Annotated in this window: 34 protein-coding genes (1 of these 34 running past the window's edge); 14 read left to right on the top strand and 20 right to left on the bottom strand. The window is 42.0% G+C overall.

The genetic code is table 11. The features are described from left to right. The 12 genes from ACX0HA_RS00170 to ACX0HA_RS00115 all read right to left on the bottom strand — a co-directional run. On the bottom strand, positions 1-2,578 hold the 5' portion of the coding sequence (locus ACX0HA_RS00170; protein ID WP_458843236.1) for a bifunctional aconitate hydratase 2/2-methylisocitrate dehydratase. 200 nt of this gene lie to the left of the window's left edge; the window shows 2,578 of its 2,778 coding nt (coding positions 1-2,578); it begins with the start codon at positions 2,576-2,578; the stop codon falls past the left edge of the window. A gap of 284 nt (positions 2,579-2,862) precedes the next feature. Beyond that, positions 2,863-3,246 carry a hypothetical protein gene (locus ACX0HA_RS00165; RefSeq protein ID WP_458843235.1) on the bottom strand — a complete coding sequence of 128 codons (384 nt, stop codon included), beginning with the start codon at positions 3,244-3,246 and terminating at the stop codon, positions 2,863-2,865. A 120-nt stretch (positions 3,247-3,366) separates the two neighbouring features. Further along, positions 3,367-3,747, bottom strand: a complete 381-nt coding sequence (locus tag ACX0HA_RS00160; protein WP_458843234.1) for a hypothetical protein — start codon at positions 3,745-3,747, stop codon at positions 3,367-3,369. A 110-nt stretch (positions 3,748-3,857) separates the two neighbouring features. Next, the gene (locus ACX0HA_RS00155; RefSeq protein ID WP_458843233.1) at positions 3,858-4,811 is read right to left on the bottom strand and encodes an AAA family ATPase; all 954 of its coding nucleotides are present in this window, start codon (positions 4,809-4,811) and stop codon (positions 3,858-3,860) included. Between the two features lie 94 nt (positions 4,812-4,905). After that, on the bottom strand, positions 4,906-6,324 hold the full coding sequence (locus tag ACX0HA_RS00150) for a peptidylprolyl isomerase (RefSeq protein WP_458843232.1): 1,419 nt from the start codon (positions 6,322-6,324) through the stop codon (positions 4,906-4,908). After that, positions 6,308-7,159 carry a hypothetical protein gene (locus ACX0HA_RS00145; protein WP_458843231.1) on the bottom strand — a complete coding sequence of 284 codons (852 nt, stop codon included), beginning with the start codon at positions 7,157-7,159 and terminating at the stop codon, positions 6,308-6,310. The genes ACX0HA_RS00150 and ACX0HA_RS00145 overlap by 17 nt, the downstream gene beginning before the upstream one ends. Further along, on the bottom strand, positions 7,159-9,135 hold the full coding sequence (locus tag ACX0HA_RS00140) for a peptidylprolyl isomerase (RefSeq protein ID WP_458843230.1): 1,977 nt from the start codon (positions 9,133-9,135) through the stop codon (positions 7,159-7,161). Before ACX0HA_RS00140 ends, ACX0HA_RS00145 begins: the two co-directional genes overlap by 1 nt. Positions 9,136-9,399: 264 nt before the next feature. Beyond that, a complete protein-coding gene (locus ACX0HA_RS00135; RefSeq protein WP_458843229.1) occupies positions 9,400-11,340 on the bottom strand; it encodes an OmpA family protein in 1,941 nt (646 codons plus the stop codon). A gap of 12 nt (positions 11,341-11,352) precedes the next feature. Then, on the bottom strand, positions 11,353-12,282 hold the full coding sequence (locus tag ACX0HA_RS00130) for a PorP/SprF family type IX secretion system membrane protein (protein ID WP_458843228.1): 930 nt from the start codon (positions 12,280-12,282) through the stop codon (positions 11,353-11,355). A gap of 67 nt (positions 12,283-12,349) precedes the next feature. Beyond that, positions 12,350-20,218, bottom strand: coding sequence for an Ig-like domain-containing protein (locus ACX0HA_RS00125; protein WP_458843227.1), 7,869 nt, complete (start codon positions 20,216-20,218; stop codon positions 12,350-12,352). A gap of 65 nt (positions 20,219-20,283) precedes the next feature. Beyond that, positions 20,284-22,722 (bottom strand): immunoglobulin domain-containing protein, encoded by a 2,439-nt coding sequence (locus ACX0HA_RS00120; RefSeq protein WP_458843226.1) that lies wholly within the window; start codon positions 22,720-22,722, stop codon positions 20,284-20,286. 227 nt (positions 22,723-22,949) lie between these two features. Further along, entirely contained in the window at positions 22,950-24,626 is a 1,677-nt protein-coding gene (locus ACX0HA_RS00115; protein WP_458843225.1) for an immunoglobulin domain-containing protein, read from the bottom strand. 192 nt (positions 24,627-24,818) lie between these two features. On the opposite strand from ACX0HA_RS00115, the gene ACX0HA_RS00110 reads away from it, so the two are divergent. From ACX0HA_RS00110 to ACX0HA_RS00090, 5 genes are all read left to right on the top strand, one after another. Beyond that, positions 24,819-26,408, top strand: a complete 1,590-nt coding sequence (locus tag ACX0HA_RS00110) for a peptide chain release factor 3 (RefSeq protein ID WP_458843425.1) — start codon at positions 24,819-24,821, stop codon at positions 26,406-26,408. A gap of 271 nt (positions 26,409-26,679) precedes the next feature. After that, a complete protein-coding gene (locus ACX0HA_RS00105) occupies positions 26,680-27,573 on the top strand; it encodes a sensor histidine kinase (protein WP_458843224.1) in 894 nt (297 codons plus the stop codon). A 31-nt stretch (positions 27,574-27,604) separates the two neighbouring features. Further along, a complete protein-coding gene (locus ACX0HA_RS00100) occupies positions 27,605-28,273 on the top strand; it encodes a response regulator (protein ID WP_458843223.1) in 669 nt (222 codons plus the stop codon). Between the two features lie 416 nt (positions 28,274-28,689). After that, positions 28,690-29,163, top strand: a complete 474-nt coding sequence (locus tag ACX0HA_RS00095) for a hypothetical protein (RefSeq protein ID WP_458843222.1) — start codon at positions 28,690-28,692, stop codon at positions 29,161-29,163. Positions 29,164-29,394: 231 nt separating this feature from the next. Continuing rightward, a complete protein-coding gene (locus ACX0HA_RS00090) occupies positions 29,395-29,868 on the top strand; it encodes a hypothetical protein (protein ID WP_458843221.1) in 474 nt (157 codons plus the stop codon). Positions 29,869-29,928: 60 nt separating this feature from the next. Here the strand turns inward: ACX0HA_RS00090 and ACX0HA_RS00085 are convergent, their stop codons facing one another. Continuing rightward, positions 29,929-31,461, bottom strand: coding sequence for an alpha-amylase family glycosyl hydrolase (locus ACX0HA_RS00085; protein ID WP_458843220.1), 1,533 nt, complete (start codon positions 31,459-31,461; stop codon positions 29,929-29,931). Between the two features lie 124 nt (positions 31,462-31,585). Here ACX0HA_RS00085 and udk point away from each other — a divergent pair, with 124 nt between their 5' ends. Next, positions 31,586-32,194: a uridine kinase gene (gene udk / locus ACX0HA_RS00080; RefSeq protein WP_458843219.1), complete on the top strand. Its 609-nt coding sequence runs from the start codon at positions 31,586-31,588 to the stop codon at positions 32,192-32,194. Between the two features lies 1 nt (position 32,195). Here udk and ACX0HA_RS00075 read toward each other — a convergent pair whose 3' ends face one another. Then, positions 32,196-32,762 carry a hypothetical protein gene (locus ACX0HA_RS00075; protein ID WP_458843218.1) on the bottom strand — a complete coding sequence of 189 codons (567 nt, stop codon included), beginning with the start codon at positions 32,760-32,762 and terminating at the stop codon, positions 32,196-32,198. A gap of 119 nt (positions 32,763-32,881) precedes the next feature. On the opposite strand from ACX0HA_RS00075, the gene ACX0HA_RS00070 reads away from it, so the two are divergent. The 8 genes from ACX0HA_RS00070 to ACX0HA_RS00035 all read left to right on the top strand — a co-directional run bounded on the left by ACX0HA_RS00070 (position 32,882) and on the right by ACX0HA_RS00035 (position 39,972). After that, positions 32,882-33,232, top strand: a complete 351-nt coding sequence (locus ACX0HA_RS00070) for an FtsB family cell division protein (protein ID WP_458843217.1) — start codon at positions 32,882-32,884, stop codon at positions 33,230-33,232. An 11-nt stretch (positions 33,233-33,243) separates the two neighbouring features. Further along, positions 33,244-34,614 (top strand): methylmalonyl-CoA mutase subunit beta, encoded by a 1,371-nt coding sequence (locus ACX0HA_RS00065; protein WP_458843216.1) that lies wholly within the window; start codon positions 33,244-33,246, stop codon positions 34,612-34,614. Between the two features lie 30 nt (positions 34,615-34,644). After that, the gene (locus ACX0HA_RS00060; protein ID WP_458843215.1) at positions 34,645-34,881 is read left to right on the top strand and encodes a hypothetical protein; all 237 of its coding nucleotides are present in this window, start codon (positions 34,645-34,647) and stop codon (positions 34,879-34,881) included. Next, on the top strand, positions 34,871-35,164 hold the full coding sequence (locus ACX0HA_RS00055; protein WP_458843214.1) for a type II toxin-antitoxin system RelE/ParE family toxin: 294 nt from the start codon (positions 34,871-34,873) through the stop codon (positions 35,162-35,164). Before ACX0HA_RS00060 ends, ACX0HA_RS00055 begins: the two co-directional genes overlap by 11 nt. Before the next feature lie 2 nt (positions 35,165-35,166). After that, positions 35,167-37,305 carry a methylmalonyl-CoA mutase gene (gene scpA / locus ACX0HA_RS00050; protein WP_458843213.1) on the top strand — a complete coding sequence of 713 codons (2,139 nt, stop codon included), beginning with the start codon at positions 35,167-35,169 and terminating at the stop codon, positions 37,303-37,305. A 48-nt stretch (positions 37,306-37,353) separates the two neighbouring features. Beyond that, positions 37,354-37,980, top strand: coding sequence for a M949_RS01915 family surface polysaccharide biosynthesis protein (locus ACX0HA_RS00045; RefSeq protein ID WP_458843212.1), 627 nt, complete (start codon positions 37,354-37,356; stop codon positions 37,978-37,980). 67 nt (positions 37,981-38,047) lie between these two features. After that, positions 38,048-39,298 (top strand): TraB/GumN family protein, encoded by a 1,251-nt coding sequence (locus tag ACX0HA_RS00040; RefSeq protein ID WP_458843211.1) that lies wholly within the window; start codon positions 38,048-38,050, stop codon positions 39,296-39,298. A 50-nt stretch (positions 39,299-39,348) separates the two neighbouring features. Then, the gene (locus ACX0HA_RS00035; RefSeq protein WP_458843210.1) at positions 39,349-39,972 is read left to right on the top strand and encodes a carbonic anhydrase; all 624 of its coding nucleotides are present in this window, start codon (positions 39,349-39,351) and stop codon (positions 39,970-39,972) included. A gap of 48 nt (positions 39,973-40,020) precedes the next feature. On the opposite strand, the gene ACX0HA_RS00030 is transcribed toward ACX0HA_RS00035, so the two are convergent. The 6 genes from ACX0HA_RS00030 to ACX0HA_RS00005 all read right to left on the bottom strand — a co-directional run. Further along, positions 40,021-42,102, bottom strand: a complete 2,082-nt coding sequence (locus ACX0HA_RS00030; protein WP_458843209.1) for an OmpA family protein — start codon at positions 42,100-42,102, stop codon at positions 40,021-40,023. 5 nt (positions 42,103-42,107) lie between these two features. Continuing rightward, a complete protein-coding gene (locus tag ACX0HA_RS00025; RefSeq protein WP_458843208.1) occupies positions 42,108-43,034 on the bottom strand; it encodes a PorP/SprF family type IX secretion system membrane protein in 927 nt (308 codons plus the stop codon). Positions 43,035-43,049: 15 nt separating this feature from the next. Further along, positions 43,050-44,342, bottom strand: a complete 1,293-nt coding sequence (locus ACX0HA_RS00020; protein ID WP_458843207.1) for a gliding motility-associated C-terminal domain-containing protein — start codon at positions 44,340-44,342, stop codon at positions 43,050-43,052. A gap of 27 nt (positions 44,343-44,369) precedes the next feature. Continuing rightward, a complete protein-coding gene (locus ACX0HA_RS00015) occupies positions 44,370-50,660 on the bottom strand; it encodes a hypothetical protein (protein WP_458843206.1) in 6,291 nt (2,096 codons plus the stop codon). Between the two features lie 54 nt (positions 50,661-50,714). Beyond that, the gene (locus ACX0HA_RS00010; RefSeq protein WP_458843205.1) at positions 50,715-56,465 is read right to left on the bottom strand and encodes a beta strand repeat-containing protein; all 5,751 of its coding nucleotides are present in this window, start codon (positions 56,463-56,465) and stop codon (positions 50,715-50,717) included. Between the two features lie 33 nt (positions 56,466-56,498). Then, the coding region (locus tag ACX0HA_RS00005; RefSeq protein WP_458843204.1) for an autotransporter outer membrane beta-barrel domain-containing protein at positions 56,499-57,671 on the bottom strand (1,173 nt) is incomplete at its 5' end.

The following is a 57,671-nucleotide window of genomic DNA, read 5'->3' as shown; positions in this document are numbered from 1 at the left end:
ATACAGTATCTCCTTTGGCTGCTTTCTCCTGGTTACCCATACAAAGGTTACAACCGGGACGCTCCAGATACATCATATTTTCATATTCTGTACGCGCTTCGTTTTTAGGTAAAAGGTCACTGAATTCAAAACCTGAATACTTCTGTAACAAATTCCAGTCACCTTCAGCTTTCAGTTCATCAATGATATTATACGTTGGTGCAGCTACAACAAGTGGAGCGTTAAATTTCACTTCACCCTGCTGCTCTTCAAGATTCCTTAGCATTTGAGAAACGATCTTCAAGTCACCTTTGTGAACCATACAAGACCCTACAAAGCCCAAATCAACTTTTTTGTCACCGCCATAGTAAGAAATAGCGCGAATTGTATCGTGCGTATATCTTTTAGAAACATCTTCGTTGTTTACATCAGGATCGGCAATCATCGGTTCTTCTATCAGGTCAAGGTCAATTACAACTTCAGCGTAATATTTTGCATTGTCATCCGGGGTTAATGCCGGTTTTGTGCCTGATTGTATTTCCGCAATTCTATTGTTTGCCCTGTCAATCAAACCTTGCAATACCTGATTGTGGTTATCCATACCTTTATCGATCATGATCTGGATCCTGCTTTTCGCAATTTCCAATGATTCGATCAAAGTGTCGTCCTGAGAAATACAGATTGAAGCTTTTGCTTTCATTTCTGCTGTCCAGTCAGTAAATGTAAATGCCTGATCAGCTAAAAGCGTGCCAATATGAACTTCTATAATTCTGCCCTGGAACACGTTTTCACCGTCAAATTGCTGTAGCATCTGCGATTGAGTCGCATGTACAACATCGCGGAAATCCATGTGCTGTTTCATTTCACCCTTGAATGTAACTTTAACCGACTCAGGGATTGGCATAGATGCCTCGCCTGTTGCCAGTGCAAGTGCTACTGTTCCTGAATCTGCACCGAAAGCAACACCTTTCGACATTCTGGTATGCGAGTCACCTCCAATGATAATCGCCCATTCATCAACTGTAATATCATTCAGGACTTTGTGGATTACATCCGTCATTGAATGATAAACGCCTTTAGGATCGCGGGCTGTAATAACACCGAAATCATTCATAAACTTCATCAGTTTCGGAATGTTTGCCTGTGCTTTTTTATCCCAAACCGAAGCCGTATGGCATCCTGATTGGTACGCACCGTCAACGTTTGGCGAAATCACAGTTGCCGCCATAGATTCAAGTTCCTGAGCGGTCATAAGGCCTGTGGTATCCTGTGAACCTACGATATTTACTTTTACACGAACATCTGAACCGGCATACAGAAGTTTACCCGGCGTTACGCCAACTGCATTTTTATTGAATATTTTTTCTACTGCCGTAAGACCTTGCCCTTCATTGGAAATTTCTTTTGACGGAGCAAATACTGCCGGAATAGCAATACCCAAAGTTTGGGCTGCGAATGTTTGTATCTTTTTACCAAATACCACCGCATAAGAACCGCCGGCTTTGATAAACTCTAACTTTTGCGGCGTGAACGATTTAGAAAGGTCAATCAGTTCCTGGTCGCCGTTATATAATTTTTTCTTCTTTGTATTGATGGTTAAAACTGTTCCTGTAGCAACAGAATAAACTTCTTCCAATACAGGCTCGCCTTTTTCGTTACGAACAAGGTTACCATTTGCATCCTGCTTTTTAACCCAGTTTTTAAGGTCGACACCTATACCACCGGTAACATCAACAGTTGTAAGGAAAATTGGCGAAATGCCATTAGTTCCGCCTACAATAGGGGCAATATTCACAAACGGGATGTAAGGACTTGCCTGTTTACCCGTCCAGAGTGCCACATTGTTTACGCCCGACATACGGGATGAACCCACACCCATTGTACCTTTTTCGGCGATCAGCATTATGCTTGCATCAGGGAATTTTACCTGGAAATCTTTGATTTCCTCCTGTTGTTGTGGCGTCATCATACACAAACCGTGCAATTCACGGTCAGAGCGCGAATGCGCCTGATTACCCGGCGAAAGCAAATCGGTAGAGATATCTCCTTCGGCTGCAATGTATGTAACAACTTTTATTTCTTCCGGTACGTCAGGAAGTTGTGTGAAAAACTCAGCCTTTGCGTAGCTTTCCAAAATTTCTTTCGCGATTTTATTTCCGCTTTCATAAGCCGTTTTCAAGCGGTCAGTGTCTGCTTCGTAAAGGAAAACTTGTGTTTTCAGCACATTTGCCGCTTCACTTGCTATAGCCAAATCGGCACCAAGAGCTAAATCAAGCAATACCTCGATTGATTTACCACCTTTCATATGTGACAATAATTCAAGGGCAAATACAGGCGAAATTTCTTCAACCACGGCATTACCAAGAATAATTTCCTTTAAGAATGCTGCTTTTACTTCTGCTGCAGGAGTTGTACCTGGTAAAGTATTATAAATAAAAAATTTAACAGAATCCGTTCTGTACGGATTATCAATATCTTTTATCTGAGCAATGATCGCACTTACTAATTCTGCTCCGTCGATAGGTTTTGGGTGAAGTCCTAGGGCTTTTCTTTCTTCAATTTCTTTTATATAATCTTTATAAACAGTATCAAAAGCCATAAAATAAGTATATTAATTTTCGTTTGTAAAAAGTCAGTAAATTTACTCATTCTAAATTAATTAAAAAATTTTTATCTATTCTTTAATTTCAGGGAATTATTATTTATAAAGATTCTATTTTACTGAGGAAAAATCAATAAATTTAAGGAATTGGAGCTTTTCATAAGAAATTGACAATATTTTAATTTTATATTACCAATTCGTAAACAAACTACTTAAAAAATAAACAAAGCCTTACGCAAACATTTGCGTAAGGCCGTCTTTTTCTGAATATTTTTTGATTCTTAAGCAGTTAACTGATGCTCATTCCGCATATAATTTTGCTGCTCAATAACGAATTTATAGACCATGGCAGTCGCCGAAACCACTCCCAAACCAAAAATTCCGACTCCGAAAGCCAATAACTGAAGTGCCTCATCATTTATGGTCTTGAATTGTTTGAATTCCGACAGTACAGCAAAAAGCATATAAGCACAGATAAGCCCAATTACAAGCCCTAACGCCATTCCGGCAATGCGATGCTGCAAAAAAAGCTGAACAGCCAGCAATACGATAAAGATTAATGCGATCCAGTTGACCTGGGCACTGGCAAGATAATTTTCAGACACCCAGTAGGCACCGAGCGACATAAAGAACAGCTCCGGAAGCCGTTGTACAATTTGTTTCATGATTCGATTGGTTGGTTTACTACAAAACTGAAAATCAGACTATTTAGTATAACCCAAATATAAAAAAAAACCGTATGCTGTAACATACGGTTAAGTTTTTTTAATGTGATTTTAGAATGTTTAATAGGTTACGGTAAGCACGCTTTCGTCATAGCCTGCTTTTGCAGTAACATATTTGTAAACCATTGCGACAGACATAACAATACCTGTTGCAAATAAACCTGCACCTAACACTGCTGAATTAGTAATGAACAGCGAAGAAACGGATTCGTAATAACCTGAAATAATCGATAGTAACATGTACACAGAGAATGATCCAAACGCAATACCATAAATTAGCCCGGCAAGACGGTTCTTATAAAAGAACTGCACAAATAATAACCAGGTAACAAGTAAAGCGAAATAATTTACACTTCCCAATGTAAAGTAACTTTCGGCTATCCAGAACATGCCTATTCCCATAAAGAATAGCTCGGGGAATGCTCCAAATGTTTTTCTCATAATTTTTCCTGTTGTTTTCTAAAGATATAACAATAATAGAATTGTTTCTTTGCAAAAACAAATAAAAAATAAACATTTTATTAACATTTGCTTAAAATGAAAAAAAGCTGTTAAAACAGCTTTTTTATTATCATTTCCTCAGTAATTCCTTCGGCATCAGCCTTATAATTCTTAATAATACGGTGTCTTAGTATACCCGTGGCTACCGCTTGTACGTCTTCAATATCAGGAGAATACTTACCATTTAGCGCTGCGTGTGTCTTGGCGGCAAGAATAAGGTTTTGCGAAGCACGTGGCCCTGCCCCCCAGTCCAGATATGTATTAACATAAGCATCGGCCAGCGGATTGCCCGGCCTTGTTTTTCCCACAAGGGTAACAGCATATTCGACAACATTATCTGCTACAGGTATCCTTCTGATCAGGTGTTGGAAATCCAAAATTTCCTGTGCGGTAAACAATGGTGTTATCTTTACGTTTGCATCACTCGTTGTACTTTTAACCACCTGCACTTCTTCGGCAAATGTAGGGTACTCCAGCTTTATGGCAAACATGAAGCGGTCAAGCTGTGCTTCAGGCAACGGATAAGTTCCCTCCTGCTCGATAGGGTTTTGCGTAGCCAGTACAAAATATGGCAACGATAGCTTATGATGATGCCCTGCAATGGTGACTGCTTTTTCCTGCATCGCTTCAAGCAATGCTGCCTGAGTTTTTGGAGGCGTACGGTTTATCTCGTCGGCAAGGACAATATTTGAAAATATCGGGCCTTTTATAAATTTAAACTGACGGTTCTCGTCAAGTATCTCACTTCCTAATATATCACTCGGCATAAGGTCGGGTGTAAACTGGATACGCTTAAAATCAAGCCCAAGCGCCTGAGATATGGTATTTACCATCAGCGTTTTTGCAAGTCCGGGTACACCAACAAGAAGGGCGTGCCCACCGGCAAATATGCTCAGCACGATCTGTGCTACCACTTCATCCTGGCCTACAATTATTTTTGCTATCTCCTGCTTTAATTCTTTTTGTTTCTGAACTAAATTTTGAATCGCTGCTACGTCTGACATATAGTATTTGTATTGGATTTAAAAAAAGCCACGCTAAAGGGCGTGGCTTCAAACTTATAAATATTTTTAGTCTTTACCTAAAAGTTTATGCTGATTAATCTGATTTATTTTTCAGCCAGCCATTGGTAAATTTACAATTACGGTATTCACCATTAACTTTAATGTACGTTTCTTTTATTTTCGAATCGCTCCATTTAGCAATTGCTTTCATTTGCTTCTCTTTCAGTGCTAATTCCTTGATTTTGGTATAATCCTGGGCATAGTCTGCAGGGTGAGCATCATAACGCGTCACAATCTGCATAAGCTTGTAGCTTTTCTCTCCCCTGTCACCCTGAACCATAACCGGCTGTGAAACTTCTTTATCTTTAAGGTCAGATACGTCATTATAAATATCCGGCGGCAATTTAGTAAGCTCAAAACGGCTTTCAAGCGTACGTGGGTTAAGCAAAAGCCCTCCACTGTTACGTGTCTCTTTTTCATCCGATTCTGAACGTGCAGCATCTGCAAACGAAATCTCTCCGCTTACAATCCTGCCTCTGATGGTTTCCGCTTTCTCCTTCGCTTTTTTAAGCGCTTCCGGAGAAACTTTTGGCGATATTAGTATATGTCTCACATCCAGTTCCTGTCCGCGTATTTTTTCAACATATATAAGGTGATAACCAAATTCTGTCTCAACAGGATCAGATATCTCACCCTCTGCAAGGCTAAAAGCCGCATCTTTAAATTCTTTTACAAAAGCCGTCTTCCTGTTCATCTTCAGGTATCCTCCGCTCTGGCCCGAAGCCCTGTCTTCTGAGTATAATACAGCCTTACTGTAAAAACTCGAACCATCAAGTATATCCTTCTTAATCTGCTTAAGACGGTCTATCACTTTTTGCTTCTCTTCCTGGGATATTTCAGGCTTAATCACAATCTGGGCAATTTCCATCTCAGCACCAAAAACCGGAAGGTCTTCTTTTTTAAAGCTTGAGTAGAACTGCCTTACCTCTTCAGGTGTGATCTGTACCTCTTCAATGATCTTTTTTTGCATCTGGTCAGTAAGCTTCTGGTTCTTGATCATCTCAAAAAGCTCAGTCCTGAATGTTTCAATATTTTTCTTCTTAAAGTAAGCAACCATTTTTTGCTCATCACCTAAGTGCTCTACAAAATAATCAATCTGCTTATTCATGGTCTCATTCACCTCGGCATCGCTTACAACAATACTATCCTGTATAGCATGGTGGGCATACAGTTTATCCTCCATAAGCTTTCCTAAAAGCTCACAGCGTGTAATCTCTTTAATGGGCACATTTTGCGCCTGAAGCTCGCGGTACATAAGATCTATATCCGAATCCAGCACAACAAAATCGCCTACAACAGCCACAATACCATCAACCTTAGCACCATTCCCTTTAGATACCGGTTTTTCAGTGCTTTTAGGAGTGTCAGGTATTATTTCCTGTGCAGCAGCCATATTGATGCCAAAAACCGCCATGGCCAAAAACAGGGCAATCCTGCTATTTATAAATCTCATACTTATCATTTTTAATCGCGTCATCCGTTATTTCTTTTTGAAACTTCTTTATTAACTCCAGTTTCCTGTTATTTATTATCAATTGCTGTAAAGTTGGCTTAATATATTCAAATGGTGAAACCTGATTCTTCTCCAGCACTCTCGCCACCTTTACTATATACACATCTACAGAGTCAGGATATTGATATGACATACTGCTGCTTATATATTTATCACGGTTATCAGGCGTGATAAAGGGCAGTTTTGTATATACCTGGTTCATATCAACCCAGGTCGTATCATTAAATGCATAGCTCTTAAACTGAATTGACATATCGTTAAGTGCCTTAAGGTCTTTTTTATTTCCACTCAAAAACCTGCTCTTTATGGCATTAAATTTTGGGTGATCCTTGGCAAGCTTAATATACTTCAGCTTTACGAGCGTACCTGTTGTTTTAAAATTTTCTTTATTGCCGTTATAGTACGCCGCTAATTCCGACTGCGTAACCACCGTATCTACACTTTGCTTTACAACCTCTTCAAGATAGCCACCCGTATAAAGATCCACCTCATACTGGCGTATCAGCTTCGCATATTCAGCCTGTTTTTCTTTGCTCAGGTTTACCTGAGCAGCATTATACAGCAATTTTTGCGATGCCCAGCGATCAATAAAACTTTTTACTATGGCAATGCTATCCTCTTTAGACGTACCTGCAGGCACAAGCCCTTTAAGCTCTGAAGCATCAAGATATTCTTCACCAACGCGTGCCACTGCCTGCGGTTTTTTCTCTTTTTTGAAAAAACTGCACGAGCTCATGCCCAGCACAAGCAATAACAGCAACGCGTTTTTTATCATTATTGTTTAAGCTGTTGTTTAACCCTTGCAAAAACATCCTGGTTTACTTCTACATTAAACTCTTTTCCAAGATCGTTTATCCAGTTGCTTTCCAGTTGGATCTGGTAATCATTTATTACACGGCCTTTACTTTCCTCAAGCGTTTTAGCTCCTGCAGGAAGCACTTTATTGGTTTTCACTACATAAAAGTACTTACCTTCTTTAAGAACGTCAGATATACCGGTCTTCCATGTGGCCTGTTTAGGCAAAGCATCACTTTCTACTTCAAAGACGCCGCTCTTTTCAATCACATCAACCTTACCGTCTTTATTAAGCTCCGCTTTAATAAATGCAGCATCTTTACCTTTCTTAAGGAATTTTCTTGCTTTAGTAGTAACATCTTCCTTAGTCGACGAATATACTTCTGCATCAACTCTTTCTTTCCACTGGTATTTGCTAATGTTAGCTTTATAATAAGCATCAAGGCCTATTGTATCATTTTTAGCTTTCTCCCATATCTCTTTTTCCATCAGGTCAAACAACAAAAGGCCATCACGGTATTCGTTCATTGTCATTCCAAATTCAGGGAATTCTTTTTCAAGATTTTCGTCATAATATGCATTCAGCTTTTCGTCTGCATATTTTTCAAAAAGCACGCTTACCAGCTGCGAAACAGGTTTTACGTTTGGTACGCTTGTTTTTTGCTGAAGGCTAACATAAGTAAGGAAATCCTTCAGTGCATACTTCTTATCGTTATTAATGGTAAGCAGCGTTTCGCTGTAACTATCAAGATTGCCCGGTAACTCCCATTTGTTGGCATATATTTTATCATTAACCGTCTTAACTGCCCTGGCATAAGCTTTAGCATCTTTGCTAACCTTATATTTCTTTTTAAGATTTTCTGTAATTGAGTTAGCGATAAGCTTAGAGCGCTCGTCTTTCCTGATCCTGTTTTCAAGCTCCGGTTTTACTTCATCCAATGGCTTGATGCCAGTCTTATCGACAAGCTTGATGATATGCCATCCGAATTGCGTTTCGAAAGGAGCTGTTATATCACCCGGATTCTTAAGTGAAAAAGCTTTATCTTCAAACTCTGTAGAGCTTAACTCTCCTGAATTAAAGCTATTAAGCTTTCCTCCCGCCGCGGCGGTAGCCTTATCCTGCGAAAACTGTTTAGCAAGATCTCCAAAATCTTCTCCCTGCTGTAATTTTTTATAAATATCCTGAATTGTCGATTTTGCTTTGGCTGCTTCTTCAGGATTATCTTTTTTAGGTTTTGTGATCATGATATGAGCCACAGTTACCGTCCCTCTGTTATCCCTGATGTCTGTAACCTTAATAACATGGTACCCAAAACGTGTTCTTACTATTTTAGATATCCCGCCTTTAGGGGTATTATAGGCTCCGCTCTCAAACGGATATACCATTCTGAAAACAGTAAAATAGCCCAGATCTCCACCGTTTTCTTTAGCTGACGGGTCTTCAGAATATTCTTTTGCCAACTTATCAAAATTCTCTCCCGCAAGTGCTTTTTTACGCACCTCAACTGCTTTGTTGTATGCTTTTAAGGTATCCGCTGCAAGTGCATTTTCATCAACCTTAATAAGTACGTGGGATGCCTTTACCTCTTTCTGTGCACGTGCATAAGCTTCATCGGTAAGCTCTTTGGTTACTTTAGTGTCGGTAAGGTAATTTTTAGACAGCTGCGTGCGGTACGATTTCAGTTCGCCCTGGTATTTCTTGTTATTCTGAAGTCCCAGCTTGTTTGCTTTGGTAACTTTCAGCTTATAGCCAATATATAATTTCAGGTAATTATCAAGATCCTTCTGGGAATCATCCTTTACAAGGTCAAGATTTTTTTTGTATACCCTTACAAATTCGTCGGTATAATAGGGAGTCCCGTCAACAGTAAACAATACTTCTTTTTTTACTTCCTGGGAAAAAGACAATGCCGAAACACATAGGCAAAGGCTTAATAGAACCTTTTTGAATTTCATTATAAAGTAATTTATATGCTTTAATCGGTTAAGTAAACGCATCGAAACCAAAAAAATTATGGCTCCTCATTTTTTGCGACCAACAAAAGTAACAATTCGCAAAGATTAAACAAGGATTTTTTTTAGTTGTTACTTACCTCCTGACAGATGTTCGCCCCATAAGGCACAACTTTTTAAGCAGATAGGGAAAACTCAAAAAAATAGGGAGGCGTTCCCCTTCAGAACGCCTCCCCGGTAAAAAAAACTGGTAATCCAAAAAAATCTTTATTTTTTCACAATGATAAAATCCGATCTCCTGTTTACACCGTGTTCTTCATCGGTGCATTTTACGCCATTTTTACACTTATTCCTTAACATTGTTTCTCCATATCCTTTTACGCTCTCAATACGTGCCGGGTCTATGCCTCTAGCAATGATATAATCATAAGTAGACTTAGCCCTGTTTTGAGAAAGCGTCAGGTTATACTCATCTTTACCTCTCGAATCGGTATGCGACTCTATTTTGATAACGATCGCAGGGAAATTTTTCATAATATACACCACTTTATCAAGCTCTGTAGCCGCCTGATCGGTAATGGCATATTTGTCATAGTCAAAATAGATAGGGTTTATATCCACTTTCTCAACATTGTCCTCTTTCCTTACAAGATCGGCATAGTTAGAAAGCTCAAAGTTCACATCTTTGGTTTCTTCACCATTTTTCTTCGAAGTCTGCAGCTCCCTGTCGGCTTTAGTATGATTTTCTTTCGATGCCTCTACCTTAATTTTGCTTCCGCAAGGCACTTTTACCTTATAGGTTCCGTCTTCGCCCGTTTTTACAGAGGCAATTACATCGCCATACTGGTCATACACCTTAACATCGGCCTGATTGATTCCCATTTTATACTTAAGGTTTGTAACCCTGCCCGATACCCATTGGTCACATGGCGGTTCCTGCCTTGTAAAGTAATAAATATCGTCATCGCCTCTTCCGCCCGGCCTGTTCGAAGAGAAGTAACCGTATTTTTTCTCTTTATCTATAATAAAAGAGAAGTCGTCGCGGGTACTGTTTACCTCTGCCCCAAGATTTTTAGGCTCTGAAAATTCAACATCTTTAGCCCATCGGCTCTCGAATACATCCAGTCCGCCCATGCCATAGTGGCCGTCTGACGAGAAATAAAGGATGGAATCATTTACAAATGGAAACATCTCCCTGCCCGTTGTATTGATCTTCGGGCCAAGATTTTTAGGGCTGCCCACTTTTCCGTCGGCAAACACCTCAGCTACATAAATATCGCTGTCTCCATAGCCTCCCGGCATGTCTGATACAAAATACAGTCGTTTACCATCTGAAGATAACGATGGATGCCCTACCGAATAGTCTTTGCTATTGATTGAAAGTTTTTCTGAATTCGTTAGCTTATCACCCTCAATAGTCCCTTTTATGATCTCAAAGTTGTTGGTACCATCTTTAGTATTAAGCAGCTTGTCATTTTTCTTTACCACATTGGCGCTATAGTACACGGTCTTCATATCGGGCGAAAAAGTCAGCGTGGCGTTATGATACTGGCACTGCTCATTCGGGATGAACTTCTTGTCGTTAAACAGCGACCCGTCGGCAGCATTCCTGTCGGCTACAAAAAGCTCCAGGAAAGGCTGGTCATTCCACGAATAGGTTTTACCGCCCACCCTTGTTGTGTCCTTACTCGACGAATACACCACCTGGCTACCATAAAAAGCTGTTCCAAAATCAGACTTATCGGTATTTACCGCAAGGTTAGACACCTTAAAATTAGATGGCGCCTTGTTAAGGCTGTCCAGGTATTTTCGCTGGCTTATCATCTTGTCAATAGCCGCCTGATCGCCTTTGGCCTCAAGCCTTTTTTTCAGAAGATCATCCGCTTTGGCAGTATTTCCTTCGGCGCGTTGCGACTGGATGTATCGATTAAACGAAACGTCATCCATACCCCCTGCCGTAACACCGTCAAGTTTGGTGTACCATCTTAGCGCACTCGATGTATTGCCGGTGTAATAATAAGCATCGGCAACGTTCTTTATCGTTTCTATACCGGGTTCTTTTTCGTTCTCCAGGTATTTCTCATACTCTTTGGCCGCGTCTACATAAGCATATTCGGCAAACAACCTGTTGGCTTTTTTTAGTTTTGCCTGTCCAAAACCGGCAGTAAAACATAAAAGCAGGCTGAGTAAAAATAAATTTCTCTTCATGATGTGTATATTTTAGAAAAACCTTGGCGATTTGATTCTTGTTGCTTTAGGCACTAACTGGAACCTCACAATGATCTCGTGAGAGCCGTCGTTATATTTATTAAGCTCCGTTACCGAATAGTCGTAAGAGTAGCCAATAAAGAAGTTCCTTGATATCTGAAACCCTGCCAGCGCACTCACTGAGTCGTCATAGCGGTACGAAGCGCCCAGCGTTAGCCTTTCCTGCAACAGGAAGTTAGCCGAAATATCTGCTGTAATTGGTGCCCCAGATACAATTTTTGCCATAAAAGCAGGCTTGAACTTCACATTATCCGAAAGGTCAAATACATATCCCCCTATCACATAATAATGAAGCCTGTCAGAAACCTCAGCCTCCTGCACATCATCATAGTAGTCTGATCTTATAAAGTTAGGCACTGATACACCGGCATACCATTTGTCGGTATAATAATACACACCGGCACCTACTGATGGCGATATCTTATTATTAACATTGGTATTAAGCAGTGGGTCACCCCCCTGATAGTAAGTACCTTTAGACCAGTCTATGTTCAAAACCTTCGCTCCTGCCTTTAACCCGAAAGCAATTTTAGAGTTAAAGCTTACCGGTATGGTATAAGAGAAATTTCCGTCAAGGTAAACTTCTTCCGAAGGTCCTATCTTATCGTTTACGGCACTAAAGCCTAAACCAACCTTGTCATTTACCGGAGAATGAATGGTAAATGCCTGTGTAGTGGGAGCTCCGTCTATTCCTACCCATTGCGAGCGGTGCTGCAATGTGGCTTCTAAAAAGCCCGGAGATCCTGTATAGCCCGGATTCACAGTCAGTGTATTGTACATATACTGTGTATATTGGGGTTCCTGCTGTGCCTTAGCGCTAATGGCGGTAAGGATGATACATATCAGGAAATATCTATTTAGAATTGTTGAAGTGATTTTCATACTAAAATATATTTTTTGTTGATGATCAGAGGCAGCAGCATAACTGCCGCCTCATCCTATCTTCGTTTTATCTCGCAATATATAGCCATCCTGTTTTCGATTTGCCATCTACCTCAAGCACATAGAAATATGTTCCTGCCGGCAGCTGTTCGCCTCTTTTTACAACACCATCAACATTGGCAGTTCCGTCAAAGTCATTTGCATAACTTCCTTTGGTGTAAACCAGGGATCCGTACCTGTTGTATATCTCAAGCTTGTTGTTAGGATAAAACTCTATACAATCAATATTGAAATAATCGTTAATGCCGTCGTTGTTTGGCGTAAACTCGCTGTATACAGTCAGACATGAAGGTACCAGTGAAACCCTTGCTTCGTTGTTGCTCAGGTTTGAGTCTACAGGAGAAGAGTCTAATATGTAAACTACATTCTCATAATTTCCACCAAACAATACCCTAGCTTCAATGTTCATAACAGCGTTACTAGCTGCCTCAAGTACCGGTATGCTCCATACGCCTGTAACAACATCATAAGAACCTGTACTTACGGTAACATTTACAAACTCATAACCGTCAGGAAGTATCTCACTTACAATAACATCTGCAAACCTGCTTGCTCCATCATTCGATACCGTGATGGTAAAAATAACATTTTCGTTAATATTTGGAGCAACTATGTTAACAGTTTTCGCTATTCTTAAATCAGAGCAGCTGGTTACCGTAATTTCGCGATCGGCAGAAGCCTCACCTGAACATCCGTTTACATCGGTGTAAGAAACACTTACAAATGCCTCTCCTACCTCTGTCCACCTGATAGTGACAGTATTATCGGCAGCAGTTCCTCCCGCAATGATCTCACCTCCTACTACATCCCAAACATAATTTGAGTTGCCCGACTGGGTTGTATACATGATTTGTTCGCCAAAACATGCTCCGTCCATACCACCGGTTATCGTAGCAGTGCTGCTATTGTAAACAACTACAGTAATTGCCAACCTCACCTGACTTTCACATCCGCCTATTGACAGCGATGCATAGTAGGTACCGTTTGTAAGCGGAGTATTGCTGCTCAATGGCACTCCTCCGGTTGGAGTTGTGTACCATATAACACCCGGCTCATTTACTACAAGGTTAGATACCGTAGCGTTTTCACCTTCACAGAATTCCTGAGTAAGTTCAGCCGCAGTAGGCGTCACACCTGTATTCACACTAACCGTTATCGCAAGGCGCACCGTGCTGTCGCAACCTGTTACAGGATCAGTATATGATGCATAATACGTCGTTCCGTTTACAAGCGGTGTGTTTGCTGTTATAGCAGTTCCACCTGTAGCAGCGGTGTAGAATACCACACCTGTCTGATCTACCTGAATGCTTGCTATGCTTGGGTTATTTACCGCACAGAAATCCTGGGTAACATCACTCGTTGTAGGTGTTATACCGTTGCTAACCGTTACGGTTATCGCAAGGCGCACCGCGCTTTCACAGCCTCCCGGAGACGTTAGCGAGCCATAATATGTCGCACCAGACACCAGTGCATCGGTAGGTGCTGCAACAGTACCTCCTGTCAGGGCTGTATACCATATAACACCGGGCTCATTTACCTGTAGGCTGGCCACTGTAGGGTTATCAATCGCACAGAAACTCTGCGTATTGTCATTCGTTGTTGGTGTAACCCCATTCTGAATGTTTACCGTTATCGCCAATCTTACCGCACTAGGGCATCCATTTGCATTAACAACACTTGCATAATATATTGTATTATTTACAAGCGGTGTTGTTGCAGGTACCACTGTACCACCGGTAGGTGCAGTAAACCATGTTATTCCTGTTCCTATCACATTAATATCAGCAACTGTTGGGTTATCTGCTGTACAGAATATCTGCGACGTGCTTGTGGTACCCGGTGTTGTGCCATTATCTACAGTAACCTGTATTGCAAGACGCACAACACTCTCACAGCCTGTTGCCGGATCGGTGTACGATGCATAATAGGTAGTACCATTTACAAGTGGCGTTGTTGCCGGTAATGCTGTCCCTCCTGTTGCCAGGGTATAGAATACCACTCCTGACTGGTCAGTCTGAATACTGGCTACTGTCGGAGCAGCTGCCCCGCAGAAGAATTGCGTAGTATCTCCTGTTGTAGGTGTAATACCATCATTAAGGTCAACAGTTACCGCAAGCCTTGTTGCACTTTGGCAGTTGCCTATTGTTATACTGCCATAGTAAGTAATACCATCTGCAAGCAATGTCCCCGGAGGTATAATGGTTCCGGCTGTTGCTGCCGAGTACCATACCACTCCTGTTTCGTTTACCTGAATATTAGCTACTGTAGGCATCGCTGCTGTACAGAAGTTCTGGGTAGTATCTAATGTTGTAGGCGTAGGCGCGTCGAAAACTGTTACGGTTATCGCTAACCTTACCGAGCTTTGGCATCCGCTTGCAGTATCCGTCAGTACAGCATAGTATGTTGTACCCGATACCAATACCGTTGTAGAAGCAACAACCGTTCCTCCTGCCGGCGCAGTATACCATATAACACCGGTTTCATTAACCTGTATGTTTGCTACTGTAGGGTTGTTCTGTAAGCAGAAGTCCTGAGTAGTATCTAAAGTTGTTGGGGTAGGCGCGTTACCTACTGATACCGCCACTGCAAGCCTTACTGAACTTATACATCCGGCAGCATTTGTTAGTGAGCCGTAGTATGTACTACCATTTACCAGTGCTGTGGCAGCAGGCAGCGGAGCTCCCCCTGAAGCAGCTGCATACCATGTAACCCCTGTCTCATTCGTTTGGATATTGGCTACCGTGGGGGCAGCGGCAGCACAAAAATCCTGAGTCATATCTGTAGTTGTTGGGGTCGGTGCATCGGTTACCGTTACCGTTACCGCCAATCTCACTGCGCTTTGGCAGCCCGTTGTGGCATTAGTAAGCGATCCATAATAGGTTGTACCGGTAACTAACGGTGTTGTAGCAGGTACAACAGTTCCGCCAGCAGCGGCTGTATACCATGTTACCCCGGTCTCGTTAGTCTGGATAGCAGCAACTGTTGGCGCATTTACCACACAGAAATCCTGAGTAGTATCAAGCGTTGTAGGCGGTGCAGCATTGTTTACCGTTACGGTTACAGCAAGCCTTACTGCGCTTATGCAGCCAGTAATAGCATCGGTCAGTGAAGCATAATAGGTTGTACCCGATGTAAGTACTGTAGTGCCCGGTACTATTGTTCCGCCAATAGCAGCTGTATACCATATTACACCGGCTTCATTTACCTGAATGTTAGCTACCGTAGGATTGGTTACCAAACAGAAGTCCTGAGTAGTATCCAGTGTGGTTGGTGTTGGCGCATTGCCCACAGTCACTGTTACAGCAAGCCTTATACCGCTTGTACATCCGCTTGTTGCGTCAAGTAAAGCGCCATAATATATAGTTCCGTTTACCAGTGGTGTGTTAGCTGCTACTATTGTTGTTCCTGTAGCAGTAGTAAACCATATCACTCCCGCCTCGTTCACCTGAAGGTTAGCTACCGTAGGATTGTTCAGTAAACAGAAGTCCTGAGTAGTATCAAGTGTTGTAGGCGTAGGCGCAGTACCTACTGTTACAGACACCGCAAGGCGTATAGCGCTCTGGCATCCTGAGGTAGCATCTGTAAGCGAAGCATAGTAAGTTGTACCGGTTACAAGCGCTGTACTGTTAGGAACTACTGTTCCTCCCGTTGCTGCCGTATACCAGATTACTCCTGTTTCGTTTACCTGAATATTACCTACTGTAGGGCTGTTTATTAAACAGAAATCCTGAGTTGTATCTACTGTCGATGGCGTTTGTGCATTACCCACAGTAACTGTTACTGCAAGCCTTACAGAGCTTTGGCAGCCTGTAATTGCATCGGTAAGCACACCGTAGTAAGTCACGCCCGATGCCAATGGTGTTGCAGGAGCAACTACCGTACCGGCTGTTGGGGCAGTATACCAGGTCACTCCCGGTTCATTAACCTGAATATTGGCTACTGTAGGGCTGTTTATCAGACAGAAGTTTTGAGTATTGTCTAATGTTGTAGGCGTTGGCTCATCATCTACTGTTACGGTTACTGCAAGGCGTATCGCGCTCTGGCAGGTACCGCTTGTAAGCGATCCGTAGTAAATAGTTCCATTCACCAGCGACTCATTGTTAGCTATTACATTACCTCCTGTTGGAGCATCATACCATACAACACCCGCTTCATTCACCTGTATATTAGCTACGGTAGGATTTGCCGCACGGCAGAAATCCTGTGTTGTATCAAGTGTAGTAGGCGTAGGCGCATTGTTTACCGTTACCGTTACCGCAAGCCTTACCGAACTCGCACAACCATTAGCCGCTGTAAGCGAAGCATAATATGTTGTACCCGATACAAGCGCTGTAGTATTAGGCACTATTGTTCCGGCTGTTGCAGCGGTATACCAAACCACACCCGTTTCGTTCACCTGGATGTTTCCAACCGTTGGGTTATTCGCAAGGCAAAAGCTCTGTGCGTTGTTAAGGGTTGTAGGCGTTGGTGCATTATTAAGTGTTACTGTTATTGCCAGCCTTACCGGGCTTTCGCAACTGTCAGCAGTCCTTAAGATCACTGCATAATAAGTAGTATTGTTTACCAATGCTGTAGTTAATGGTAATGCTGTTCCGCCAGATGCAGCTGCATACCATAATATATTGGTTTCGTTTATCTGTAAGTTAGCCAGTGTTGGCGCATTTACCACACAAAACTCAGGAGTAGTATCCAGTGTTGTAGGTGTAGCTACAGGAGTAATAAGACATGGGTCACATATTGTACCTGTATTGGCATAGTTACCTGTATAGTCGTTATTCAGTACAAATACATTAGCAAGATAGTTGTTGAAATCTCCATTGGCCATGCCTGTAGCTGTCGACTGAGGGTCGCTTGTATTATTGAATAATCTTACCCCTGCAGCACAACACTGTCCGTTTGGCAATACAAAGGTGAACAATAACAGCTCCTGCCCTGCCTGGAAGTTAACCCCGGAACCATTTGTTGCTATGGCGTGGAAATCGTTAGCAGGCTGCGCACCCGGCGCATATACCGTAGAACTGTCGGTCCATAAGCCCCCGTTTACAGTAGTTATTGCAAGAGCAACATCATTTAAAGCTGCCGGAAGCAGTACCGAAACCTGGCTACCACTTGCAATAAAGTAATTCGTTGCCGTAAAGTTTGGCCTTGCATATACTTCATACCTACAAGCTGTAGGGTTAAATCTCACGGTAAGCTCTATTTCCGGTGATACGGTACAATTAGGGTTACCCGGATTAGGATCACACGGATTAAGCGGATTGCTTCCGTTAGTTACCTCAACACCGTCATTTAGCCCATCGCCATCACTGTCCGGATTTGTTGGGTTTGTTCCGATAGATGCTTCAACTGAATTAGTAAGTCCGTCACCATCCTGATCACACGCCGGCGAAGCAGGGTTTGGCGAACAGGCGTTCAGCGGATTGCTTCCGTTAGTAACCTCTGTTCCGTCGCTTATTCCGTCACCATCCGTGTCAGGATTGGTTGGGTTTGTTGTTAAAGTTGCTTCCTGAGCATTGGTCAGGCCGTCGCCATCCTGGTCGCAGGTAGCAAAGTTAGCATTAGGGCTACAAGGGCTAAGCGGATCACTTCCGTTAGTTACCTCAGCACCATCGCTAATTCCGTCACCATCTGTATCAGGATTGGTTGGGTTTGTACCATTGGCTGTTTCCTGGCTTGCGTTAAGCCCGTCGCCATCCTGGTCACAGGTTGGGAAGTTAATGTTAGGCGAACAAGGGCTAAGCGGGTCGCTTAAAGCAGCTACCTCAGCACCATCGTTTATACCATCACCATCTGTATCAGGGTTTGTCGGATTTGTACCGGCCATGGCTTCAGCAGCATTTGTTAAGCCATCGTTGTCCTGGTCACATAGCGGTGAAGCTAAACTAGGCGAACAAGGATTTAGCGGATTGCTGCCGTTAGTAACCTCAACACCATCGCTTATACCGTCATCATCAGTATCTGTATCTGTTGGGCTAGTGCCGTTGGCTGCTTCCTGGCTTGCATTAAGACCATCACCGTCCTGATCGCAGGTTGGGAAGTTAACGTTTGGCGAACAAGGGCTAAGCGGATCGCTTCCGTTCGTTACCTCAGTACCGTCATTTATACCGTCACTATCGGTATCGGCAACCGTTGGGTTTGTACCTGTGGTTGCTTCCTGTGCATTGGTAAGTCCGTCGCTGTCCTGATCGCATAAAGGCGAAGTAGCATTTGGCGAACACGCACTTAGCGGGTTGCTGCCATTGGTAACTTCAGTACCGTCATTTATACCGTCACCATCAGTATCAGGATTCGTAGGGTTTGTGCCGTTTGCGGCTTCCTGTGTATTGTTAAGGCCATCACTATCCTGGTCACATGGCCCTGCTCCCGGATTCGGTATACAAGGGTTAGCGTCATCAGGGTCAGAAGCGTCCGGTGTACCGTCATTATCAGCATCCGAAGGGCAACCTAAAGTAGGCACCGGGCTACAAGGATCTAACGGATTACTACCGTTAGCTACCTCAGTACCGTCAGGTATACCATCACCATCCGTATCAGGATTGGTAGGGTTTGTAGTCAGGTTAGCTTCCTGGGTATTGGTAAGCCCATCACTATCCTGGTCACATGGCCCTGCATTTACGCTAGGGCTACATGGGTTTAGTGGTCCGCTTCCATTGGTAACCTCTGTACCATCGTTTATGCCATCACCATCCGTATCGGGATTGGTAAGGTTTGTTCCTGCTGTAGTTTCCTGTGTATTGGTAAGACCGTCACCATCCTGGTCACATGGCCCTGCAGAAGCATTTGGCGAACATGGATTTAACGGATTACTACCGCCGGCAACTTCAGCACCATCATTAATACCATCGCCATCAGTATCGGCCACCGTTGGGTTTGTACCTGCCGATGTTTCCTGAGTATTGGTAAGCCCATCGCTATCCTGGTCACATGGCCCTGCATTTAAGTTAGGGCTACATGCGATTAACGGATTACTACCGTTGGTAACTTCAGTACCATCGTTTATGCCGTCACCATCCGTATCGGGATTAGTAAGGTTTGTTCCTGCTGTAGTTTCCTGTGTATTGGTAAGGCCGTCACCATCCTGGTCACATGGACCTGCAGAAGCATTTGGCGAACATGGATTCAGCGGATTGCTTCCGCCGGTAACTTCAACACCGTCATTAATGCCGTCACCATCAGTATCTGCAACAACAGGGTTTGTACCTATAGATGCCTCCTGGGCATTCGTAAGTCCGTCGTTATCCTGGTCGCAGGTAGCAAATGCCGGGTTTGGCACACATGGGTTATTATCGTCAGGATCGGTCAGCGAACCTACACCGTCACCATCAACATCTATAATAGAACAAGATGTACCTGAATTATTATAGTTCGTACCATAATAATCCTGAAGGTCGAACACGTTACTCAGGTAATTCCTGAAATCGGCACCACTCATTCCGGCAGCTGCCGACTGAGGATCCGAAGCATTATTAAATATCCTCGCACCGCTCACACAACCTTCGGTAATAGAAAACCTGAACAGCAGCAACTCAGTGCCTGCCGTGAAGTTTACCATTGCCCCATTGGTCGCAATGCCGTGAAAATCATGTGCCGCGTCTGCAGCGGGGGCATATATCTGTGAGTTGTCTACCCACGGGCCGCCATTGACCGAGGTTACCCCTATGCCCACGTTAGAAACAGATGCCGGAAGTAATACCGTTATCTGGCTGCCTCCCCCAAAGAAGAAATTGTTTTGGGTAAAGCTTGGCCTGGCATACACTTCGTATACATTGTTTGCGGAAACATATTTAAGGGTAAGGTCAATTTGCTGCGAAAAGAGGTATTGAGCAGGCATAAATAGCCCGGCCAATAGTAGTATCTTAAGTATAAAACTTTTCATACGCTAATTGTATATGGTTTTTAATTGGGATTGTAAATAAAATGAAGCCTTTATGCGACAGCATTTTATTGCGGCACCTGCTCAGACATTCCGTTATAGTTTGCCAGTATGTTTACATTCAGCGGATAGGTAACAATGATGTTCAGTATAAGCTGCCTGTCATTGTTTGCACCATCATACAGCACTTTCCCGTCAAGGTTTACGTCGCCCGAAAAATAACCTGTCGCATTAGCGAAGTTTAATATCTGCGAAGCATTACCCGGGAATGAAAGCACCTGTGATGCCGATACCTGCCTGTCGTTTGCAGCACCATCATATTTTACCTGCCTGTCATAATTTGCATTACCTGCAAACAATGCCCTTATACTGCCCACTGTGGCCTGAGCCTGCTGCCCGGTAAAGCCGGCATCAGCATATAAGTTGGCATTGGTAAGCGTGGTAAAATCAAGCGATGCCGCCTGGTTTACAGCTGTAAGTGCCTGGTTGTACAAGGCTCCAAAATGGTTCCTGTGTTTGATGGATATCCTGAATGTTGAAGGAAGATTCACTACAAGCGGACCACCATTGGCAGCCACTATATCGCCATCTCTCTGGATAAGGGCAGAAACTGTCCTTATAACCGTTTGTGGCGCAGATGCATCGCGCACCTCTACAAAAACCCAGTCTACAATGGCATTGCCCGTACCGGCATTTGCCTGAAGCACTGTCGATGTCGTAACTTCCGATCCGCCTCCGCCTACATGGGTAAACCTTGCATTAAGGGCACTGCTGTATGGCTGGTTTAACGGAATATAGCCTCCTTCTCTCAGATTGTCGCGCATGAGCCCTCCGCTTGAAGCAAAAAGAGCACCCTGAAGCATCGCCTTAAGTGTAAGGGTCACATCGCAGGTAGCGGTAAGCGTTACCGCTATGGCAAGGCGCGTTGTGCTCTGGCATCCGGTAACGGCATTTGTAAGTGTAGCGTAGTATGTTGTATTGTTTGCAAGCAGTGTCGAAGGCGGCAGTAATGTACCGTTTGTTGGCGCATTATAAAAAGTCACGCCCGGCTCGTTTACCTGAAGGCTTGCTATTGTTGGCGAAGCAAAGCTGCAAAACTGCTGCGAAAGATTGATCGTGGTTGGTGTAGGTACAGGTGTAACCGTAACCGGTACCGCAACACGGGATGACTCTTCTGGACAGCCTATCTTGGCAGCTGCCACATAAAAAGTTGTTGTTGCAGTAAGCGCAGGTGTTACAAAAGGAGCTCCTGAAGCTACCGTTGTAGCCACGCCTCCTGTTGCAACTGTGTACCAGCGTAATTCATTACCCGCAGTAGTAGTAGCTATAAGCGAAGCTGTCCCCCCGGAGCAGGCGAAATAGCTACCTCCTACCGGCGGTGTTATTGTAGGTGGTGCTACAGTTCTTGTTACACCATAAAATTCAAGGTTTTGTGCTACTGATGCACCTACAAGCGAATTGAAGCTAACCACAATTCGGTCTACAGGTGATCCCGGATTTATAGGCACACTGGTAATAACGCCTCCCTGCATGTTGAGCAGGTTAAGCGTTAAAAGCGTAGAAAGTGTCTGGTTAGAAACCTGAGTACCTCCGTTATAGGACATGATCCTGATATTGTTAGCCACATTCAGGTCAAGCAATGTACCTACCAGTCTTATTCTGACATTAAACTGATCGGTAGCGCCTGAGAGGCCTTCAAAGTAAACATTCTGTTGAATAGTCGATCCAACTCCTAAAAGCCCTAAGCTTAATACCGAGAAGTTGGTCGTGTTTGCATCAATGGCAAACTGCGGATTCTGAACACCCGCCGAACCTAATTGCAATGCATCCAAGGTAATACCTGAACCGGTGAAATTAGTAAAGGCCGGCGAACCACAGTTAGCAGGAGCCGAAACATAATAGGCATCAAAAACATTAAGAATTTTTTGAGTGCCTAAACCTACCAGTGATGCTCCAACACGGTTGGTAAGCCTGATGCGGTTATAGGCCGAAGCCGGAGTAATCGCAATGAGATATTCGCCAGCCGGATTAATTACAATACGAAGCCTGTCGCCTGCAAAATCTGCTGTTACATTGCTGTCCCCGTCCAGCACTACAGCAGCATTGTTTTTTGCCTCGACAGTAAATTCCTGATTGCCTACAAGAACAGCTCCAAGCACATCGGCAAGAAGTCCGCCCAGGCTACCACCAAGCAATGATGGTAACAGGTTGTCTTCAGTTGTAATTTTTACATAACTGGTTGTGTTTGCAGGAACCAAACCAGGATACTGAAGCTCTACGTAACCGGAATAGGCTCCGATTCCTAAAGCTACACCTGAGTTAGCCCTAACCTGTGCAGACGTTGCCATGTTCTGGTCATACGACTGAGGTACATTGTCTGCCTGAGAAGATGTGGCAGCATTAGCATAAACTCTCGTTTGCGCATTTCCTGTGTAAGGGCTTAGGAAAAACGCTACTGCGAACAGCAGAAGGAGAATTTGATTTTTGGGAGTAGTTTTTAATACCATAAACTTTTAAGATTAATTTAATAATTCATTGGTTCACGGAGTAAAATTATCCACCTATTAAAGAATAGCCTTAATTTATTACGAATTCCGCATAAGTATCGATGAAATACACAATTTTATCGATTAAAAACGCACTAAATTTCTTACTAAATTATTATACAATATTTAACCTTTTTTAAACAAATTTTTCTTATATTAAAGTGCCTTTTTTTTCTAAAAAATGACCTCTACGCCCCATTTTTAATGCGTTGGCGCACCATCGGGTTAGCATAAACTATACAGCTTTTTGTCGTTACCTTGATAGGGGCTGTAGGAACAGACTCACAATTGATCCCGCTAGCCGTAATAATTGCTGTGCGTCTGAAGAAGGTACTTTTTAGCAATACAAGCGGCTGATAAGTTGCACTTGTTGCACCGGCCACTACAGTCCAGTCGACCCCATTGAGTGAAGATTCCCAACGATAGTAAACTCCAACTGTAGGATCGGCCGATAGCGAGGTGAGTAGCGCAGGCTGTTTAGAGTTACAAATGGTCTGTTCTCCGGCGATAGTTCCTGGAATGGGTTTAGACACAACAATTACAGGCACAGCAATTCGTACACCTACACATGTACCTGAAAATTGTTCGGCATAATAGGTTGTGCTTGCCGATAGTACAGGGGTTGTAAAAGCAACACCACTATTAGTCGTAGCTACTGCTGTCCCGGCAGAGGGTACGGTATACCATCGTATCTGGGAACCGGATGTTACTGTTGCAGTAAGAGATATCGTATTGCCCGAACAGATAGCGCTGTAAGCTGTAATGCCTGGTGCCGAAACCGTTTTGGTTATCAAATGAAAATTAAGATCTTGCGCTCCGCCACTAACAGCCTTTAGCCTAACGATTATTCTGTCTACGGGAAGTCCCGGTGCCATCTTCACAGTCGTTGTGGTAGCTGCAGCCATTGTAAGCGAATTTGCTGCAAGCAATTGAGCCAGTGTTCTCGAAAGTACAAGTGTATCTTTGTTATATGCGGAAACTGTAACATTGGCAGTCAGGCCAAGATTCAACGCTGCCTGTGCTGCACTCAGGCTTATGTTAAAGGTATCAGAACCATCGGACATCGCTTCTAAGTAAGCGGTTTGCTCTATGGTCTGATTACCGGACAGTGCTGCTATATGCAATGTCGAATACGTAGCCAGAGCGGCATCTACGGCTCTTTCGGGAAATGCAAGTGTTACCTGTCCTGAACTTAATGTACCCGATCCCGAAAAAGATGTATATGCCGGAGAATTACATATAGGCACATTGGTAAGGTAATAGGCATCATAAACATACAATCTCATCACACTACCCAGCCCTATTAACGATCCTAATCTATTGGTAAGCCTGATGCGTTTATAGGCTACATCGGGAGTTATTTTCAGGAGGTACTCCCCTGCGCCATTCATTACCACACATAGCTTTGTGGTAGCAAGTTCACCGGCATCCTGGCTATCTCCGGTTACTTCAACTCCTCCACTGCTGTTTTTTACATCTACTGTAAATTCCTGATTACCAAAAAGAACCGCACCTAATAGCCCACTAAGCGCTCCACCCAGCAAAGAACCCAAAAGACTCTGTTCTGTCCCTATCTTTACATAAGATGTAGTATTAGGCGGCAAGCTGACCGGAAACTCCAATTCTATATAACCTGCATAGGCTGGTGATACAAGAACAATTCCATTACTTGCCCTAACACTTGCAAAGGTGGTAAGATCGCTATCATAAGCTCTTGTGGCATTATCAGTATCAGCAATAAAAGTGGGAACAACGGTTGCATAATTCTTTGTCTGCCCATGAACGTTAATAAAAAACAACAGAAAAAATGCCGCACAGCAAATGTGCAGGATATATCCTGTTTTTATGTTTCCCCCGGTAATCAATTGGCTTTCAGATTAATTTACAGCTAATTAGCAATTTCCGGTAAAACTAAATCTTCCGCGCGCGCGCGACAGAACTTTCAAAAAAGCGTCGATGTAAATCACATTTTTATCTATGAAAGGAACATACTATCTTTGCTCCCATAAAAAAGGAAAAACCTATTTTTGCATAATTATAAGAAAGAGGCAGAGCGCATGAACTTTGATAAAGAAATTGAGAGAAGACGTACTTTTGGTATTATTTCCCACCCGGATGCCGGTAAAACAACATTGACCGAGAAGCTACTTCTATTTGGAGGTGCTATCCAGGAGGCAGGTGCTGTAAAAAGCAATAAGATAAAAAAAGGCGCAACCAGTGACTTTATGGAAATCGAAAGGCAAAGGGGAATCTCTGTTGCCACATCTGTACTTGCTTTTAATTATGAGGACAAAAAAATAAACATCCTCGATACTCCCGGCCATAAGGATTTTGCAGAAGATACCTTCAGGACACTTACAGCCGTAGACAGCGTTATCGTTGTGATTGACGTTGCAAAAGGGGTTGAGGAACAAACAGAGAAACTGGTACAGGTTTGCCGTATGCGAAACATACCTATGCTGGTTTTTATCAATAAGCTTGACCGTGAAGGTAAAGATGCGTTTGACCTAATGGACGAGGTTGAACAAAAGCTGGGCCTTACCGTAACACCTTTGAGTTTCCCCATAGGAATGGGGTATGATTTCCAGGGTATTTATAACATCTGGGAGAAAAACATCAACCTTTTTAGCGGTGACAGCCGTAAAAACATTGAAGAAACCATTGCCTTCAGCGATATAAATAACCCGGAACTTGAAAAGATAATAGGCCAGAAACCTGCCGACAAGCTAAGGGAAGAACTGGAGCTTATCGATGAAGTTTATCCGGCATTTGACAGGCAGGCTTACCTTGATGGTAAACTGCAGCCTGTATTCTTTGGTTCGGCACTTAATAACTTTGGTGTACGCGAACTGCTTGACTGCTTTATACAGATCGCACCTTCGCCAAGGCCAAAAGATTCTGACACCAGAACTGTTGAACCGGATGAGAAAAAATTTGCAGGCTTCGTATTTAAGATACATGCAAACATGGACCCTAAACACCGCGACAGGATCGCTTTCGTAAAGATCGTATCGGGAACATTCGAAAGAAACAAACCCTACCTGCATGTACGTCTTGGCAAGAACCTGAAATTTTCGAGCCCTAATGCTTTCTTTGCCGAGAAGAAAGAAATCGTAGACATCTCATTCCCTGGTGATATAGTAGGTCTCCATGACACCGGTAACTTTAAGATTGGTGACACCCTGACTGAGGGCGAACTAATGAGCTTTAAAGGGATCCCGAGCTTCTCTCCGGAACACTTCCGTTATATCAACAATGCCGACCCGCTAAAGTCCAAGCAGCTTGAAAAAGGAATTGACCAGCTAATGGACGAGGGTGTAGCACAGCTGTTTACCCTTGAAATGAATAACCGTAAAGTAATAGGCACCGTAGGGGCACTACAGTATGAGGTTATTCAGTACAGGCTGGAGCATGAATATGGCGCAAAATGTTCTTATGAAAACTTCCCTGCTTTTAAAGCGTGCTGGGTGAAACCGGACGATGCTAAAAACGAAGAGTTCGCCGAATTCAAAAGAATCAAGCAAAAATTCCTGGCCAAAGATAAATACGGTCAGCTGGTATTTCTTGCCGACTCCGATTTTTCGATACAGATGACGCAGTCAAAATACCCTTCTGTAAAGCTTTTCTTTACTTCTGAATTTGACTAATGCAGTTTAACCGATAAATATACCTTTGGTCGCTTAATCATCTATTAAACGAAAAAAGAGCCTTATTTTTAACAACCAGTACACTACGTTTATTTTAAAGACTTAGCCGGTATTCCAGCAACTGTTGTTTTTGTAAACAACAGTTGTGCCATGCAACATCTTACTCATTTGCAAGGCCTAAGAAAATACCTGCTTAACTATTTTGTAAGTACAGACTATCTCTGTACACATACCTTATGGGGTATGCTCAATGGTATTTAAGAAAAAACGTATGCTATCAAATCTTAATATAAAAAAATATCTATACCTGCTTTTCCTGGCAGTAGGCCTAATCTGTAGTACCGGATCAAGAGCCAACACCCATGAAAGGGCAATTCCGTATATTGACCATAAAAAAGCCATTTCAGGTGAGCATTCGGGTAATACAGTACACCCGGGTGAAGATGATTTACTTTTGCAAATCAGCCACAACCACCGCATGCTTTTATGTCTGAGCCTTACATTTACTGTTTGCTGTTCTCTCCTTGTCTATTTCCTTGTAAAAGCAAAACATAAGCGCGAACGCTTTATGGAGGGATATCTTACTGAGATACGCATTGCAAAAAAAGTACATGATGAAATTGCCAATGAGATCTACGGAACGATAAATTATCTTATTTCCGAGAAAGAACTTACCAATGAAGCCCGGAAACAACTCATATCAAAGCTTGACGACATTTACCTGCTCACCAAAAACATATCGCGGGAAACAAATAATATCGAGACCGGTTACGATTACCCCGAACATCTGAAGCTAATGCTGACAGGCTATGCCGGAGATACTATAAACGTGATCATAAAGGGGATGGCCGAAATCAACTGGAATAATGTGAACCCCATAAAAAAAATAGCTACATATCGCTCTTTACAGGAGCTTATGGTAAATATGAAAAAACACAGTGGTGCCACATTGGTAATAATAGATTTCTCCCTACACGGGAAAAAACTCGAGATCACTTACACAGACAATGGCTGTGGCGCAACAAAAGAACAACTGTTCTCGAAAAGCGGGCTGCTAAACATTGAAAACCGTATGAACTCAATAGACGGACAGGCAATAATTGAAGAAGAAGCCGAAAAAGGGTTTCATGTAATGCTGCATTACCCGGCTTATACCGCATATTAAAATTGATAATAACCCATCATGTTTCCCCTACATGTTTAAAAAAATTTTAATCCTCGAAGATATAGACAGCATTAGCATCGGCGTTAATGCATTACTTAATGAAAACTTTTCGTTTGAAATACATACGGCAAAATACTGCGATGATGCTTATCTGAAAATTAAAAAAGCTATCATTAACAATACTCCTTTTGACCTCATCATTACTGATCTTTCATTTAAAAATGATCCCGGCCGCGATACACAAATCGCAACAGGAGAGGCGTTTATTAAGCGTATGCGCGATGAGGACATCCACACGAAGATCATTGTTTATTCGGTTGAAGACAAACCCTACCTCATCAGGTCGTTGCTTTCAAAAAATGCTGTCAGCGGATTTGTAGTCAAAGGCCGCGAGAGCAGTAACGAACTGGTTGAAGCAGTGATTGAAACAGCAAAAGGAGGAATCTATATATCTCCGGAATTTGCCTCTGTACTTAAACAACAATCCTTATTTGAAATTGACATGTATGATGTCGAAATCCTGAAATTGCTATCTGAAGGCTTTGCACAGGATGATATCAGCAGGATATTTAAACAAAAAGAATACCCCTCACCCAGCACAAGCAGTATCGAAAAAAAAATCAACCGACTGAAATATGTCTTAAAAGCAAATAACAGTATTCATCTTGTGGCCATAGCAAAAAACATGCGAATCGTATAAAAAGTAAGAATTCACTTTACGTTATGCCAACACAGTATGCAGTTCATCGATTTTAACATTTATTTAACATTTGTTTACGGAAAACCGTAAAGATTGAAACCGTAAAAACAGTAACTTTAAATAAATATGTAGAATTGTACCTACAAACAGAAAGTTGAGTTAATTAAAACATAATTTATTTGGTTTGTTAAATATTTTACAATAAAACACTAAATAGTATTAATTATACCTGTATTTTTGCAGAATAGACATTTTCGTACAAATATATAAGAAAATTCGCAAAATAATAAACACAATTTGCATCATTGCAAGCAAAACTTATATTTAAAAAATAAATAGACAGCCTATGAAACACTAACAACAATCAACCTTAGCCCCCACCCACACATTAAACAAACCCAAAACGTACGAGACTTATGAAGTATATAATTATCAAAGGCGCTAGAAGTTCGGGTAAAGCCGAAACCATCAATGCAGTCTGCAAGAAATTAAAGCCGGATGCAATACGCAAAGTATATTTTTCCGAATCAGGGAAAGTATCACTTGAAAGTATCGCTCCCGCAACAGGCATAGCAGACGGTACTTATATAGTTACAGTGAGAAAAAAAAACATACTGATGGTGTCAGGGGCACCGACAGAACAAAAACAAAAAATAACGAACATCATGGAGTCGGTTTTTCACTTAAACTTGAAACCCGATTTTGCCATTGTAGCCATGAGAGGCCTTGAAAAATTAAAAGATTTTTCGACATCTAAAGAGCTTGAAAAATTTGGCAAATGCATCTATGAAACAAAAATATGGAGAATCCCATCTTATACCTTTCACCTTACAGAAGAATGGAATAAGCGTATATCATATATAACAGCCATAACGCTGCATAATCTATGATCTATATATAAGGCTCCTTAGCAGGAGCCTTTAATTTTATTTAAAATTTAGATACTATGTGATTTATATTTATTAACTTTAATATCATAAACCACTAAAAAGCAAATAATTACAAACCATCCAACAACAACCAATTATTAAAAACCCAACGAGCCTATGAAAAAATAAAGACCATAAAAAACCCGTTTACTTCAAAAATCCACACCTTAACAACCCCAAATCACCGGAAAAATGAAGTATATAGTTATTAAGGGTGCCAAAAGTGCCGGAAAGGCTTCGACCATAACCGAAGTTTGCACAAGGCTAAAACCGGATGCCGTTAAACGCGTCTATTTTTCAGAGTCAGGAGCAGTAGCAACAGAAAACATCCAGTCCCCAAAAGGCATTGCCCAGGGAACATTTATTGTTACAGTACGTAAAAAGAATATCCTTGTCGTTTCTGCTTCTCCTACAGAGCAGAAAAAAAGGATAACTTCTATAATGGAATCAGTATTAAAGCTTAACATTAAACCTGATTTTGCTATTGTATCAGTATGCGGGCTCGAAAGGCTTAAAGATTTTTCTACCTACAAAGAGCTTGAAAACTATGGTAAATGTATCCATGAGACTAAAATATGGCGTATACCATCGTATAACTTCAACCTAACAGATGAATGGAATAAAAGGGTATCATATCTAACAGCGATTACATTGCATAACCTCTGACCAGAATTATTAAAACTCAGTACAAAAAAACAGGGACCCTAAAGTCCCTGTTTATATATATTAATAGAAGCACTTCCATACCTGGACACAATAAGGTGAAAGCGTTATACCCCTTGCTCCCCCGCCAAAATCTACATTTGGGCTACCGAAGATCAGCTTCATATCGTCTAGTCTGAGGATACTGGCATCGTCAATTCTTGTAAATTCTTCCTTACCCGAAAGGTTAATCATCACCAGCACTTTATTCTTTCCGTCATCTCGTACAAATGACACAACATTATCGTTATTATTCAGTAGTTTTTCATATTTACCCTCAGCCACGGCCGGCTGCATTTTTTTCATCCGTATCAGTTGCTTATAGTACCCCCATAAAGATTCGGTATTCTTTTGTTGCTCTTCAAGTGAAACCCCATCAGAATCAGCTGCACTTCGATTTTCCCAGTATTGCCCGGCATCTTTATACCACGTAGCCATACCCTGCCCTTCATTGGACGCATACCATTCAAAGGCTTCCCTCGACGGTATGCCGTCACCGTCGGTACCGGTATTTAACGGTTTGCCCATCATCCCAATTTCCTGCCCATAATACATACACGGTACACCGCCTAAAAGGAAGCTCAGTCCTGCAGCCAGTTTAAGTTTGCCTAAATTCATAGTAGGTAGTGAGGCGATCCTTTGGGTATTTTCATTTTCGATAAAGGGAACCGGTATCTTCCCTGCGCCAAGAGTTGAATAAGTACTGTCGACAGCTGTCATTATTTTTTTCTTATCAAAAGAAACAATTGCATCCCTTAATTTCATCGATGACACCCTGTCAAAACCGGCTTTAGCATATAGATCGTTTCCAAAATTTACAGAAGTCGCCTCTGCAAGAAACTGCAATGCAGGATTTACTTTCTTCAGGCCGGCAATCAATGGAGCATAAAATTCTTTAAGCTGATTTGATGTTTTGCCCGAATTATCGAGCTTATCTTTTACATCAACGATCCTGAAACCATCAACGCCATCGTTAAAATTACCATCACCATTAGGATCAGCCCAGTATTTTAATGCCTTGCTATAATAAGCCGCAACTTTGGCATTTTTAAGATTTACCGCAGCTACCTGTTCTTTAGCTCCATTATAAGTCGTTATTTCAGGCAGCAGGAAAGGCTTTTCGTTTTTTGGGTCAGTATAATAAATGTAACTACTGTATAGCGATTTTGTGTTTTTAAACGAATCGGTAAACCACAGATGTTTTGCACCTACATATTGCAGGTCTACTTCCTGGTACATTTTCATCTTTCTTAAATGGATGTTTTGTATAAGGTCGCGGTATTCTTTAAAATTCCCATACTCCCCGTCAGTTTTTTCAAGATCAACAGCATAAAGGTTATGGTAAAAATCAGACTGGTATATGGGTGATAATGATATGGTAGTAACCCCAAACTGCTGCAGGTAATCCAGCTTTTGCAATATTCCGGTCAGGTCACCCTGACCATCGCCGTTACTGTCAAAAAAACTGCGGGTAGATATGTGGTACATTACTTCATGCTGTGCAAAAGCAGGCGTAATACACAGGACACTGATGGCAAGCACAATTGATCGTAGCATAATAAATAATAAAGTTTGTTTCAAATATAAGGGATTTACTTAATGATTTAATAGTCACATAACAGCTAAACGGCATCATTACCTACTTATAATTGCTATTTTTGCCCTAATAAAAACAATCCCAATGCTTATAATAGGAATCGCCGGTGGTACCGGAAGCGGAAAAACAACTGTAGTGCAACAGATAATGAATGAGTTACCTTCCGAAGAAGTGGGTATAATTTCTCAGGATTCCTATTACAGGCAAACAAACGGACTTAGCTATGAAGACAGGGCAAAAATTAACTTTGACCATCCTAATGCTATTGACTTTGAATTAATGGCCGAACATCTTGCCGCTCTTAAAGCCGGAGATGCAGTAGAACAGCCTGTATACTCTTTTATTACCCATAACAGGACAAGCGACACCATAATCACACATCCAAGGAAAGTGATGATCGTAGAGGGCATCCTTATACTGGGAGACGCAAAGCTCAGGGATATGTTTGATATTAAGATATTTGTTTATGCCGACCCTGATGAGAGGCTTATCCGTCGTTTAAAACGTGATATTGCCGAACGTGGCCGCGACATGGATGAAGTGCTTAGCCGCTATAAAAACACCCTTAAACCCATGCATGAGCAATTCATTGAGCCTACCAAAGCCCATGCCGATATCATCATCCCGCATGACAGGTACAATACTGTTGCCATAGATGTGGTAAGAGCAGTTATACATCAGCGTTTGGCATAATTCAGGCCTTTGTCTGAAGGTATTTTAGCGCAGCCAGTACTTTTGGGATTTCTTTTACCCGGGCTTCGGTCCAGAAGTATCTGTCAAGATAGGCCGAGTTATTCAGTATTACCGAAAATATTTGGGTAGTGTCTTTTATTTCGAATTTTAACGTAAGCTCATTCGAATTAAAAATATATTTCACCGTTTTCTTTTTACCGGCCGAAGAACCAAGATTCGGTATTACATATTGTTCCAACCAGACGATCATGTCATCTATTTCTTCCATGCCTACCCAGGCATCTTCTTTTACCCTGAAGTTATCTGTATTTTGTTGGGTTATCAGATATTCGGTCGTAACATTCAGCCCATAGATTTTCGTATGCTGCTTCAGGTCTACAATTTCAGCCGGATAAAACTGTACCGTTTCATTCCACCCCGATTTAAAAATAGCCGATTCATTCTCATCCAGATTGATCTGAATATAGCTCGACCTGTCGATAAACTCAGAGGCAGAAGATAATTTTTCGTTTTGCGCGGCACATTCCACACCTATAATAATAAGGGCAAACAGGTACAGGTTTTTCATAAGGAGATTGTTTTATAGTTTTTAAACTGCAAAACAAAAGTTATTCCAATATTGAATTTAGTGTACAAAAGTTTGTAATTTAAAATCTGTCTTTTGGTATTTTGATGTAATTTAGCACCATGAAATTCTTCAAAAACTTAACCGCACGCTACCCTCTCCTTAAAATACTGGGGAACAGATATGTATTGGTTATTATTTTTGTAGGGGTATGGTGGTTCTTACTGGATAATTACTCTTATTTTGAAAACAGGGTACTCGACAAAAAGATCGAAGAACTGGAAGCCAATAAACGTTATTACATCCAGGAGATAAAAAAAGACAGCATCAGTATAAAACAGCTGAACAACACCGACCAAACCGAAAAATATGCGCGTGAGAAATACTACATGAAACGCGAAAATGAAGATGTTTATATCATAGAATTTGAAGATAGTATCCCGGCAGACGAACAGGGTACAAGATCTCTTTAATATATTCCCGCATGAGCGACAAGCTATTTAATGAATTTGAACCCGTTACTTCCAAACAATGGAAGCAGCAGATACAGTTTGAGCTGAAAGGCGCAGACTATAATGAAACGTTGGTTTGGGAAAGTCCCGAAGGCATTAAGGTAAAGCCATTTTATCATATAGACGAATTTAGGCAGGGGCCTGCCGTTGCGGGTAAAGCTGCCGAATTTACCATTTGCCAGAATATATATGTTCACGATGCCGAGAAATCGGCAGGAAGGGCTATATCTACCCTTAAACGTGGTGCCGAAAGCATCCGTTTTACATTGGAGAACGAAAATGCCGACCTTACTACCCTGCTTTCAAAAGTACCTGACAGCACCCCTGTGTATTTTTATTTGGAATTCTTATCAATCGATTTCGTAAAAAAACTGGATGCTTTAGCTAAGGAAAGAAATGCTGATTTTTATGTTCAGCTTGACCCTATAGGGCAACTGGCAAAAGAAGGCAATTGGCATACCAATCTGGAAACAGATATTGAAGCATTAAGTACTATTGCCATAGCCTGCTCAAACATTCATTTCTTAAGTGTGGATAGCAGCCTGTACCAAAATGCAGGAGCAAACATTGTACAGCAGATTGCTTATGCTTTGGCACATGCCAATGAATACTTTAACCGCGTTGCTACCATCAACAAGCCTGTTGTGCTTCAGGTAGCCGTAGGTACCAACTACTTTTTTGAAATCGCAAAGCTGCGTGCCATGAGGACACTGTTTAACCTCATCGCGGCAGAATATGACCATACGTTCGACTGCCATATCATGGCCACTCCAACGAAACGCAACAAGACACTTTATGATTATAATGTGAACATGCTGCGCACCACTACCGAATGCATGAGCGCAATCCTGGGTGGTGCCAATACAGTTGCTAATCTTGCGTATGACGCGCTTTACCACAAAGACAATGAGTTTGGCGACCGTATAGCCCGTAACCAGCTATTAGTACTGAAACACGAAAGTTATTTTGATAAGGTAAACAATCCGGCAGACGGTGCTTACTATATTGAAGAACTTACGGAACAGCTTGCCGAAAAAGCCCTTGCTTTGTTTAAAGATATTGAAGCTAACGGAGGTTTCCTTACACAGCTTATGGAAGGGACTATCCAACGTAAGATACAGGAGAGTGCCGCCAAAGAGCAGGAGCTTTTCGATCAGGGCAAAGAAGTATTATTGGGTACCAACAAATACCCTAACAAGAACGACCGTATGAGCCATGACCTGGAACTATATCCTTTCGTTAAGACCAACCCACGAAAAACGCTTGTATCTCCCATTATAGAGAAAAGACTTGCGGAAAAAGTGGAACAGGAACGTTTAGAAAGTGAGAAGGTTAGCGAATAATCAAAATGATTATCTTTAATAAAAAGAAATATGGAAGCTATAAGACAATTCATAAAAGTAAATGGTCGTAATATAAATATTACCCTACCGGAAGATTTCAATGCCGATGAAGTAGAAGTAATTATTTTGCCATCTGCTAAACAATATAACCCTGTACCTGAATGGCAAATGCAGCAGGTTCGTGAACGCAGTGAAGCTTATCTCAAAAATCCATCATCGGCTGAAGATTTTGATAAAGCCATGAAAGATATTGAGGATGAATTATAAAGTTATCATTTTTTCGGAAGCAAAATTAGACGTTAAGGAAACTGCAAATTGGTACAACGATAAACAGCAAGGATTAGGAAAACGTTTTATCACAGCAGTAAAAAACGAAATATCAATTATTAGACAAAATCCGTTCCTATACGAAATTCGTTATGATGATGTAAGAACTGCTTTAATAGAAACATTTCCTTATTTAATTCATTTTGACATTATTAATCATACTGTATTTATAAAAGCAGTTTACCATACTTCCAGGGATTCTGAAATTTGGATTGAACGATAGACATGACAAGAAAAAACATACAACATATACAACTTAAGCCTCAGGCAGAAGATCAATCCGTGAACGCGGAGCAAAATTCTTTTTTGACTGCCGAAGGAATTGAAGTAAAAGAAAACTATTCTGAAAAGGATATCGAGAACCTGGAGCACCTTGCATTCGGTGCCGGCTTTGCGCCAAACCTTCGTGGGCCCTATGCTACCATGTACGTGCGCCGTCCGTGGACAGTGCGCCAATATGCAGGTTTCTCTACCGCCGAAGAAAGTAATGCCTTTTACCGACGTAACCTTGCAGCGGGTCAGAAAGGGCTTTCGGTAGCGTTTGACCTTGCAACGCACAGGGGTTACGACAGTGATCACGAGCGTGTGGTAGGTGACGTAGGTAAAGCCGGTGTTGCCATAGACAGCGTTGAGGACATGAAGGTGCTGTTTGACCAGATTCCACTAAATGAGATGTCGGTATCGATGACCATGAACGGTGCGGTATTGCCTATCATGGCCTTTTATATCGTAGCAGCCGAAGAACAGGGCGTTGCGCCTGAGCTTCTTTCTGGGACGATACAGAATGACATCCTTAAGGAGTTCATGGTGCGTAATACGTACATCTACCCTCCTGCCCCATCCATGAAAATTATCGCTGATATTTTTGAATATACAAGCCGCAAGATGCCAAAATTCAACTCCATCAGTATCTCAGGCTACCACATGCAGGAAGCCGGTGCTACTGCCGATATTGAGTTGGCATACACCCTTGCCGACGGACTTGAATACATCCGTACGGGACTTGCCGCAGGGATGAAAATTGATGAGTTCGCTCCGCGCCTTTCGTTTTTCTGGGCTATCGGGATGAACCATTTCATGGAAATTGCCAAGATGCGTGCAGGCCGTATGCTTTGGGCAAAATTGCTGAGGCAGTTTGAACCAAAAGATGATAAGTCACTTGCATTACGTACTCACTGCCAGACTAGCGGATGGAGCTTAACCGAGCAGGATCCTTTCAACAATGTGGCGCGTACAGCTATCGAGGCTGCCGCTGCTGCCTTTGGAGGAACACAGTCTTTGCATACAAATGCACTTGATGAAGCTATTGCCCTTCCAACTGATTTCTCTGCACGTATCGCACGTAACACACAGATCTTCCTTCAGGAAGAAACCAAAATAACAAAAACAGTTGACCCATGGGCAGGAAGCTACTATGTAGAAAGCCTGACCGATGAGATTGCTAAAAAAGCATGGGCATTGATTGAAGAGGTTGAAGAACTGGGCGGCATGACCAAAGCCATTGAAGCAGGTATACCAAAACTTCGCATTGAAGAAGCCGCAGCACGCAAACAGGCACGTATAGACAGTAGTCAGGATATCATTGTTGGTGTAAACAAATACCGCCTTGAAAAAGAAGACCCGCTTCATATATTAGACGTAGACAACCAGATGGTGCGCCGTCAGCAGATAGAGCGCCTTGACCAGATAAAAGCGACACGCGACAGCCAGAAAGTGGCGGCATGCCTTGCAAAGCTGACTGAGTCAGCTACAACAGGCAAAGGCAACCTGCTTGAACTTGCTGTAGATGCGGCACGCAACAGGGCTACTCTGGGTGAGATAAGCGATGCGCTTGAAACGATTTTCGGAAGGTATAAAGCACAAATTAAATCATTTAGCGGAGTGTACAGCAAAGAGATCAAAAACGACGAGAGCTTTGAAAAAGCAAAACAGCTTGCTAATGAATTTGCAAAGCTGGAAGGCCGACGTCCAAGGATAATGATCGCCAAAATGGGACAGGACGGACACGACCGTGGTGCCAAAGTAGTAGCTACAGGTTATGCCGATGTAGGCTTTGATGTGGACATTGGCCCACTATTCCAAACACCGGCTGAGGCAGCTAAACAAGCCGTTGAGAACGACGTTCACATTCTTGGGGTATCTTCATTAGCCGCAGGGCATAAAACGCTTGTACCACAGGTTATTGAAGAACTTAAGAAATATGGCCGTGAAGATATCATGGTTATTGTGGGCGGGGTTATCCCGGCACAGGATTACCAATACCTGTTTGATAGTGGTGCCGTGGCGGTATTTGGACCTGGTACCAAGATCAGTGAGGCAGCTATCAAAATACTTGAAGTACTTATAAAAGGATTTGAAGAGTAATATATACACCTGATGAGTTCGCTTATCAGGTGTTTTTTTTATTTATCTATGCCAAACAACAAATACATCCTGATTTTATTATTGCTGTTACCTTTCTTATGTTTCAGCCAGATTAAGACTGTGAAGCTTAAAACGAACGACATTCCAAAAACAATAAGTTACAAAGGAACCGTTGTTGCTGCAATACGTTACAATGACAAGGTTGGTGACAACATACTTCTTGCGACTGAAAGTGGTACTATCGATGATATAAAAACTACTGATACGTCACCTACTGATAGTGCCAGCATTACAGCTTATCTTTATACATTTAAAGAAGGAAACTGGGCATTAAATTGGAAAATATACGATTTTGTAGAAGAGTGTCCGGTAGATATCGAACTGAACTTCATTACACCGGCTATATCTGTTACCGACCTGAATAAAGATGGTAAAGCTGAAGTATGGGTAATGCATAAGGTGGGTTGCCATGGCGATGTAAGCCCTGTCAGCATGAAACTCATCATGTATGAGAATGGAAAAAAATACGCGATGCGTGGCGAAAACAGGGCTCATGTTGGTTATAATGAATATTTGGGAGGCGAGTATACTTTTGACACCGTTTTCAGGCAAGGACCTAAACAGTTCAGGGATTATGCTACACAACTTTGGAAAAAACACATTTTGGGCAAATAACCATTGTCCCAATTGTACAATTTAGTGTACTCATAATTATTGAGATTTGTAATAAACAGATTTAAATATGAATACATTTCGTTATCTGATCACTTTTATTTCATCAGTTTTAATTCACCAATACTCACATTCACAAGAATATAAACAAGAATATCTTCAAAACAATTCGTCAGTTTTGGATGAAAGCTATGTGTTTCCCCTAAAGGATGCAAAGATCATAGGCTTTGGGGCTTATCACGGAAGTTCTTTAACTGAGATCGCAGAATTACAACTCTTACAATCGGTTCATAAAAGTCAGAATATCTCATTTTACTTTCCGGAAACCGACATCAGCCTGGCTCATTATTTTAATGAATACCTTAAAACAGGAAATGAAAACCTGCTAAAAGACCTGATTGAACATTATGGCACACGCATTCCACAGGAAAAGACCATTGATGTCCTGGAAAAATGGAAAGTACTAAAAAAGATTAATGATAAGCTCCCCGAAAAAAATAAAATTACCGTACTGGGTGCTGACCCGATTGTTACTTATAAATATACCTACAAGCACCTGTTGGAAATTATAAAAAACCACAGGCAATTCCCTCTGATAAACCAACTGGAAACCACGTTCCTAAAAGACACTACCGACTATTCCCCCTATTATGACAGCTATTCTAAAACACAATTAAAGTCATTTGTTGCCGACTACGATAAGAATTCGGGAAAATACCTTTCGTCTGTAAAAGAAAAAGAATTACTGGAACATATTATCAGGAATATAAAGACCAGCTTTGTGAGTTACAACCGCGAGAAAGAGATTTACAGCAACTACATAAACCTTAGAAAAATTTATTCTATTAAAAATCAGTTGCAATTTTTCCGTTATGGCTTTTTCCATCTGCTAAAAACTAAAGAAGGAAAACATGAGACTTTTTTTTCCATGCTCATCAAAAATAACATTTACCACAAAGAAAGTATCGTTTCTGTTTTAGGATACCTCACTGAATCGGAAGTGATGGTAAATACAAAATTTGACGACAACGATAATTTTACCAGTCAGGTAAATGAAGGTGGCAATGCCATTGGCGATGCTCCTGACGAATATTTTAAAGGCATCGATAACATTAAAACCAAAAAGCTTTCTGACCTGACAATTTTCTGGATTAATACACCTAACAGCCCTTACCATCAGGACACTGACCTTATTGAAGTTATTGAGATTCCGCAAAAAAGAAAGATTGATTATGGTAACAGCACTACGACTGACTTTATTGATTTTGCCATCCTTATAAGTAATTCGAAGGCTTCGAAAAGCATTTACAGCCAGCCTTAGTCATCTTTTAATGATTAATCATTATTTTTGAGTTACAAAAACGCATTACTATGGACATTAAAAAAGTATTTGAGAATAACACAGAATGGGTAAAGGCCCAACTGGAAAAACCGGATTATTTCAAAAACCTCGCTGCAGGCCAGGCGCCGGAGATCTTATACATTGGCTGCTCAGACAGCCGCGTAACGGCCGAAGAGCTTATGGGGCTACAGCCCGGCGATGTGTTCGTACACCGTAATATTGCCAATATGGTCCCTAATACCGACCTGAATGTGCTATCGGTTATCAACTATGCCGTACAGCATCTTAAAGTAAACCATGTGGTGGTTTGTGGGCATTATAACTGTGGCGGTGTTAAGGCTGCTATGGAACAATCTGATTTAGGTATACTCAACCCTTGGCTGAAGAACATCAGGGATGTTTACAGGATTCACAGGCGTGAGCTTAATGCTATTGAGGATATGGCAGCACGCTATGACCGGTTCGTTGAGCTTAATGTCCAGGAGCAGTGCATCAACGTTATTAAGGCTGTAGAGGTACAAAGAGCTATTATAGACAGGAATCTTACCGTACACGGTTGGATATTTGACGTAAGGACAGGAAAACTGATAGACCTTGCCATAGATTTTGAAAACATTACAAAGAACATATCCGATATATACAGGATAGATTAAATAAAAACGCCGCTGAATCCAGCGGCGTTTTTATTTGTATAATTTACATTACATATCAGTAATGATGAATTCGCTTCTTCTGTTTTGCTGATGCTCTTTCTCGGTACATTTTACCCAGTCGGCACATTTATTTACCAACTGCGATTCTCCATATCCTTTAGCGGTAAGACGTTTAGAATCGATGCCTTTTTTGATAATGTAGGCCATGATCTCACGCGCCCTGTTTTCAGACAATAGCTGGTTTTGATTTTCAGGTCCTCTCGAATCTGTATGCGACCTCACGTCAATCTTAACCGTTGGATATTCTTTCATGAAGGCAACAACCTTATCTAGCTGTATGGCTGCATCAGGACGTATATTATACCTTCCTGTATTAAAGTAAATCTGTTCAATACGGAATTTTTTTGCAAGGTCAAGACCTACTACCGGAGCAGCATTCTCATACAAGTTTGGCGCTTCAGGTACAATTACTTTCTCCGGCTTTTCCATTATGGCAGGGAGTACAACATCGCCTTCAAGCTCAGTAACTTCGGTTGCCAGCTCTTTAGGAAGATAATCCTGGGCAGCAACTTTTACAGTATATGCTTTTTCGCAGTCAACGCCAAAATAATATATACCATCCTGAGCGGTAACAATCTCTTCTATAATATTCTCGTCGGCATCATACAGGGCAACTTTAGCACCCGTAATAGCCTTCTTGGTTTCTTTATCAGATACAATACCCGATATGAACTGCCTGCAGGTAAAATCTAATGCAATATATTCCGTAAGGCTATATACATCATCATAACCGATACCACTCGTCCTGTTAGACGAAAAATATCCGGTACGGCTTTCTTCGTTGATGATAAAACCAAAATCGTCAAAGTGGCTGTTAATTGGTTCACCTACATTTAAAGCTTTCACATAAGTACCGTTTGGCTGTAGCTGAGCTACAAATACATCGAGCCCGCCAAGGCCGGGATGCCCGTCTGATGCGAAATAAATTTTTTCGTTTGTTACAAAAGGAAATGTTTCCCTAGCTTCTGTATTAATGCCTGGGCCAAGATTTTCAGGATTCCCAAAAGTACCATCTTCATTAATGCTCACACTGTAAATATCAGACATCCCATATCCTCCCGGGCGATCTGAGGCAAAATACAATGTTTTCTCATCCGGGCTAAGGCATGGATGGGCAGTATTATAGCTATTGCTCGTAAACGGAAGTTCTTTTATATTCTTCCATTTGTCACCATCAGCTTCGGCGCGATAGACCTTAAGAAGGATGCGGTCTTTATCATCTCTTTGCAATTTCCCGTCATTAAAGTTATTACGGGTAAAATACATTACTTTTTTGTCTTTGGTAAATACAGGTGTAGACTCATGGAGTTTTGTCTGTACATTATGAGAGAACTTCTTAGGCTTTACCAAATCTCCTTTGGGAGTAATGTCGGCTATATAAAGCGCAGTAAACGATTTATTGGTCCATTTGTCCTTTCGTGTTGTCACGCCAAGGCTGTCCCTGTTTGAAGTAAAGACTACCTGATTATCGCCATAAAATGTCGCGCCATAATCAGAGACTATACTGCTGGCTGTAGTAATCTTAACCTTGTACCTGCCTGAATTGCTTTCTATGGCGTTCTTGTAATTCCTGTTTTTGTCAAATAGTTCAGCACGTTGGTCATCACCTTTAAGTAAATTGAACTCATTCATCATTTTATCGGCATCGTCATACTTACCAACCGTTTTTAGCGACTGCGCCAAACGATAATAATATTCCGGTTCAATAACTTCGTTCTTTAGCTTAAAAAGTTCCCTGTACCAGCGTATTGCCTGATCTGCCTCATTCATGGCATAATAAGCGTCGCCAAGTTTTTTATACAATGAAGCAGTCCTGTATCCTTTCGCCTCAAGTTTACTGTAAACCTTTATGGCTTCTTCATAATTGTATTTTTCTGTAAGGGTTTCAGCTTTTTCCATTTTGCCTACTCCTTCTTGCTCTAACTTTTCTCTCTCCTTTTTTTGCTTAGGAGTTTCTTTTATCTTTTTTTCCTGTTTAGGCGTCTCCTTTGTCTTTCTTTCCTGGCCGTTCATCGCTACACACGTAAAGAGCAGGCATGTGAAAAATGCTATATAGTATAATTTTCTCATTATGGTTAGAAGAATCGGGGGTTCATAACCTTTTCATATTTCTTGAACAGCTCAAAACGCAGGAATAACTCGTGCGAACCTGAGTTATAATCGGCCAGTGCCGTAGTTTCAGTATCATAAGTATAACCTATAAACAGCTTATCGTTAATCTGGAATCCGGCAAGTAAACTTACAGCTGCATCCCAACGGTAAGCTACACCAAGGGTAAACTTATCGTTGTATAGTACGTTAGCGGTAATATCTAACTGAAGCGGAGCACCCTCAACTATTTTAGCCAATGCTGCAGGTTTTAACTTCCAGTTATAGGCAAGGTCAAAAACATGGCCTCCCATCGCATAAACGTGGAAACGTTCTTTAGCGACCGAGATATCATTATGCTCATAATGCTGTGTCTCCAGAATATTAGGAACTGACAAGCCTAAATAAGTACTTTCAGAATACAGGTAAGCACCTGCACCTACGTTAGGTGTAAGCTGGTTATTAATATTGCTTTGAAACCTTGGGTCGCTTGGGTCGTATATATTCAGCTTGGTAAAATCTACATTGAATAATTGTAGCGAACCTTTTATACCCAATCCCAGTTTGTAGTAGTCATTCACTTTTACTGTATACGAGAAATCCGCTGCCAGATTATTGGTATCAGTAGGACCAATCTTATCGTTTGCAAATGTAATACCTATACCAACATTTCTTCCTACGGGAGCATTTACCGAAGCGGTATTTGTAACCGGTGCTCCGTCAAGTCCCACCCATTGCGCCCTGTGCATCAGGAAAAAACTGGTGGTTCCGCGGCTTCCCGCATAACCCGGATTAATGTTTATAGGATTGTACATGTATTGCGTATACTGGGGGTCCTGCTGAGCTACTGAAACATTACTGCAAAGTGCTGTAAGAAGGAGTATAATAATACATTTAAATTGTTGCATTCTCATTATTTTGTTATGGTATTAATCTGAACTTAAATACAAGTACCCGGCTTTTTTAATTTCTCTCGCAGGGATACCAGGCATTTCATATACATACTTAATTATGTAAAAATAAGTTCCTGTAGGCAATATTTTAGCTCCTGTAACAGTGGCCCTTCCGTCAGAGACTCCTCTGAAGACATTTCCGCTTGTATCATAACTTGCTGTTTCAAAAACTCTGACACCCCAACGGTTATAAATTTCTACCGTGTTTTTAGGGAAGTTTTTCAGGTTATCAATAACAAAATAGTCATTCTGTCCGTCGCCATCCGGCGTTACACCATTATAGATTACAATATCACCAGGGAGTATAACATCTGTCTTAACCCTTGCGAGTGCAAAAATACCATATCCTTTTACATTTACAACGGTGGTCACCGTGCCCTGAGTGGCGTTTACCGCATTTGCGACACCACCTTCGTCTACCCACACCTTTTCGACATCATCCCACCTCACAATATGGATCTCTTCGTAAGGCTGGCTTACGATCTCCGGAGAGGTAGTAGCTGTATCCCAGCTAAGTGTGATCATAACATCGGTATCGCTGCCTGCTTTATCTATCCTCCAGTATTCTTTGGTATCTATGATTTCTATGACACCTCTTTTTTTAATATGAGGGTGTATCTCATCAGAATTTTGCAGGTAATATTTACCGTTAAAGCTACTAGCCTGATCAGCAGAAGCAGAAATAGCAGCATACCTGTAATAGCGCTCATTATTGCCAATAGAATCCTGATCACCTATAGGATAGATAAATTCAGTACTTCCATTTTTAATGGCAAAACCGTCTACGTGGCTGTCGTTGCCCACATTACTGTGAGTTGCATTGTTCTCAAATACAATGATTCCCCCAAATACATCATCCTTGAGTACTCCATCTAAAAAATCTGCGTTGCCGCTAACCGAAATATCCCCAAATAAACGGAAAGCTGCTTCTGTTGCAGTGTTGTTTGGATTGTTGAACAATACATTATAAAACTCAGCCGGCATGCTGCCTGTTATATTCTGCTGTAAAAAACCTTCAAAGCGGGTATATCCTTCACCCTTGTTTATGTTATATGTTGTGATTCCGTCATTATTAAAATTACCGCGAAAAATTACTTCTCCGTTGTTCTCATATTCGCCCACGTCCTTATTATCAAAATCAGACATGATAGTCATAACAGTATTAGGGCTTACATATAATGTTCCCTGATTAACTGTTTGTCCTGTGTTTTGGGCAAAAATAACTGCCGAAAACATCACAAACACGATTAGTATTATACCTCTTTTCATTTTATATCGTTTATGCATTGGGGTGCATTAATTAACTCTTGAGCGCACCATAGGGTTGGTGATAATCTTACAGTTTTTTGTGGTTACAACAACCGTGCCCGTTGATCCGGATTCACAGGTTGCTTTAATGCCTCCTACCGTAGATTCTGAGACGGTATAACGCCTGTAATATCTAGTAGCATGTAAAAGCGGTGGCTGATATGTGCTGTTTTCGGCACCGGGAATGGTTGCCCATCCTGTAGAACCGTTAGGCGATGATTCCCATCTGTATTTTATCGATCCTGAACCTCCGCCAAGATCTGCAGGAGCAGTAGATCCTAAAATAACAGGTGGAACCGTATCCATACATATTGTCTGAGTTCCGCTTATAGAACCCGCTGTTGTTGGAGCCGACACTGTTATGGTTACTACGCTTGAAATACCTTCACATGAACCTGATATTGTTACACGCCTGTAATAACGTGTAGCATTTAAATTTCCAGGATTATAATCTACTGTTGTTGCACCGGCAGGAGACCATGAGTTAGCTAAATTAGTAGATGAAACCTCCCAACGATAAGTCCCCGCAGAAGATCCGGTAACCGTAAGCGTAGTTGTTGGCGCACCATTACAAATGTTCTGGTTAGCACTGGCAGTACCTCCAACAACTGATGGCGTTACCGTAATCGTAACCGTAGTTGAATATCCATCGCTGGCACAAGCTCCAGCTAATGTTACTCTTCTATAATAGGTTGTTTGGGTAAGAGGTCCCGGAGAATAATCGCTACCTGTTGCCGCAGCCGCCGGCGTAACTGTAGCCCATGTACCCGATAAGCTAGTCCTCGTTTCCCAACGATATGTTCCCGCTACACCTCCCGTAACGGTAAGTGTTGTAGGTGTATTACCACTACAGATAGTTTGATTATTGCCAGCTGTACCACCCGCCGGGCTTGTAACCACATTCATAGTCACAACATTAGACGGATCTGTACCACGGCATATTATATCAGCACTAGAGAGTCCAATCCTTCTGTAATAGGTTGTAACTGTTATTGCTGATGTAGGTGTATATGTAGTATTGTAAGTTGATGGCCCTAAATCTGTCCATGGTATAGTAGCCGTTGAATACTGCCATACATAACCACCGTTAGCATTAGTGCTGCTCACGTCATTTAGTATTGGCGGTGGTATAGTACCACTACAAATGTCCAGACTTGTTGCATTGCCCGTTGTTTTTATAGTTCCCGCCGAAGCATTTGGCATAATACGTATCTGTCCTTCAGCCGCAGAATAGGAACGACAGAAGTTTGATCCGTAAGTAGCTACAGCATATCTTCTATATAGTGTATTTTGCGTAGCCGGTGCCGGTGGTGTATATGTTGGCCCGTCAGCACCCGGAATATCTCCGCTCCATGTTCCCCCTCCATTTGTCGATGACTGCCACGCATACGTTAGCACACCGCCCGGAGTAGTTAAACTTCCATTCTGATTTGATGTAATTGCTGTAGGCGTACCGCCGTAACAAACAGGCTGATTATTATTACCCAAACTTCCCTCAGACGGAGGTGCTGTTACAATTACCCGTATAATATTACTTGAAGCTTCACAAGGCACACCATTAGTAGTCGATCTTACAAGCCTTCTGAAATATAAACTCACGCCTAATGATCCCGGATTATAGGTTGAACTGTTTGTGCCAACATTATTCCAGGAACCGCTAGGATTACCATGAGAAGATGACTGCCATTGGTAGCTAAAATTAGTTCCGCTTCCGTCACCTCCCAGTGCAGATGTCAGAGGAGCCGGAGTGCTATTGTTTTGACAAACCACCTGATCAGAGGCAATAGTTCCCGCTACAAGATCAGGAACTGTAATAGTGACTGGGACTGTTGCAGGCGATAAACAGTCAACACCATTTACAGTCGATACCGTATAACGACGGAACCTTGTAGAGGCTGTAATGCCATTTACCGTCAGTGTTTCTCCGGTTTGTCCTGCAACAGTTGCGAATATTCCTGTAGAAACAGGCGCAGCTTCCCAACGGTATGTAACAACCGGTGCATCACCACTACCGGCACCGCCTGAAGCTATGGTAACATTCGATCCACTGCAGACTGTTGTAGTTGCCGGACCAGTTATACTTCCCCTTTCCGGGATAGTCTGAACGGTTACCATTATGTCTACAGAGTTTGTACAGGTTACTGTACCATCTGTTCTCGAAGTAATACGACGATAGCGCATTGTACCGGTAAGATTACCCGGCGGAGTATAAGTCACTAATGTTCCTCCTGATGCTACATTGGTGAAAGAACCACCACTTGCATTAGGAGCCGATTGCCATTGATAACTTACAGTAGTACCGGTATTAGCCGAGCCCGCTGCTGTACCCGCACCCGATCCTAATTCTCCTGGTGAAGTACCATTACAAATAGTTTTATCAGGACCGAGGCTACCCGGGTTAACCGTAGTGACATCGATACCTATATCTCCGGAAGTACTAGAACTACATTCATTAACTGCTAAACGCTGAAACCATGTCCTTTGCGTTAAAGGAAAACTTGTATAAGTAGCACTATTAGAATTTGGAATATCTATCCAGTTAAAAGAAGGTCCCGCTACTGTAGAGTACTGCCATTGATAGCTGGTAAAGTTACCTCCGGGTGTTTGATTACCAAAAACAGCGCTTCCTCCCGAACATACTCTTGTAGAAGCTACATTAATCACACCTCCGCTTGGAGATGTCTGTGGAGTTAGTGTTATAACATTACTCGGAGTTTCACAAGAACTTTCACCTGTTATTCCTCTGGATACGATTGCCACACGACGATAGTATCTTACACCCGGAGGTGTTGGAGGTGTGTAACTCGCACCTGTAGCAGCCGGAGTAACATTACCCCATGAGTTTGCTGCATTAGTAGTTGAAACTTCCCAACGATAAGTAATAGAGCCTGAGGTTCCTGTATCTCCGGAAGCTGCAGTACCCGTAAGCTGAGCAACGGGGCCTGAGTTACATATAGTCTGTGAACTGCCGATAACACCCGGATTAGTTTCGGCTTTAACCGTTACTATAACACCCGTTGTAGCCACAGATTCACAGCCATTTTGAATAGTATATCTTCTATATCGTTTTGTCCCTGTCAAAGGGCCTACTGTAATATTTCGGGTGTTTTCAGTCATAGCATTCCAAGCACCTCCGTTGGTACCATCGGCTACCTCCCAGCGGTAACTTGTAGCACCTGTTGGGGCTGAACCGTTAATTGTTGCCGTTCCGTTATAACATATAGTCTGTGTTCCGGTAATAGTCCCCGCCAGAGGATTTAGCACCGTTATTCTAACTACTGGCGTAGCAAGTTGATCGTCACCACAGGCTAACTTTCTACGACGGTACCAGGTATCCTGCGTTAAAGGTCCGGGGCTATAATTACCGCTTGTAGGGCTTGCGTCAGCAATAACATTCCATACCTGACTACCAGTTGCAGCACTACCATTAATCGAATATTCCCACTGGTAGAATCCATTTCCGAGCCCTGCAGAACTTGATGTAATTTGAGCGGGTGTGGCATTATAACATATTGTCTGATTACTGCCTATAGTGCCACCACCAAACAAAGTTTGATTATTACTAACATAGGCCACTACAATGTTACTCGGTGCTTCACAACTATTACTATTATACCTAACCAAACGTCGATATTGTGTTGTAGCTGATACATTATCAGCCGTATAATTAGCCGCAGCTCCTGCTGTACCAGTTATATCAGTCCAGGTGGTTCCTCCGTTGGTAGATCTTTGCCATCTGTAAGTGTAAGTAACGCCATTAATGGTTCCTACATCGCCGGGTTCCACACTGCTAAATGCGGGGTCAAAATTATTATTAGTACTACATCCTGCCTGCGAATAGCCAATAACACCGGGTTTTGGCAGATATACCCTTTCCCAGTTGCTAGGGCCTTCACAAGTTTTTCCATTGTAGGTCACAGTTGTGAACCTGCGGAAATAAGTAGTTTCAGTTAAACCTGGTGCAGTATAGCTGTTACCGGTGGCACCTGAAATAGGTGTTGAATTTATTCCGTCAGCCGATCTTACCCAACGGTATGTAGGTGTCGTGCTTGAACCTGTTGGGGCAACACCTGTAATAGTAACATTTCCCGGACAGTTAATTGCAGCTATTGATATGCTTCCTGTATCATTTGGCCCAACATTTACTACAATTGGAGAAGTTGGCCCTTCACAATCGCCATTAACCTGGCTAACATAATAGGTATAAGAACCTTTTACCGATGTGTCCGGTTTGATAGGATATTCAGAAGAGAAACCTCCTGCTGTCAGATACCATCTCAACGTGTAAGATGTATTTGTTTTTGTAGCGATAAGCTCCGGAGCATCTTCATCAACACAATAGCTTAATGATGTAGAAGATACTGTTGGTGGCGGAGGCTTAAAGTATACTGTTTTGCTGGCATTATTATTAACCATGTTAGGGGCAGTTTCTATTGAACCGAGGTAGTCAACATCGGTAAATAGTCTGGCTCTAGATGTATCGGTAAAAATGGTTGTTCCCACAGGAGGCAGCATGGTATATGTTACAGGATAATCATAGAAGGAGCCTGCTGCTAATGTTTGTGCTGCTCCTCCCGCATCTGTTCCACGTGCTATATATACATACGTTTTATAATTCGCAGAAGGAGTGTTTAATAATTCAACTCTTGACCATCTGGAGGTAACGTTACTATTTGCATTATCAGTGGGTGTTCCAATTAAACCGCCCGTTGTTATGTCATTGTAAGTGTATCCCGGAGGCACTACAACAGAAAAAGCTACCCTTGTACCAACATAGCCAAGCCTTCTGAAGCTGGTACCGGCTATACCATTATTAAATACACGTACAGTAAATGTTGATGGTGTACCACTATTTATACACTGGTCAGCAACCGTCTTTACAAGCATAAGATCAACATCTTCGGCTGTAACAGGTGTCCTTACGGTAGACGTATTGTTGTTAAGATCTTCATCAAGGCCGGGTATTGCACTTGCCATATTTTGCAGGATACTTCCATCAGGCAGCACATACAAATTACCTTTAATTGTTATAGTACCTGTAGTATTGGCCGCCAATACTAAATTACCAATAATCTCATTTGTTGTAAGAGAAGCAGCAGTAGGTAACGCTGCTGATAAAAATCCGCTTGGAGTTATCTCTGTAACGTTAAATCCGGTTGTTCCTTCCGGAATCAGGTTACCATAAGAGTCAGTAATCCTGTCGGTAAAAGAAATTCCCGGAATATCAAAATCAGTATCGTTAGTTACCTCAATGGTATAGGTAATTTCGTTAGAACCGGCAATGGTTCTTAATATATCTTTATCGGCTCTTTTAACCACACGAAGGTTACCTGGGGTTGTTACAAGCAGGTTCCTGATCTCGTGGTAGTTCCTGCTGGCACCGGTTGAAGCAGCAAAACCAAGTTTCAGCAATGCAGGAGGTACATCAGTAGTAGTATAATCAACTACATTAATGAAATTACCTGTTGGAGATGTCTTCCATCTCACTTTTACATTATAATAAATATCTGCTGCATCAAGGCGTGTAATTTCTATCTGTACTCTTCGATAAAATTGCGCATCAGTCGGCCTTGTAGCCTGCCAGGTATTAAAATCTATTTCATCCCTCGCCCTGATATTGTTATTTGTTCCGCTTCTGTCACCAAGTGCAACACCGGCTAAGTATCTGTTAGTTGTTAAAGCATCGGTCGTTGTAGGACCACGTAATACAACGGCATTGGGAGTTTCTCCCGGTCCGCCTCGTCTTCCTTCATTAGTATTAGAATAGTTTCCATAAGCATCAAGTCCAACACCTACATATCCACCGGCAAGACCTGTAACAGCCGGAGCGGTAGTATTTGGCGCATAACCCAAAGATCCTCCATATCCACCCAATTTAAAAGTAGAAGTTGCATCAAAAAGAAAAACACCAATACCATCAGCCCCTCCATTACCATCATTGGCATCCCTCCACATTTTATATTCAAAATCTACCAATACACCCAATGTAGAAGGAAACGATTTATTTACATAGGCATATCCTTTTTGGTAGTCTGCGGCTCTTGTAAGCCTTAACCAGCCCGCATTAAGCGGGTCATTGAGTCCGGAAGTAAGAGTCGCAGTACCTTCTGTTCCGCCGGGGCCTCCAATGATGATATCCGGATTGCCACTGCCTCTAAAATCTTCGCTAATAGCAAACTGTGCCATAACATTTGTAGTACCCAATGCTAAAAAAAGCGATAGGCAAAACATTGCTTTAAGCATAAAGCCAAAACGATATGTAAGTAATTTTTTTATCATAATATATTCTCAATTGGCGGCAGGCATCCTTAAATACCTGCCCCAATCATAATTTTATTTTACTACAAAAACAATGTTCATATAAGAAGCTTCTGTTCCGTTTCCTTTCAGTGTATACGATAGTATACCGTTAGCATCAATCATAAGATTCTCAAATACTGTAGTGTCATAATATGTTATGTAGTAATATAGATCACCTGCTGCCGGAAGGAAAGACATAACCTGTGATGCAGGTAAAGACCCCGTACTGGCTACAAATGTACCGCTTGATGTGGCATTATCAATATCTCCGCCTGTTCCATGGTCCTGAACAAATCTTTTCCCGGTAAACTGGGCATAATATTCTTTATATAAATTTCTTTTTCTGCCAGTTATTGGAGTTCCCACATAGTCAGATGTGTCAAAAATTACAGCCGGCATATAGAAGAATTTAGGCATAGCCGCAGTAGCTGCTTTTAAAACGCCCTGTGCATCTGCCATCACGATCTTATCAGTTGCAGCAGGAACATAGGCCGCATTGATATCTCTAACCCTTACGGTACCTGCGCCTACATCAAGCGCATTTGTAGATGTTTCACTAGCGAAATTACCACCAATGGCTACCCTACCACTCTGATATATGTTGTCTGCATTGGTTGTGGCTGCTGTAGTACCACCCTGTACTCTCCAAGGCTCACTTATAAAAGTATTTTTATCTGTCCATTGTGTGCCATTACCTGTAGGGTTAGTCACAAGAACCTGATTAGCAGTTCCAGGCGCTATTTTGGCCGGAGTTACATTTGCATCTCTAATATCTGATGTCTCTACTGCATTAGCAGCAATGTTCTCTGTCTGAACTGCATTATCAGCCAGTTTTGAATTGTCTACTGCATCTGCAGCAATCTTTGCAGTAGTTACCGCTAGATTATCAAGTTTTGCTGTGGTTACAGCTCCTATGTTTATATTTAAAGTAACATTCTCTAAAGTAGCACCGGTACCTCCCAGAACACTTAGATCTGTTGAAGTAATGTTTCCATCACCTACAATGGCACCAACATTTACATCAAGTGCGCCTGTTGTTACATTTTTGGTTAATCCAACACCGGCAACATCGGCAGCAATCTTATCTTTAGTTACTGCAAGATTATTAATCTTAGCTGTAGTTACAGCACTGTTTAATATGTTCTCTGACTGAACTGCATTATCTGCCAATTTAGAATTATCTACTGCATCAGCAGCAATCTTTGCAGTAGTTACCGCTAGATTATCAAGTTTCCCAGTCTGGACCGCTAGATTATTAATTTTCCCGGTAGTTATCGCATTGTTGGCTATATCAATCGTAGCGACTTCACCATCTTTTATTTTAGCTGAAGTAATACTTGCATCTTTTACCCTTAGGCTCGTAGGTACCAGTACTGCGTCAGTACCACCTGAAACTACCTCTATTGTTGCATTAGCTGCGTCAGCACCTATCAGGTCTTCACCCGCCGTACCTATCATTGCTGGGGTAAGTGTCTGATAAGTTATTGCTCCCGTAGCATCAGCTACCGGTACACGATTTGCAGCACCTGTACCTCCCGTCATATCTAAATTTGTTACTGTTCCATCAAGTATTTTTGATGAATCAACAGAGTTAGCGCCCATGTCAACAAGAGCAATAGTACCATCGGCTATCTTAGCTGATGTTACTGCATCTGCAGCAAGTTTTCCGTTAGTTACAGCTAAATTGTCAAGTTTTGCAGTAGTAATACCACTATCTGCTACGTGAAGTGTAGTGTTTTTTAGTGTAGTCCCTAAACCGTTAGTCACAACTATTGACCCCTCACCCACTGTAGGAGAAAGGTTTGCTCCTGTTACGCTTCCTGCTGGCACAGCTCCATAGGTAACCGTACCATCCTGAGCCGCTATAGCTACTCGTAAAGGATCTGTAGGAGCAACAGTACCGGCAGTCAATTTAGCAGCGGTTACGTTAGCATCCTTAATATCTGATGTCTCTACTGCGTTAGGTGCAATTTTATCAGTTGTAATAATATTCCCATCAAGATCGGCATTACCAATTCCGCCATCAAGGATTTTAGCAGATGTTACTGCATCTGCAGCAAGTTTTCCGTTAGTTACCGCAAGGTTAGCCAAATCTGCAGTGTTAACTTCACCATCTTTTATTTTGGCAGAAGTGATACTCTCATCTTTTACCCTTAAGCTTGTCGCTACAAGAACTGCATCTATTCCTCCATCTACTTCAATAGTAGCATTAGCTGCGTCAGCAGCGGTAAGGTTCTCTGCTGCTGTACCTATCATTGACGGGGTAAGGCTTTCGTACGTCACACCACCTGCCCCATTTGCCGTAGCAACCTGCCCTGCTGTTGCAGAACCTGAATTAAGCTTCGGCGCAGTTACTGCCCTGTTTAGTATATTCTCTGTCTGAACTGCGTCATCTGCAAGTTTTGCATTCGTTACTGCATCAGCAGCAAGTTTTCCTGTGGTTACAGCAAGATTTAAGATATTCTCTGTTTGAACTGCGTCATCTGCCAATTTAGCATTGGTTACAGCATCGGCAGCAATCTTTGCAGTAGTTACTGCAAGATTATCAAGTTTTGCTGTGGTTACAGCAAGGGGAGCTATATCAACTGTATTAACCTCTCCGTCTTTTATTTTAGCTGAAGTAATGCTTTCGTCTTTTACCCTTAAGCTTGTCGCTACAAGTACTGCATCTATTCCTCCATCTACTTCAATAGTAGCATTAGCTGCATCGGCAGCGGTAAGGTTCTCTGCTGCCGTACCTATCATCGCAGGGGTAAGGCTTTCGTAAGTCACACCACCTGATCCGTTTGCCGTTGCAACCTGTCCTGCCGTAGCTGAACCTGAATTCAGTTTTGGTGCGGTTACTGCGCTGTTTAGTATATTTTCTGTCTGAACTGCATCGTCTGCAAGTTTTGCATTCGTTACAGCGTCAGCAGCAAGTTTTGCAGTAGTTACTGCAAGATTATCAAGTTTTGCTGTGGTTACAGCAAGATTTAAAATATTCTCTGTTTGAACTGCATCATCGGCAAGTTTTGCATTTGTTACAGCATCTGCAGCAAGTTTTCCGGTAGTTACCGCTAGATTGTCAAGTTTTGCTGTGGTTACAGCAAGGGGAGCAATATCAACTGTAGTAACTTCTCCGTCTTTTATTTTAGCTGAAGTAATGCTTTCATCTTTTACCCTTAAGCTTGTCGCAACAAGAACTGCATCTATTCCTCCGTCTACTTCAATAGTAGCATTAGCTGCGTCAGCAGCGGTAAGATCCTCTGCTGCCGTACCTATCATCGCAGGGGTAAGGCTTTCGTATGTCACACCACCTGATCCGTTTGCCGTTGCAACCTGCCCTGCCGTAGCTGAACCTGAATTCAGTTTTGGTGCAGTTACTGCCCTGTTTAGTATATTCTCTGTCTGAACTGCATCGTCTGCAAGTTTTGCATTCGTTACAGCGTCAGCAGCAAGTTTTGCAGTAGTTACTGCAAGATTTAAGATATTCTCAGTCTGAACTGCATCATCTGCAAGTTTTGCATTTGTTACAGCATCTGCAGCAAGTTTTCCGGTAGTTACCGCTAGATTGTCAAGTTTTGCTGTGGTTACAGCAAGGGGAGCTATATCAACTGTATTAACTTCTCCGTCTTTTATTTTAGCTGAAGTAATGCTCTCATCTTTTACCCTTAGGCTTGTCGCTACAAGTACTGCATCTATTCCTCCATCTACTTCAATAGTAGCATTTGCTGCATCGGCAGCGGTAAGGTTCTCTGCTGCCGTACCTATCATCGCAGGGGTAAGGCTTTCGTAAGTCACACCACCTGATCCGTTTGCAGTAGCAACCTGCCCTGCTGTTGCCGAACCTGAATTCAGTTTTGGTGCGGTTACTGCGCTGTTTAGTATATTCTCTGTCTGAACTGCATCGTCTGCAAGTTTTGCATTCGTTACAGCGTCAGCAGCAATCTTACCGGTTGTTACCGCTAGATTGTCAAGTTTTGCTGTGGTTACAGCAAGATTTAAAATATTCTCTGTCTGAACTGCATCATCTGCAAGTTTTGCATTTGTTACAGCATCTGCAGCAAGTTTTCCGGTAGTTACCGCTAGATTGTCAAGTTTTGCTGTGGTTACAGCAAGGGGAGCTATATCAACTGTATTAACTTCTCCATCTTTTATTTTAGCTGAAGTAATGCTTTCGTCTTTTACCCTTAAGCTTGTCGCTACAAGTACTGCATCTATTCCTCCATCTACTTCAATAGTAGCATTAGCAGCGTCAGCAGCGGTAAGATCCTCTGCTGCCGTACCTATCATCGCAGGGGTAAGGCTTTCGTAAGTCACACCACCTGATCCGTTTGCCGTAGCAACCTGCCCTGCCGTAGCTGAACCTGAATTCAGTTTTGGTGCAGTTACTGCCCTGTTTAGTATATTCTCTGTCTGAACTGCATCGTCTGCAAGTTTCGCATTCGTTACTGCATCAGCAGCAAGTTTTCCTGTAGTTACTGCAAGATTTAAGATATTCTCAGTCTGAACTGCATCGTCTGCCAATTTAGCATTCGTTACTGCGTCAGCAGCGATCTTTGCAGTAGTTACCGCAAGATTGTCAAGTTTCGCTGTGGTTACAGCAAGGGGAGCTATATCAACTGTATTAACTTCTCCGTCTTTTATTTTAGCTGAAGTAATGCTCTCATCTTTTACCCTTAGGCTTGTCGCTACAAGAACTGCATCTATTCCTCCATCTACTTCAATAGTAGCATTAGCTGCGTCAGCAGCGGTAAGATCCTCTGCTGCCGTACCTATCATCGCAGGGGTAAGGCTTTCGTAAGTCACACCGCCTAAACCGTTTGCCGTAGCAACCTGTCCTGCCGTAGCTGAACCTGAATTCAGTTTTGGTGCGGTTACTGCGCTGTTTAGTATATTTTCTGTCTGAACTGCATCGTCTGCCAATTTAGCATTCGTTACTGCGTCAGCAGCGATCTTTGCAGTAGTTACAGCAAGATTGTCAAGCTTAGCAGTAGTTACCGCAAGGTTTACAATATTCTCTGTCTGAACTGCATCATCTGCCAATTTAGCATTCGTTACAGCATCAGCTGCTATCTTTGCAGTGGTAATACCACTATCTGCAACATGAATTGTAGTATTTTTTAATGTTGTGCCTAAACCGTTAGTTACAACTATCGACCCCTCACCTACTGTAGGGCTAAGATCTGCCCCTGTGATATAAGCCGAAGTCAATGGACCATAAGCAACTGTACCATTGTTAGTCGCAATAGGAACACGAAGTATCGGATCGTCTGCAGGATCTAATGCCGGAGCAACAAGTTTTGTTTCCGTAACGGCGCTATCTGCAATTTTTGCAGTAGTAACAGCTTCGTCATCAAGTTTATTAGTCGTAACAGCTCCATCATTGATATTCAATATTACATTTTTAAATGTGGCATCGGTACCACCTGTAACACTAAGATCGGTCGATGAAATAGTACCTTTAGTTATATCCTCTACATTAGTTATGCGTATCCATCTGCTGTCTAATATATTATTTGGATCAAGAAACCAGTAATAGAAGCCGGGAGCTACACTTGTAGGACCTGAACCATTGGTATCAGTATTATAAACCAATAATGAATTTGCAGGTGCAGCAACCGGAGCAGCAACATTTGTGGCTGTTAAAGCTACCCTCGGAATAAGGACACCTCGCTTAGCAGAAACCATTTCGATTACCGAAGACGGATCGGGTTGATTCGTACCGAAACCAACTTGGGCATTTGCAGCTGCTGTTCCAAGCAAAGTCACTAATGCTGCCGATAATATATATTTATTTTTCATTGTAAACTTTTTTATTAGTAGTGCAAATACGAATTATATACGGCTTATTATCATCCATTTAGTACCATCATACAATAGCGTCCATCCCTGATAAGGAAGTGCTCCTGAAATACTGGCTAAATCTTCAATATTTTTACCGTTACCACTAATAGTTACTTTATTATCCGATGTATCAATTTTCTTAATATTATATTTTTTACCTACAATTGGTTGAGAAGGAAGTGTAATTAACACATCAGCCGTAGTAGCATTTGCAAATATAGTCTCATCTGCATCAACAGCGTCATAACCCGTAATTACTGTACGTACACCAGGTGTTGCCGGAACAGTTTTAAGTACTCCGTTAGCATCAGCAACAACTATTCTGTCTGTTGATGTACCCGTTGATGTGTTTATATCGCGTACTCTTACGTCTCCTCCTTTTACATCCAGTCTTGCCGTAACAAAATCTGTAGCTCCTGAGAAGTTACCAATTCCTATATTACCTGACTGATAAATATTTTCTCCATTTGCTGTAGCAGGTGTATTAGACTGCTCTACTCTCCATGGCTCTTTTTCATTGGTCGCAAGTTCATCAATAGCTGCCTGAACTGTAGTTCCTGCTAAGCCAGAAGCCACATTATTGAATGGTAACACATTCGCGTTAGTATCAATATCTGTTGTCACACCTGCTGCAGGGTTGGTAAAGGTATAGGTACCGTCGTTATTGTTTACAAGGGTAATGTCCTCAACAGCATCATTGGTCTCTGCTGCAAGCTCATCAATCGCGCCCTGTACTGTTGTAGCTGCAAGGCCTGATGCTGTATTGCTGAATGGCAGTGCGCCTGCATTTACATCGATAACTGTATCTACTCGTGCCTCATTGGTATAAGTGTAGGTACCGTTGTTATTATTAACTAAAGTCGTTAAGATATTTACTGAAGACAGAGGAATCGTTACTGAATGACCCGTGTTGTCTGTCAATACTAAACTATCATCCTGGCTGTTGCCCGCTGTACCATTGTCATCTATTGCAAGGGTAGAATTAGTAGCGCCAAGGGCTGAAAGGGCTATCGATACTGTATTGCCTTCACTGTCCGTAAGCACAAGGTCACCCGAAGCTACGCTTAGCGTTGAATTCGTTGTGTTAGTGATTACCGTTGGAACTCCAGCAGCAGGATTTGTAAAGGTATAGGTACCGTCGTTATTGTTTACAAGAGTGATATT

Source organism: Flavobacterium hauense (assembly GCF_054457175.1).
Note: the sequence above shows the minus strand (reverse complement) of the source record. Positions and strands in the feature narration are given on the sequence as shown.

Excerpts from the sequence above, each read along its gene's own strand:
- ACX0HA_RS00085 (WP_458843220.1), bottom strand. The coding sequence starts at position 31,461 with ATGCTACGATCAATTGTGCTTGCCATCAGTGTCCTGTGTATTACGCCT.
- ACX0HA_RS00075 (WP_458843218.1), bottom strand. The coding sequence starts at position 32,762 with ATGAAAAACCTGTACCTGTTTGCCCTTATTATTATAGGTGTGGAATGT.
- ACX0HA_RS00105 (WP_458843224.1), top strand. The coding sequence starts at position 26,680 with ATGCTATCAAATCTTAATATAAAAAAATATCTATACCTGCTTTTCCTG.
- ACX0HA_RS00155 (WP_458843233.1), bottom strand. The coding sequence starts at position 4,811 with ATGTCAGACGTAGCAGCGATTCAAAATTTAGTTCAGAAACAAAAAGAA.
- ACX0HA_RS00120 (WP_458843226.1), bottom strand. The coding sequence starts at position 22,722 with ATGGTATTAAAAACTACTCCCAAAAATCAAATTCTCCTTCTGCTGTTC.
- ACX0HA_RS00010 (WP_458843205.1), bottom strand. The coding sequence starts at position 56,465 with ATGAAAAATAAATATATATTATCGGCAGCATTAGTGACTTTGCTTGGA.
- ACX0HA_RS00095 (WP_458843222.1), top strand. The coding sequence starts at position 28,690 with ATGAAGTATATAATTATCAAAGGCGCTAGAAGTTCGGGTAAAGCCGAA.
- ACX0HA_RS00140 (WP_458843230.1), bottom strand. The coding sequence starts at position 9,135 with ATGAAATTCAAAAAGGTTCTATTAAGCCTTTGCCTATGTGTTTCGGCA.
- ACX0HA_RS00165 (WP_458843235.1), bottom strand. The coding sequence starts at position 3,246 with ATGAAACAAATTGTACAACGGCTTCCGGAGCTGTTCTTTATGTCGCTC.
- ACX0HA_RS00060 (WP_458843215.1), top strand. The coding sequence starts at position 34,645 with ATGGAAGCTATAAGACAATTCATAAAAGTAAATGGTCGTAATATAAAT.
- ACX0HA_RS00160 (WP_458843234.1), bottom strand. The coding sequence starts at position 3,747 with ATGAGAAAAACATTTGGAGCATTCCCCGAGCTATTCTTTATGGGAATA.
- ACX0HA_RS00100 (WP_458843223.1), top strand. The coding sequence starts at position 27,605 with ATGTTTAAAAAAATTTTAATCCTCGAAGATATAGACAGCATTAGCATC.
- ACX0HA_RS00020 (WP_458843207.1), bottom strand. The coding sequence starts at position 44,342 with ATGAAAAGAGGTATAATACTAATCGTGTTTGTGATGTTTTCGGCAGTT.
- ACX0HA_RS00045 (WP_458843212.1), top strand. The coding sequence starts at position 37,354 with ATGCCAAACAACAAATACATCCTGATTTTATTATTGCTGTTACCTTTC.
- ACX0HA_RS00055 (WP_458843214.1), top strand. The coding sequence starts at position 34,871 with ATGAATTATAAAGTTATCATTTTTTCGGAAGCAAAATTAGACGTTAAG.
- ACX0HA_RS00135 (WP_458843229.1), bottom strand. The coding sequence starts at position 11,340 with ATGAAGAGAAATTTATTTTTACTCAGCCTGCTTTTATGTTTTACTGCC.
- ACX0HA_RS00030 (WP_458843209.1), bottom strand. The coding sequence starts at position 42,102 with ATGAGAAAATTATACTATATAGCATTTTTCACATGCCTGCTCTTTACG.
- ACX0HA_RS00025 (WP_458843208.1), bottom strand. The coding sequence starts at position 43,034 with ATGAGAATGCAACAATTTAAATGTATTATTATACTCCTTCTTACAGCA.
- ACX0HA_RS00125 (WP_458843227.1), bottom strand. The coding sequence starts at position 20,218 with ATGAAAAGTTTTATACTTAAGATACTACTATTGGCCGGGCTATTTATG.
- ACX0HA_RS00145 (WP_458843231.1), bottom strand. The coding sequence starts at position 7,159 with ATGATAAAAAACGCGTTGCTGTTATTGCTTGTGCTGGGCATGAGCTCG.
- ACX0HA_RS00065 (WP_458843216.1), top strand. The coding sequence starts at position 33,244 with ATGAGCGACAAGCTATTTAATGAATTTGAACCCGTTACTTCCAAACAA.
- ACX0HA_RS00110 (WP_458843425.1), top strand. The coding sequence starts at position 24,819 with ATGAACTTTGATAAAGAAATTGAGAGAAGACGTACTTTTGGTATTATT.
- ACX0HA_RS00040 (WP_458843211.1), top strand. The coding sequence starts at position 38,048 with ATGAATACATTTCGTTATCTGATCACTTTTATTTCATCAGTTTTAATT.
- ACX0HA_RS00150 (WP_458843232.1), bottom strand. The coding sequence starts at position 6,324 with ATGAGATTTATAAATAGCAGGATTGCCCTGTTTTTGGCCATGGCGGTT.
- ACX0HA_RS00090 (WP_458843221.1), top strand. The coding sequence starts at position 29,395 with ATGAAGTATATAGTTATTAAGGGTGCCAAAAGTGCCGGAAAGGCTTCG.
- scpA (WP_458843213.1), top strand. The coding sequence starts at position 35,167 with ATGACAAGAAAAAACATACAACATATACAACTTAAGCCTCAGGCAGAA.
- ACX0HA_RS00035 (WP_458843210.1), top strand. The coding sequence starts at position 39,349 with ATGGACATTAAAAAAGTATTTGAGAATAACACAGAATGGGTAAAGGCC.
- ACX0HA_RS00130 (WP_458843228.1), bottom strand. The coding sequence starts at position 12,282 with ATGAAAATCACTTCAACAATTCTAAATAGATATTTCCTGATATGTATC.
- ACX0HA_RS00070 (WP_458843217.1), top strand. The coding sequence starts at position 32,882 with ATGAAATTCTTCAAAAACTTAACCGCACGCTACCCTCTCCTTAAAATA.
- ACX0HA_RS00015 (WP_458843206.1), bottom strand. The coding sequence starts at position 50,660 with ATGATAAAAAAATTACTTACATATCGTTTTGGCTTTATGCTTAAAGCA.
- udk (WP_458843219.1), top strand. The coding sequence starts at position 31,586 with ATGCTTATAATAGGAATCGCCGGTGGTACCGGAAGCGGAAAAACAACT.